The 56,223-nt window shown below is 73.0% G+C and carries 54 protein-coding genes, 1 tRNA gene and 1 riboswitch (2 of these 56 cut by a window edge); of the genes, 13 read left to right on the plus strand and 42 right to left on the minus strand.

All coding sequences use genetic code 11. The annotated features are described in order from the left end of the window. Positions 1-74 carry the beginning of a DNA polymerase IV gene (gene dinB, locus BLU82_RS27795; RefSeq protein WP_092624157.1) on the minus strand. 1,123 nt of this gene lie to the left of the window's left edge, so only the first 74 of its 1,197 coding nucleotides appear in the window; its start codon is at positions 72-74; the stop codon falls past the left edge of the window. An 88-nt stretch (positions 75-162) separates the two neighbouring features. On the opposite strand from dinB, the gene BLU82_RS27800 reads away from it, so the two are divergent. The 3 genes from BLU82_RS27800 to BLU82_RS27810 are packed head-to-tail and all read left to right on the plus strand — an operon-like array spanning position 163 to position 2,316. Next, positions 163-762, plus strand: coding sequence for a helix-turn-helix domain-containing protein (locus BLU82_RS27800; protein WP_172885714.1), 600 nt, complete (start codon positions 163-165; stop codon positions 760-762). 1 nt (position 763) lies between these two features. Further along, positions 764-1,492, plus strand: coding sequence for an SRPBCC domain-containing protein (locus tag BLU82_RS27805; protein ID WP_092624158.1), 729 nt, complete (start codon positions 764-766; stop codon positions 1,490-1,492). A 26-nt stretch (positions 1,493-1,518) separates the two neighbouring features. Further along, complete coding sequence (locus BLU82_RS27810; RefSeq protein WP_092624159.1) at positions 1,519-2,316, plus strand: alpha/beta fold hydrolase; 798 nt, start codon at positions 1,519-1,521, stop codon at positions 2,314-2,316. On the opposite strand, the gene BLU82_RS27815 is transcribed toward BLU82_RS27810, so the two are convergent. Beyond that, positions 2,306-3,721, minus strand: coding sequence for a DHA2 family efflux MFS transporter permease subunit (locus tag BLU82_RS27815; RefSeq protein ID WP_092624160.1), 1,416 nt, complete (start codon positions 3,719-3,721; stop codon positions 2,306-2,308). The genes BLU82_RS27810 and BLU82_RS27815 overlap by 11 nt on opposite strands. Positions 3,722-3,836: 115 nt before the next feature. Here BLU82_RS27815 and BLU82_RS27820 point away from each other — a divergent pair, with 115 nt between their 5' ends. Continuing rightward, positions 3,837-4,829 (plus strand): sigma-70 family RNA polymerase sigma factor, encoded by a 993-nt coding sequence (locus BLU82_RS27820; protein WP_092624161.1) that lies wholly within the window; start codon positions 3,837-3,839, stop codon positions 4,827-4,829. Here BLU82_RS27820 and BLU82_RS27825 read toward each other — a convergent pair. Together BLU82_RS27825 and BLU82_RS27830 are read right to left on the minus strand one after the other, a co-directional pair. Further along, positions 4,780-5,379, minus strand: a complete 600-nt coding sequence (locus BLU82_RS27825; RefSeq protein ID WP_092624162.1) for a DUF1992 domain-containing protein — start codon at positions 5,377-5,379, stop codon at positions 4,780-4,782. The genes BLU82_RS27820 and BLU82_RS27825 overlap by 50 nt on opposite strands. 4 nt (positions 5,380-5,383) lie before the next feature. Next, positions 5,384-6,271 carry a bifunctional helix-turn-helix transcriptional regulator/GNAT family N-acetyltransferase gene (locus tag BLU82_RS27830; RefSeq protein ID WP_092624163.1) on the minus strand — a complete coding sequence of 296 codons (888 nt, stop codon included), beginning with the start codon at positions 6,269-6,271 and terminating at the stop codon, positions 5,384-5,386. A gap of 45 nt (positions 6,272-6,316) precedes the next feature. On the opposite strand from BLU82_RS27830, the gene BLU82_RS27835 reads away from it, so the two are divergent. Then, positions 6,317-7,072, plus strand: a complete 756-nt coding sequence (locus BLU82_RS27835; RefSeq protein WP_092624164.1) for a 3-hydroxybutyrate dehydrogenase — start codon at positions 6,317-6,319, stop codon at positions 7,070-7,072. Here BLU82_RS27835 and BLU82_RS27840 read toward each other — a convergent pair. The 5 genes from BLU82_RS27840 to BLU82_RS27860 form a co-directional block, all read right to left on the minus strand. After that, on the minus strand, positions 7,069-7,944 hold the full coding sequence (locus BLU82_RS27840; protein ID WP_092624165.1) for an alpha/beta hydrolase: 876 nt from the start codon (positions 7,942-7,944) through the stop codon (positions 7,069-7,071). The two genes, BLU82_RS27835 and BLU82_RS27840, sit on opposite strands and share 4 nt — an antisense overlap. After that, a complete protein-coding gene (locus tag BLU82_RS27845; RefSeq protein ID WP_092624166.1) occupies positions 7,941-8,999 on the minus strand; it encodes an alpha/beta fold hydrolase in 1,059 nt (352 codons plus the stop codon). Before BLU82_RS27845 ends, BLU82_RS27840 begins: the two co-directional genes overlap by 4 nt. Positions 9,000-9,053: 54 nt before the next feature. Continuing rightward, complete coding sequence (locus BLU82_RS27850) at positions 9,054-10,031, minus strand: Gfo/Idh/MocA family protein (protein WP_092624167.1); 978 nt, start codon at positions 10,029-10,031, stop codon at positions 9,054-9,056. Positions 10,032-10,040: 9 nt separating this feature from the next. Then, positions 10,041-10,955 carry an SDR family oxidoreductase gene (locus tag BLU82_RS27855; RefSeq protein ID WP_092624168.1) on the minus strand — a complete coding sequence of 305 codons (915 nt, stop codon included), beginning with the start codon at positions 10,953-10,955 and terminating at the stop codon, positions 10,041-10,043. Between the two features lie 100 nt (positions 10,956-11,055). Beyond that, on the minus strand, positions 11,056-11,754 hold the full coding sequence (locus BLU82_RS27860) for a response regulator (protein WP_092624169.1): 699 nt from the start codon (positions 11,752-11,754) through the stop codon (positions 11,056-11,058). A gap of 34 nt (positions 11,755-11,788) precedes the next feature. Here BLU82_RS27860 and BLU82_RS27865 point away from each other — a divergent pair, with 34 nt between their 5' ends. Next, complete coding sequence (locus BLU82_RS27865; RefSeq protein ID WP_092624170.1) at positions 11,789-14,326, plus strand: DUF4118 domain-containing protein; 2,538 nt, start codon at positions 11,789-11,791, stop codon at positions 14,324-14,326. Here the strand turns inward: BLU82_RS27865 and BLU82_RS27870 are convergent. Together BLU82_RS27870 and BLU82_RS27875 are read right to left on the minus strand one after the other, a co-directional pair. Further along, on the minus strand, positions 14,323-14,571 hold the full coding sequence (locus tag BLU82_RS27870) for a helix-turn-helix domain-containing protein (protein WP_157741300.1): 249 nt from the start codon (positions 14,569-14,571) through the stop codon (positions 14,323-14,325). The genes BLU82_RS27865 and BLU82_RS27870 overlap by 4 nt on opposite strands. A 67-nt stretch (positions 14,572-14,638) precedes the next feature. After that, entirely contained in the window at positions 14,639-15,484 is an 846-nt protein-coding gene (locus BLU82_RS27875) for an SDR family NAD(P)-dependent oxidoreductase (RefSeq protein ID WP_092624172.1), read from the minus strand. A 78-nt stretch (positions 15,485-15,562) separates the two neighbouring features. Between BLU82_RS27875 and BLU82_RS27880 the strand changes: the two genes are divergently transcribed. Continuing rightward, positions 15,563-15,985: a helix-turn-helix domain-containing protein gene (locus tag BLU82_RS27880; RefSeq protein WP_092624173.1), complete on the plus strand. Its 423-nt coding sequence runs from the start codon at positions 15,563-15,565 to the stop codon at positions 15,983-15,985. 6 nt (positions 15,986-15,991) lie between these two features. Here the strand turns inward: BLU82_RS27880 and BLU82_RS27885 are convergent. From BLU82_RS27885 to tmk, 7 genes are all read right to left on the minus strand, one after another. Further along, positions 15,992-16,067, minus strand: a tRNA-Thr gene (locus BLU82_RS27885). A 67-nt stretch (positions 16,068-16,134) separates the two neighbouring features. Then, complete coding sequence (locus tag BLU82_RS27890) at positions 16,135-17,364, minus strand: Ig-like domain-containing protein (RefSeq protein WP_092624174.1); 1,230 nt, start codon at positions 17,362-17,364, stop codon at positions 16,135-16,137. A 30-nt stretch (positions 17,365-17,394) separates the two neighbouring features. Then, positions 17,395-18,993 (minus strand): alpha/beta hydrolase, encoded by a 1,599-nt coding sequence (locus BLU82_RS27895; RefSeq protein WP_092624175.1) that lies wholly within the window; start codon positions 18,991-18,993, stop codon positions 17,395-17,397. Further along, on the minus strand, positions 18,990-19,883 hold the full coding sequence (locus BLU82_RS27900) for a regulatory iron-sulfur-containing complex subunit RicT (RefSeq protein WP_083288200.1): 894 nt from the start codon (positions 19,881-19,883) through the stop codon (positions 18,990-18,992). The genes BLU82_RS27895 and BLU82_RS27900 overlap by 4 nt, the downstream gene beginning before the upstream one ends. Positions 19,884-19,898: 15 nt before the next feature. Then, positions 19,899-20,690 carry a hypothetical protein gene (locus tag BLU82_RS27905; RefSeq protein ID WP_092624176.1) on the minus strand — a complete coding sequence of 264 codons (792 nt, stop codon included), beginning with the start codon at positions 20,688-20,690 and terminating at the stop codon, positions 19,899-19,901. 4 nt (positions 20,691-20,694) lie between these two features. After that, the gene (locus tag BLU82_RS27910) at positions 20,695-21,852 is read right to left on the minus strand and encodes a DNA polymerase III subunit delta' (protein WP_092624177.1); all 1,158 of its coding nucleotides are present in this window, start codon (positions 21,850-21,852) and stop codon (positions 20,695-20,697) included. Next, positions 21,849-22,475 (minus strand): dTMP kinase, encoded by a 627-nt coding sequence (gene tmk / locus BLU82_RS27915; RefSeq protein ID WP_092624178.1) that lies wholly within the window; start codon positions 22,473-22,475, stop codon positions 21,849-21,851. The genes BLU82_RS27910 and tmk overlap by 4 nt, the downstream gene beginning before the upstream one ends. A 152-nt stretch (positions 22,476-22,627) precedes the next feature. Between tmk and BLU82_RS27920 the strand changes: the two genes are divergently transcribed. Further along, positions 22,628-23,293 (plus strand): DedA family protein, encoded by a 666-nt coding sequence (locus BLU82_RS27920; RefSeq protein ID WP_092624179.1) that lies wholly within the window; start codon positions 22,628-22,630, stop codon positions 23,291-23,293. 2 nt (positions 23,294-23,295) lie between these two features. On the opposite strand, the gene BLU82_RS27925 is transcribed toward BLU82_RS27920, so the two are convergent. The 19 genes from BLU82_RS27925 to BLU82_RS28015 form a co-directional block, all read right to left on the minus strand. Next, positions 23,296-24,516 (minus strand): serpin family protein, encoded by a 1,221-nt coding sequence (locus BLU82_RS27925; protein WP_092624180.1) that lies wholly within the window; start codon positions 24,514-24,516, stop codon positions 23,296-23,298. A 10-nt stretch (positions 24,517-24,526) separates the two neighbouring features. Then, positions 24,527-26,272 (minus strand): thiamine pyrophosphate-binding protein, encoded by a 1,746-nt coding sequence (locus BLU82_RS27930; RefSeq protein ID WP_092624181.1) that lies wholly within the window; start codon positions 26,270-26,272, stop codon positions 24,527-24,529. Between the two features lie 17 nt (positions 26,273-26,289). Further along, positions 26,290-27,759: an aldehyde dehydrogenase family protein gene (locus BLU82_RS27935; RefSeq protein WP_231947598.1), complete on the minus strand. Its 1,470-nt coding sequence runs from the start codon at positions 27,757-27,759 to the stop codon at positions 26,290-26,292. Between the two features lie 67 nt (positions 27,760-27,826). Further along, a complete protein-coding gene (locus BLU82_RS27940) occupies positions 27,827-28,696 on the minus strand; it encodes a DMT family transporter (protein ID WP_092624182.1) in 870 nt (289 codons plus the stop codon). Beyond that, positions 28,689-29,873, minus strand: coding sequence for an MFS transporter (locus BLU82_RS27945; protein ID WP_157741301.1), 1,185 nt, complete (start codon positions 29,871-29,873; stop codon positions 28,689-28,691). The genes BLU82_RS27940 and BLU82_RS27945 overlap by 8 nt, the downstream gene beginning before the upstream one ends. Positions 29,874-29,902: 29 nt before the next feature. Then, entirely contained in the window at positions 29,903-30,964 is a 1,062-nt protein-coding gene (locus BLU82_RS27950) for an ABC transporter substrate-binding protein (RefSeq protein ID WP_157741302.1), read from the minus strand. A gap of 78 nt (positions 30,965-31,042) precedes the next feature. Beyond that, a complete protein-coding gene (locus BLU82_RS27955; protein WP_092624185.1) occupies positions 31,043-31,834 on the minus strand; it encodes an ABC transporter permease in 792 nt (263 codons plus the stop codon). Continuing rightward, positions 31,834-32,685 carry an ABC transporter permease gene (locus BLU82_RS27960; protein WP_092624186.1) on the minus strand — a complete coding sequence of 284 codons (852 nt, stop codon included), beginning with the start codon at positions 32,683-32,685 and terminating at the stop codon, positions 31,834-31,836. Before BLU82_RS27960 ends, BLU82_RS27955 begins: the two co-directional genes overlap by 1 nt. Further along, the gene (locus tag BLU82_RS27965; RefSeq protein WP_092624187.1) at positions 32,675-33,460 is read right to left on the minus strand and encodes an ABC transporter ATP-binding protein; all 786 of its coding nucleotides are present in this window, start codon (positions 33,458-33,460) and stop codon (positions 32,675-32,677) included. The genes BLU82_RS27960 and BLU82_RS27965 overlap by 11 nt, the downstream gene beginning before the upstream one ends. A gap of 140 nt (positions 33,461-33,600) precedes the next feature. Beyond that, positions 33,601-34,314, minus strand: coding sequence for a GntR family transcriptional regulator (locus BLU82_RS27970; RefSeq protein WP_092624188.1), 714 nt, complete (start codon positions 34,312-34,314; stop codon positions 33,601-33,603). 39 nt (positions 34,315-34,353) lie between these two features. Beyond that, complete coding sequence (locus BLU82_RS27975) at positions 34,354-36,645, minus strand: xanthine dehydrogenase family protein molybdopterin-binding subunit (protein ID WP_092624189.1); 2,292 nt, start codon at positions 36,643-36,645, stop codon at positions 34,354-34,356. Continuing rightward, the gene (locus tag BLU82_RS27980) at positions 36,638-37,141 is read right to left on the minus strand and encodes a (2Fe-2S)-binding protein (RefSeq protein ID WP_092624190.1); all 504 of its coding nucleotides are present in this window, start codon (positions 37,139-37,141) and stop codon (positions 36,638-36,640) included. The genes BLU82_RS27975 and BLU82_RS27980 overlap by 8 nt, the downstream gene beginning before the upstream one ends. Then, on the minus strand, positions 37,138-37,941 hold the full coding sequence (locus BLU82_RS27985; protein ID WP_092624191.1) for a xanthine dehydrogenase family protein subunit M: 804 nt from the start codon (positions 37,939-37,941) through the stop codon (positions 37,138-37,140). The genes BLU82_RS27980 and BLU82_RS27985 overlap by 4 nt, the downstream gene beginning before the upstream one ends. Further along, a complete protein-coding gene (locus BLU82_RS27990) occupies positions 37,938-38,399 on the minus strand; it encodes a CoxG family protein (RefSeq protein ID WP_074946654.1) in 462 nt (153 codons plus the stop codon). Before BLU82_RS27990 ends, BLU82_RS27985 begins: the two co-directional genes overlap by 4 nt. Before the next feature lie 16 nt (positions 38,400-38,415). Beyond that, a complete protein-coding gene (locus BLU82_RS27995) occupies positions 38,416-39,396 on the minus strand; it encodes an LLM class flavin-dependent oxidoreductase (protein ID WP_092624192.1) in 981 nt (326 codons plus the stop codon). 12 nt (positions 39,397-39,408) lie between these two features. Next, a complete protein-coding gene (locus BLU82_RS28000; RefSeq protein WP_069109144.1) occupies positions 39,409-40,797 on the minus strand; it encodes a dihydroorotase family protein in 1,389 nt (462 codons plus the stop codon). A 1-nt stretch (position 40,798) separates the two neighbouring features. Continuing rightward, a complete protein-coding gene (locus BLU82_RS28005; protein WP_092624193.1) occupies positions 40,799-41,740 on the minus strand; it encodes an alpha/beta hydrolase in 942 nt (313 codons plus the stop codon). 829 nt (positions 41,741-42,569) lie between these two features. Continuing rightward, positions 42,570-45,191, minus strand: coding sequence for a type I DNA topoisomerase (gene topA / locus BLU82_RS28010; RefSeq protein WP_092624194.1), 2,622 nt, complete (start codon positions 45,189-45,191; stop codon positions 42,570-42,572). Between the two features lie 160 nt (positions 45,192-45,351). Continuing rightward, positions 45,352-46,056 carry a YggS family pyridoxal phosphate-dependent enzyme gene (locus BLU82_RS28015; RefSeq protein ID WP_092624195.1) on the minus strand — a complete coding sequence of 235 codons (705 nt, stop codon included), beginning with the start codon at positions 46,054-46,056 and terminating at the stop codon, positions 45,352-45,354. Between the two features lie 35 nt (positions 46,057-46,091). Here BLU82_RS28015 and BLU82_RS28020 point away from each other — a divergent pair, with 35 nt between their 5' ends. Beyond that, on the plus strand, positions 46,092-46,949 hold the full coding sequence (locus tag BLU82_RS28020; protein WP_092624196.1) for a YndJ family protein: 858 nt from the start codon (positions 46,092-46,094) through the stop codon (positions 46,947-46,949). 211 nt (positions 46,950-47,160) lie between these two features. On the opposite strand, the gene BLU82_RS28025 is transcribed toward BLU82_RS28020, so the two are convergent. From BLU82_RS28025 to BLU82_RS28045, 4 genes are all read right to left on the minus strand, one after another. After that, entirely contained in the window at positions 47,161-48,153 is a 993-nt protein-coding gene (locus BLU82_RS28025; protein ID WP_092624197.1) for an aldo/keto reductase, read from the minus strand. Positions 48,154-48,191: 38 nt separating this feature from the next. After that, positions 48,192-48,569: a MerR family transcriptional regulator gene (locus BLU82_RS28030; RefSeq protein ID WP_069109150.1), complete on the minus strand. Its 378-nt coding sequence runs from the start codon at positions 48,567-48,569 to the stop codon at positions 48,192-48,194. Between the two features lie 39 nt (positions 48,570-48,608). After that, positions 48,609-49,337 (minus strand): CAP domain-containing protein, encoded by a 729-nt coding sequence (locus BLU82_RS35330; RefSeq protein ID WP_197682525.1) that lies wholly within the window; start codon positions 49,335-49,337, stop codon positions 48,609-48,611. Positions 49,338-49,418: 81 nt separating this feature from the next. Next, positions 49,419-50,711 carry an aminotransferase class V-fold PLP-dependent enzyme gene (locus BLU82_RS28045; RefSeq protein ID WP_231947599.1) on the minus strand — a complete coding sequence of 431 codons (1,293 nt, stop codon included), beginning with the start codon at positions 50,709-50,711 and terminating at the stop codon, positions 49,419-49,421. Positions 50,712-50,743: 32 nt separating this feature from the next. After that, positions 50,744-50,856: riboswitch (SAM riboswitch) on the minus strand. A gap of 149 nt (positions 50,857-51,005) precedes the next feature. Here BLU82_RS28045 and BLU82_RS28050 point away from each other — a divergent pair. Continuing rightward, positions 51,006-53,354, plus strand: coding sequence for a Tex family protein (locus BLU82_RS28050; RefSeq protein ID WP_304440687.1), 2,349 nt, complete (start codon positions 51,006-51,008; stop codon positions 53,352-53,354). A 296-nt stretch (positions 53,355-53,650) separates the two neighbouring features. After that, positions 53,651-54,112, plus strand: a complete 462-nt coding sequence (locus BLU82_RS28055; RefSeq protein WP_092624200.1) for a hypothetical protein — start codon at positions 53,651-53,653, stop codon at positions 54,110-54,112. A 63-nt stretch (positions 54,113-54,175) separates the two neighbouring features. Here the strand turns inward: BLU82_RS28055 and BLU82_RS28060 are convergent, their stop codons facing one another. Beyond that, entirely contained in the window at positions 54,176-54,754 is a 579-nt protein-coding gene (locus BLU82_RS28060; protein ID WP_092624201.1) for a hypothetical protein, read from the minus strand. A gap of 97 nt (positions 54,755-54,851) precedes the next feature. Between BLU82_RS28060 and BLU82_RS28065 the strand changes: the two genes are divergently transcribed. After that, on the plus strand, positions 54,852-55,910 hold the full coding sequence (locus tag BLU82_RS28065; protein ID WP_092624202.1) for a zinc-dependent alcohol dehydrogenase family protein: 1,059 nt from the start codon (positions 54,852-54,854) through the stop codon (positions 55,908-55,910). 21 nt (positions 55,911-55,931) lie between these two features. Further along, positions 55,932-56,223 carry the beginning of a glycoside hydrolase domain-containing protein gene (locus BLU82_RS28070; protein ID WP_197682526.1) on the plus strand. The gene runs 533 nt beyond the window's last position, so the window shows 292 of its 825 coding nt (coding positions 1-292); the start codon lies at positions 55,932-55,934; the stop codon falls past the right edge of the window.

The raw sequence follows: 56,223 nt of genomic DNA on the forward strand, positions 1-56,223 counted from the left end.
TCGCGCTGCTCGACCGACGCGTAGAAGGCGTCGAGGTCGGCATGCAGGATGTTCGCCCGCTTGACCACGAACACATGTTCGCATCATCTCCACATGATGCCAAGACCTCCGACAGTCCGTATCTTCTTGACAAATGTATTTGTCGGTGACAGCATGGTCGGCATGCAGGACGTGACGGTGATCGAGGACCCCGCAGCGGCCGAGGCGTCGCTGGACCCCATGCGCACCCGGCTGCTGGCCGAGCTCGCCGAGCCGCTGTCGGCCACCATGCTGGCCGGGCGCGTCGGGCTGGCCCGGCAGAAGGTGAACTACCACCTGCGCACGCTCGAACGGCACGGGCTGGTCGAGCTGGTCGAGGAACGCCGGAAGGGCAATGTCACCGAGCGGGTGCTCCAGGCGACGGCGGCGTCGTACGTCATCTCGCCGACGGCGCTCGCGGCGGTGCAGCCCGACCCGTCCCGCTCCCCCGACAAGCTGTCCGCGCGCTGGCTGCTGGCGCTCGCGTCGAAGCTGGTCCGCGACGTCGGGCTGCTGCTCACGGCATCGACGAAGGCACGTAAGCGGGTGGCCACGTTCGCCATCGACGGCGAGGTGCGCTTCGCGTCGGCCGCCGACCGCGCCGCGTTCGCCGAAGAGCTGGGCGGCGCCGTCAGCGCGCTGGTCGCCAAGTACCACGACGAGTCCGCCGCCGGCGGGCGCACGCACCGCGTCGTCGTCGCCGTCCACCCGAGCGTCGACACCGCGAAGAACGAGGAGTCCTGACATGAGCCGCCGCTTCGAATCCACCCACCAGGCCGACCTCGACGCCACGCCCGAGGACATCTGGCAGGCCATCGCCACCGGTCCCGGCATCGACTCGTGGTTCATGGGCAAGGCCGACGTCGAGCCCGGGCCCGACGGCAGCGTCCGCATCGACTTCGGCGGCTACGCGCCGTCGTACGACGTCACCGCGTGGGAGCCCGGCAAGCGGCTGGCCTACGGCGAGACCCCTGAGCCCGACGGCCGGTTCGTCGCCTACGAGTTCCTGCTCGAGGGCCGCGATCACGGCAGCACCACGCTGCGGGTGGTGGCCAGCGGGTTCCTGCCGGGCGACGACTGGGCCGACGAGTTCGAGGCGATGTCGCGCGGCCACGAGATGTTCTTCCGCACGCTGTTCGAGTACCTCGCCCACTTCGCCGGCCGCACCGCCACGCCCGTCACGGCGTTCGGCCCGCCGGTCGCCGACTGGGACCACGCCTGGTCGACGCTGCACGACGAGCTCGGCCTCACCGCCCCGGTCCGGCCCGGCGACGCCGCCACCGTGCTGGGCGCCGACGGCGTCGTGTACTACGTCAACGCCGACACCCTCGGCGTCCGCACCGGCGACGCGCTGCTCCGCTTCATCAAGGGGTTCCGCGGCCCGATGATCGCCTCCCACCACGTCTTCGCCGACGACGCGCAGCGGCACACCGACGCCGCCTGGCAGTCGTGGCTCGCCCGCGTCTTCGGCTGATCCCACCCGACAAGGAGAGTCCGCCCATGTCCACCGTCACCTCGGCCGACGGCACCGTCATCGCGTACAGCAAGGCCGGCTCCGGCCCGCCGCTCGTCCTCGTCGACGGCGCCCTGTGCTACCGCGATTTCGGCCCCATGTCCGGCCTCGCCGACGCCCTGGCCTCGTCGTTCACCGTCTACACCTACGACCGGCGCGGCCGCGGCGAGAGCGGCGACACCGCGCCGTACGCCGTCGAGCGCGAAGCCGAGGACCTCGAGGCGCTGATCGCCGCGGCCGGCGGCGAGGCGTTCGTGTACGGCGTCTCGTCCGGCGCGGCGCTGGCGCTGGAGACGGCGAAGCGGCCCGGATCCGGCATCACGAAGCTGGCGCTGTACGAGCTGCCCGCCATCATCGACGACACCGCGAAGCCGTGGCCGTCCGACCTGCTGGCCCGCACCGACGCGCTGGTCGCGGCCGGCCGCCGCGGCGATGTCGTCAAGCTGTTCATGAAGACCGTCGGCGCACCGGCGGTCGCCATCGCGATGATGCGGCTCACCCCGGTGTGGAAGAAGCTCAAGGCCGTGGCGCACACCATCCCGAACGACTTCCGCGTGCTCGGCGACACCGGCTACGGCAAGCCGTTCCCCGCCGACCGGTGGTCCGCGGTCGCCCAGCCGGCCCTCGTCATGGACGGCGGCAAGAGCCCCGAGTACATGCGGGGCAGCCAGCGGCGGCTGGCCGAGGTGCTGCCGAACGCGCAGCACCGGACCCTGCCCGGCCAGACGCACATGGTGAAGGCGGCCGTGCACGCTCCGGTGCTCGCGGAGTACTTCAGCTCCTGACGACCTCCGCCGCCCGCTCGCCTGGCGTCGGAGCCGGCGCCGTCCGCCGTGCGGGCAGCAGCAGCCCCACGGCGGCGCCGGCCAGGGCCAGCAGGAACGCGCCGGCCAGAGCGGCCGTGAACCCGTCGGCGAACTCCTCCGGCGACTCGTAGCCGCCCCGGGCGGCGAAGACGGCGACCAGCACGGCGATGCCGAACACGCCGCCCAGCTGGCGCAGCATCGTGTTCGCGCCGGCGGCCTTGCCGATCAGGTGCTCGGGGACGGATCCGACGGCGGAGTTCTGCGTCGCCGGCATCGCCATCGCGATGCCGATGCCGGCGATCACCAGCGGCGGCACCATCGCGGCGTAGGCCAGCCCCGGCGACGCGATCAGCGCCAGCCAGCCGAACCCGGCCGCCTGCAGCACCAGCCCGCCGGCCAGGAACGGCCGCTCGCCGAACCGGTCGACCAGCGCGCCCGCGATCGGCGCCACCACCATGAGGCACCCCGTCCACGGCACCAGCCGCAGCCCCGCCTGCAGCGGCGAGTGCCCCTGCGCGACCTGCAGGAACTGAGCGATCAGGAAGAGCGTCCCGAACAGCGACGCGATCAGCAGGAACCCGGCCGCGTTGCCGGCCGAGAACGACCGTGACCGGAACAGGCTCATCGGCAGCATCGCGTGCGCCGCCCGCCGCTCCCACCCGACGAACGCCACCAGCAGCACCGCGCCGAGCGCCAGCGTCGTCACGACCTCCGCGCTGGCCCAGCCGGCGCCGTTGCCGCGGACCAGCCCCCACACCAGCCCGAGCGCCGCGCCCGTCGCCAGCACCAGCCCGGTCAGGTCGAGCGACGTGCGGGCGCCGCGGCTCTCCTCGATCCGGGTCAGCGCGAACGGCAGCACCACCAGCCCGAGCGGCACGTTCAGCCAGAAGATCCACTCCCAGGACAGCCCCTCGGTGATCGCGCCGCCCAGCAGCGGGCCGCCGACCACCGAGAGCCCGGTCACGCCCATGAAGATGCCCAGCGCCCGGCCGCGGCGCTCGGCCGGGAAGGCGGCACTGAGCAGCGCGAGCGACAACGGCATCAGCAGTGCGGCGCCGGCGCCCTGGGCGATGCGGGCCGCGATGAGCCAGCCGACGCCCGGCGCCAGCGCGCAGGCCGTCGACGACGCGGTGAACGCCACCAGGCCGACGGCGAACATGCGACGCCGTCCGTAGCGGTCGCCCAGCGCCGACCCGGTCAGCAGCAGCACCGCCAGGCTCACGTTGTAGGCGTTGACCGTCCATTCCAGTTCTTCCAGCGTGGCGCCGAGATCGTCCCTGATGGTGCTCAGGGCCACGGTGACGATCAACGTGTCCAGGGCCACCATCAGCGAGGCGACCGAAGTGAGGGCCAGCACCCAGGCCCGGTGCGAGCGAGAGCTCATCACGACTCCTTTCGTCACCGGGGCAGATCCGCGCACCGTCCGGAACTCGCCGCGATGACTTCTGGCGGCGGCGCGGATCTGTACTGGAGTGAGGGCACTCCAAGGAGGAAGATCCATGACCGTGACGTCCGAGGCGCGGGCCGACGAGTTCGCCCGGCAGGCCGACCCGTACCGCCGGGAGCTGCTGGCGCACTGCTACCGCATGCTCGGCTCGCTGCACGACGCCGAGGACACCGTCCAGGAGACCTACCTGCGGGCGTGGCGCGGCTACGACGGGTTCGAGGGCCGGTCGTCGCTGCGGACCTGGCTCTACACCATCGCGACCCGGGCCTGCCTGCGTGCGCTGGAGACCCGCGGCCGCCGCGCGCTGCCGTCGGGACTCGCCGGACCTGGCGGCGACCCGGACGCTGCGCTGGAGCCGCCGCTGACCGACGTCCCGTGGCTCGAGCCGTTCCCTGACACCCTCGCCGACCCGCTGGCCGGCGACCCCGCCGCGATCGCCGTCGGGCGCGAGAGCACCCGGCTGGCGCTGATCGCGGCGCTGCAGTACCTGCCGGCGCGGCAGCGGGCGGTGCTGATCCTGCGCGACGTGCTGCGCTGGCGGGCCGCCGAGGTGGCCCGGCTGCTGGACACGACGACGACGGCGGTCAACAGCGCGCTACGGCGGGCCCGGGCGCAGCTGGCCGAGCTGAACGTCGACGGCGTCGATGCGGCGCCGTCCGACGCGCGGCAGCGGGACCTGCTGGACCGGTACGTCGCCGCGTTCGAGCACGCCGACATCGACGGCCTGGTGCGGCTGCTGGCCCGCGACGCCGTGCTGGAGATGCCGCCGCACGCCACCTGGTTCCGCGGCGCCGAGACGATCGGCCGGTTCCTGGCGCCGCGGCTGCGAGCGCCCGGCGGCATGTTGGCGCTGCCCACCCGGGCCAACGGCCAGCCGGCGCACGCGATGTACAAGCGCGGCCCGGACGGCGTGCACCGGGCGCACGGGCTGGTGGTGCTGACGATGGCCGGTGCGCGGATCGACCGGCTGACGGTGTTCCTGGACCCCGAGGTGGTCAGGGCGTTCGGTCTGCCCGCCGTCCGAGCTGGCGGCGCCACCAGGTGAGCCAGGTGTAGGGGCTGAGCGGGTTGCCGCGGTTGCGGCGGGCCTCCTCGGCGGCGGCCCGCTCCTCGGCGGCGGCCCGCTCCTCGGCCGCCGCCCGCGCGGCCTCGGCGGCGCGCTCGGCCCGCACCTGCTGCTCGGCGGCCATGCGCTGGGCCCGCGCGGCGCGCCACTCGGCCACGACGGTGTCGGGGTCGGCCAGGGCGACCGCGATGTCCGGGCCCGACGGCGCGCGCAGCCACTGCTTGATGCGCTCGTTCAGGTCGGCGACGACGTCGCGGACGACCTGCTCGGACCGGACGTCGCGGAGCGTCTCGGGCAGCTTGTGCAGCTCTTTGCGCAGCAGCAGCGGTGTCGGCAGCAGGACGTCGGTGGACTCGCCCTCGCGGGCCAGCTTCTCGCGGATCCAGCTGTACTCGTCGCCCGGCCGTGAGGGCGGCAGCGGTTTGCCGGAGAGCGGGAGATCGTCGAACTCGCCGCGCTCCTGCGCCTCGCGGACCTGTTTGTCGATCCACGACTCGAAACCCATGCCGGGCGGTTTGCGTTCCGCCATGACCCTATTGTCGCAGGAGCGGCTTCTCGAACCAGAAGTGGGCGTACGGCTCGGCGTTGAACGCGGGCACCTCGGTGTATCCCGCGGACCGGTAGAGCGCGATGGCCTCCGTCAGGGCCGCGTTGGTCTCCAGCCTGACGGCGGGCGCGCCGGCCTCGGCGGCGTGCCGCTCCAGTTCGGCCAGCAGCCGGCGGCCCAGACCGAGCCCGCGGGCGGACGCGTCGACCCACATGCGCTTCAGGTGCGCGGGCCCGGCGTCGTGGAACAGCAGCACACCGCACCCCACCGGCGTCGTGTGCAGCAGGGCGACCAGGAGCAGCCCGTTCGGCGGGCGCAGGTCGGCGGCGGCGGCGCGGATGCCGCGGTCGAGGGAGAATCCGCCGTCGAACCGGACGTCCAGCTCGGCCGCGTAGGCGCGCAGGCAGTGCTGGGCGACCGGGTCGTCCGGGTCGGTCACCGCGAACCGCACGGTGGCCGCCGTCAGCAGCCGCTCGACGTCGGCCATCGCCGCGACCAGCCGGTCGCGCTGCCGGCCGTCGAGCGCGTCGAGCAACTGTGTGGCGAGCTCGTCGCTGCGCTCGTCCAGCAGCCGCTTCTCGGCCCGGCCCGCCGCCGTGAGCCGGGCGAGCGTCACCCGCCGATCCCCCGTGCTGCGCTCCGTCGTCACCAGACCGGCCGCCTCCAGCGAGCGCAGCAACCGGCTGACGTAGCCGGAGTCGAGATCGAGCGCCGCCCGCAGCGACCGCACGTCGCGACCGTCGCCGATCTCCCACAACAGCCGCGACTCGCCCAGCGGGCGGTCGCGCGCCAGGAACCGGTCGGACAGCGCGCCGACCTGCTGCGTGACCACCCGGTTGAACCGACGCACCTGCGCGACCATCGCCTCGTCCATTCTCTGACTCTAGTCAGAGAATGCGCGTGGGCCTAGAGTCCTGCCATGGCCGAACTCGATCTGGGCGGACGGCGTGCGCTGGTCACCGGCGGCGGCAGCGGCATCGGCGCGGCGGTGGCCCGGCGGCTGGGCGCAGCGGGCGCTCACGTCATCGTCGCCGACATCGACGGCGGGCGTGCGGCGTCCGTGGCCGGCGAATGCGGCAGCGGCGAGGCGTGGCAGGTCGACCTCGCCGACACCGCCGCCCTCGCGACCACCGAGCTGGACGTCGACGTCCTCGTCAACAACGCCGGCATCCAGCACGTCGCCCGGCTGGAGGAGTTCCCGCCGGACCGGTTCGCGTTCATGCTGCGGCTCATGCTCGAGGCGCCGTTCCTGCTCATCCGGGCCGCGCTGCCGGGCATGTACGCGCGCGGCTGGGGCCGCGTCGTCAACGTGTCCAGTGCGCACGGCCTGCGCGCCAGCGCGTTCAAGGCGGCCTATGTCACCGCGAAGCACGGCCTCGAAGGGCTGTCCAAGGTGACGGCGCTCGAGGGCGCCGCGCACGGCGTCACGTCGAACTGCGTCAACCCCGGCTACGTCCGCACACCGCTGGTCGAGGCACAGATCGCCGACCAGGCCCGGGTGCACGGCCTGCCCGAGGACCGCGTCGTCAGCGAGATCCTGCTCGCCAACGAGGCGATCAAGCGCCTCATCGAGCCCGGCGAGGTCGCCGAGGCCGTCGCCTACCTCGCCAGCCCGGCGGCGCAGTCGATCACCGGCACCGACCTCGTCCTCGACGGCGGCTGGTCGGCCCGCTAGACGGAGGTCCCGACGGCGTAGGCGATCAGCCGCACCGCTTGGGGCTCGAACAGCACGGTGTAGTGGTTGACGCCGCCGGCCGGGATGACGCGGACGGTCGGGGGCAGGCCGGCCGCGGCGATGCGGTCCGCGTCGAGCAGGCCCTGCGGCTCGTCCATCAGCCCTCGAGCGGCGTACAGCAGCGTCGCCGGGACGGTGCCGTCGCGCAGCGACCGCAGCACGACCGGGTCGGCCAGCACGTCGGCGCCGTCGGCCCGCACGGCGTCGAGCACGCAGGACGAGCGGCGCTCGCCGCCGGCGCCCACGAGGTCGTGGCGCAGGTACGCCGTCAGCAGGTCGCCGTACGGCGCGGCCAGGGCCGGGCCGATGGCCGGGTGCTCGCGCCAGAAGTCCAGGTATGCGTCGTCGTCGGGGAAGCTCATCGTGAGCCGCCGCATCGCCGGGCCGATCACCTGCTCCAGCGCGTCGTCGATGTCACCCTCGGGCGCCGGGAACCCGACCCCGCCGTCGATCAGGACCAGCGACGACACCCGCGACGGGTACAGGTACGCCGTCAGCGCCGCCACGTAGGCGCCCATCGAGTGACCCAGCAGCACGGCCGACTCCACCCGCGCGGCGTCCAGCACGGCGACGACGTCGGCGGCGTGCGCGGCCAGCCCCCACGGCCCGCGGACGGACCGGCTGTCGGCGCGGCCGCGCAGGTCGGGCGCCAGCAGCCGGACCTCGCCGTCCAGCGCCTGTGCGACAGCGCCGAAGGCGAGCGCGTTGGCGGTGATGCCGTGCAACGCCATGACGGCGGGAGCGCCGGCCGGACCGCGTCCCAGCTCGTGGACCGCGAGCGTCCCCCCGTCGACCGCGACCCCGAGTGTCATGAGCCGTCCAACCCGCTGACCAGCGCCGCGACGAAGTCGTCCGGTTTCTCGACGTGTGGGCTGTGCGCGGTGCCGTCGAGGACGGTCTCGGTGCTGACGCCGCCGGCCGCGCGGTAGGCGTCGAGGACGGCGCGGGTCTGCGCGACCATCGGCTGCGGCGGCGCGACGTCGTCGCCCGGCCAGCCCGGCACCGCGCCGATGGCGCCGAGGTAGGCGAGGTCGAACAGCGAGGTGTCGGAGACGATGACGTCGTCGGAGCCGCGGATCCAGCGGATCGGCGGCTTCGGGTCGATCGCGTCGAGCCCGTCCAGCCGCAGGTGCGTCGGCGCCATGGTGTTGAGCACGCCGTGGGTGCCCGGGCCGACGCCCGGCCAGGCCTCGGTGGCGACGGCGTCGCCGGGATAGTGGTCGTCGCCGACCGCCGTCGTGAGCATCGACTCGACGTAGGCGTCGGCGTGCTCGGGCACGAACGGCGGCTTCACGTACGACGACAGCATGACCTGCCGGGGCGACAGCGCGCCGTCGTCGCCGCGGTCGCCGTCGCGCAGCCGGGCCACGAACTCGGGGTTGGCCGCGCCGCCGCCGGAACCCGCCGCCGACGGGTCGGCCAGCGCGCCGTCCACGCCGCGGGTGCCGCCGAACCCGTACGGCGACACCGGGTTCACCAGCGTGACCGACCGGTACCGCGCCGGGGCGTCGAGCAGCAGCTGCAGCACGACGGCGCCGCCCATGCTCCAGCCGACCAGGTGCACGCCGTCGAGCCCGAGCAGGTCGAGCAGCCCGGCGACGTCGTCGGCGTAGTCGCGGACGCCGCGGGTCGCGTCGACCGGCAGCGTCTCGGTGCCGCCGAAGCCGCGCAGGTCGGCCGCGATCGGGCGGAACCGGTCGGGCAGCCGGAGCATCGCCGGCTGCCAGAACACGCTGGACGACACGTTGCCGTGGACGAACACGACCGGTTCACCGGTGTCGCGGCCGGCCACCGTGAGTGTGTTGACGGTGAGCCGCGGCGTCGGGTGGCGGTTCTCCGTCACGCCCGGCATGAGCATCGATGTCATGGCCCCCTCCTCAGAGGATGATGCCCTACCCGGGGCCGGAGCGCGCGGGGGCCGCTACTCGGTGGGAAAGCGCAACCCGATCTGCCGGCGGATCTCGTCCAGCGTCGCCATGATCGCCACCGTCTCGTCCAGCGGCATGACGTCGCTCTCCGTCGCCCCGTCGCGCAGCAGCCGGGCGACCTCGACTGCCTGGTGTCGCAGGCCGCCGCCGGTCGCGGGCTCGAACCGCTCCGGCTCCGCACCGGGGCGCAGCAGCGAGAACGACGTCGGCGCGTACCAGACGTCGTCGATCTCGATGCGCGCCTCGGTGCCGGTGATGACGGCGCGGTTGGCCGTCCGCGCCCGCAGCGTCGTCGTGACGACGGCGTGCGCGCCGCTCGCGTATGTGAACACGGCGGACGTCTGCGCGTCGACACCGCTCTCCGACAGCGTGCCCGCCGCGCTGACGCCGTCGGGGCGGCCGAGGACGTACGACGCGAGCGACACCGGGTAGATGCCGAGGTCGAGCAGCGCGCCGCCGGCGAGGTCGGCCCGCTGCAGGCGGTGACCGGGATCGGCCGGGATGGCCTGCCCGTGGTCGGCGACGACCGTCGTGATCTCACCGAGCGCGCCGGCCCGCAGCAGCTCGTCGATGCGGCGGAAGTGCGGGAGGAACCGCGTCCACATCGCCTCCATCAGGAACAGCCCGCGCTCGCGCGCCAGCTCGACGAGGTCGCGGGCCTCGGCGGCGTTGACGGTGAACGGCTTCTCGCACAGCACCGGCTTGCCGGCCTCGAGCGCGAGCCTGACGTTCGCCGCGTGCGCCGTCTGCGGTGTGGCGACATACACGACGTCGACGTCGGGGTCGTCGACCAGCTTCTCGAACGACCCGTACGACCGCGGGACGTCGAGCCGGCCGGCGAAGTCGCTCGCGCTCTCGTCGCTGCGCGACCCGACCGCCACCACCTCGGCGTCGTCGACCGGCCGGAGGTCGCGGGCGAACGCGGCCGCGATGCCGCCGGTGCCGATGATGCCCCAGCGGGTGCGCGACATGCCTTCTCCCTACCGATAGCCCGTGACGTCGGCGGGCTTGCCGGCGTCCTGCACCTCCACCAGGTACCGCCAGGCGTCGGGGCGGCTGCCGTCGAGGTCAGAGAAACCATAGACCTGGGCCAGCTGTCCGCTGGACAGCGACTGCCCGTTCCACCGCGCGACCTCCGGGTCGGCGGCCAGCGCCGCGACCGCCCGCCCGACGTAGCGAGGCGTCTCGGAGATCGCGAAGTGCGGCTGCGCCTCCAGCGCGTCGCGCCAGGTGTCCTCCGTCACGCCGAAGTGGCTCAGCATGAGCTCCGAACGCAGCCAGCCCGGCGTCAGCGCCACCGCCGTCGCCTGATGCGGCGCGAGCTCCTTCGCCTGCCCGAACGCCATGCGCAGCACCGACGACTTCGCGAGGTCGTAGAAGAACGACACCCGGTAGTTCGTCGCGTTGTAGTCGGCCGTCCCGTCCGTCATCTCGACCACCAGGCCGCCCTTGGTGCGGATCAGCAGCGGCAGCGCGAAGTGGCTGGTGATGATGTGGGTGTCGATGGCGAGCCGGAGGATCTTCAGGCCCTTCTCCAGCGAGTGCTCCCACAGCGGCTCGTCCCAGGCGAACAGCAGCTCGCCGCCCCAGATGTCGTTGACCAGCACGTCCAGCCGCCCCTGCTCGGCGTCGATGCGGCCGACCAGCGCCTCGACCTGCTCCGGCACCAGGTGGTCGACCTGCACGGGGATGCCGGTGCCGCCGGCCGCCGTGACCAGCTCCGCGGTCTCCTCGATGGTCTCGGGCAGGTTCTGCTCGGACCGCTGTGCCCGGGTCGTCCGCGCCGTGCAGTACACGGTCGCGCCGGCCGCCCCCAGCTCGACCGCGATCCCCCTGCCCGCGCCGCGCGACGCCCCGGTGACGAGCGCGACCTTGCCTTGCAGCGTTGTCTCCATGGTTCGATGGTGCGCGGTGGTCACTGACACGGCGTGTCAGGGATTTCGGCGGGGCTTGGTTTCGGACTCGACCACGTGCGCGGCGACCGCAGCCCAACGGTTACAGGACGTCCTCGGGCAGCTGGAAGCGGTACCCCAGCCCTGGCTCGGTGATGAAGTAGCGGGGCTTCGACGGCTCGGGCTCCAGCCGCTGCCGGATCTGCGTCATGAACACCCGCAGATAGTTCGTCTCGGTGCCGTACGCCGGACCCCAGACCTCCCGCAGCAGCTGCTCGTACGTCACCAGCCGCCCGCTGTGGCGCACCAGCACCTCGACGATGTGCCACTGCCGCGGCGTCAGCCGGACGGCGGCGCCGTCACGGACGACCCGCTTCGCGGCGAAGTCGATGACGAAATCGGGGGTCGAGACGACCGCGTCGCCGTCGGGCAGGACGGCGCGGCGGGTGGCGGCGCGCAGGCGGGCGAACAGCTCGTCCATGCCGAACGGCTTGGTGACGTAGTCGTCGGCGCCGAGGTCGAGCGCCTCGACCTTGGCCGCCTCGGTACCCCGCCCGGACAGCACGACGATGGGCACCGACGACCAGCCGCGGATGCCGCGCACGACGTCGAGGCCGTCCATGCTGGGCAGCCCGAGGTCGAGGATGACGGCGTCGGGGTGGTGGCGCGCGGCCAGTTGCAGGGCGTGCTCACCGGTGCCGGCGAGGTCGGCGGTGTAACCCCGGGCCTTGAGGTTGAGGGCGAGGGTCTTGCGGATGCCGGCGTCGTCATCGACGACGAGCACCCGGCCGGCCGACTCCATGCAGCCGATCGTAGCCGCAGGCACACTTGGGGGTATGGGACGCGGTCAGCTGCGGATCTACCTGGGCGCCGCACCCGGCGTGGGCAAGACGTACGCCATGCTCGAGGAGGCGCACCGGCGGCTGGCCCGCGGCACCGACGTCGTCGTCGGGGTGGTCGAGGCGCACGGCCGGGCCCGGACGGCGGACCTGCTGGCCGGTCTGGACGAGGTCCCGCGGCGCACGATGACCTACCGCGGCGCCGAGTTCGAGGAGATGGACCTCGACGCCGTGCTGCGACGCCGGCCGGAGGTCGCGCTCGTCGACGAGCTCGCGCACAGCAACGTGCCCGGGTCGCGCAACGCCAAGCGCTGGCAGGACATCGAGGAACTGCTCGACGCCGGCATCACGGTGCTGTCGACGGTGAACATCCAGCACCTCGAGTCGTTGAACGACGTCGTCGAGCGCATCACCGGGGTGCCGCAGCGCGAGACCGTCCCGGACGAGGTCGTGCGGCGGGCCGACCAGGTCGAGCTGGTCGACATGACGCCGGAGGCGCTGCGCCGCCGTATGGTGCACGGCAACGTGTACACGCGGGAGAAGATCGACGCGGCGCTGGGCAACTACTTCCGGGTCGGCAACCTGACGGCGCTGCGCGAGCTGGCGCTGCTCTGGCTGGCCGACAAGGTCGACGACCAGCTGGACCGCTACCGCGCCGACCACCACATCGACGACACGTGGGAGGCGCGCGAACGCGTCGTCGTCGCGCTGACCGGCGGTGCGGAGGGCGAGACGCTGATCCGCCGGGCCGCCCGCATCGCCGCGCGCGGCCGGGGCGCCGACCTCATGGCCGTGCACGTCATGCCGAGCGACGGGCTGGTCGGCGCCGACCCGACGCTGCTGGCCCGGCAGCGGCTGCTGGTCGAGAGCCTCGGCGGCACCTATCACCAGGTGCTCGGCGAGGACATCCCGGCGGCGCTGATCGAGTTCGCCCGCGGCGTCAACGCCACCCAGTTGGTGCTCGGCGCGAGCCGACGCGGCCGGCTGGCGCAACTGTTCTCCCGCGGCGTCGCGCTGACGACGATGTCGCAGGCCGGCTCGATGGACGTGCACCTCGTGCCGCACCGGCAGGCCGGCCGCGGGCGGACCGCCGCGCTCGGCAGCCCGCTGTCGCGGCACCGGCGGATCGCCGGGTTCGTGCTGGCGCTGGCCGTGCCGCCGCTGTTGGTGCTCGCGGTCCGGCTGCTGCGCGACGACGTGTCGCTGGCGACCGGCGAGGTGTTGCTGCTGGCGACGGTCATCGCGGCCGCGTTGGCCGGTGGCATGTGGCCGGCGCTGCTGGCGGCCGTGGCCGGCTTCCTGCTGCTGAACTGGTTCTTCACCGAGCCGATCCACTCGTTCGCGGTCAACCGGCCGGAGAACATCATCGCGCTGGCGGTGTTCCTGCTGGTCGCGGCGTCGGTGAGCGTCGTCGTCGACACCGCCGCCCGGCGCACCCGCGAGGCGGCCCGGGCCAGCGCCGACGCGCAGAACCTGGCGACCGTCGCGAGCAGCATGGTCGGCAACCCGCGGCCGCTGATCGGGCTGCTGGAGCGGCTGCTGGAGACCTACGGGCTGACGTCGGTGACGTTGCTGGAGCGCTCCACCGGCGCGCCGCGACTGCCGGGCACGCAGGAGAACCCGTCCGCGTGGTCGGTCGTCGCGTGTGTCGGCGAGCGGCCGTCGCTGACGCCGGCCGAGGCAGACGTCGAGGTGCCGATCGACGACGTGCTCGCGCTGGCGCTGCGTGGCCCCGCGCTGCCGGCCGAGGACCGTCGCGTGATCGAGGCGTTCGCCGCCCAGGCCGCCCTGGCGCTGCGGCAGGAACGCCTGGCCCGCGAGGCCGCGTCGGCCGGCACGATCGCCGAGGCCGACCGCATGCGCACGGCGCTGCTGGCCACCGTCGGTCACGACCTGCGCACCCCGCTCGCCGCCGCCAAGGCCGCCGTCACCAGCCTGCGCAGCGACGAGGTCCGCTTCGACGCCGACGACGAGGCCGAGCTGCTGGCGACCGCGGACGAGTCGCTGGACCGGCTGACCGAGCTGATCACCAACCTGCTCGACCTCAGCCGCCTGCAGGCCGGCGTGCTGGGCGTCGCGTCGCGCCCGACGGAGGCGGCCGACAGCATCGCCCGCGCCCTCGCCGAACTGGGCGAACCGGGCCGCCTGGTGACCGTCGACCTCCCCGCCGACCTCCCGCGCGTCGACGCCGACCCGGCGCTGCTGGAACGGGTGCTGGTGAACGTCGTCGGCAACGCGCTGCGGTTCAGCCCGCCGGACCGCCCGCCGACCATCACCGCGCGCGAGGACGACGCCGTCGTCGAGCTGCGCGTCATCGACCACGGCCCGGGCATCCCCGAGGACCAGCGCGACCGCGTGTTCGTCCCGTTCCAGCGGCTCGGCGACAGCGGCACCGGCGTCGGGCTCGGGCTGGCGCTCTCGCGCGGCCTCACCGAGGCGATGGGCGGCACCCTGATCCCCGAGACCACACCCGACGGCGGGCTCACCATGCTGCTGGCGATCCCGATCGAGGACGAGAAATCCGCGTCGGACTAGTCCGGCCGCGTGTGGTCGATTCCCGCGCGGTCGAGCACGTCGGTGAGGTCCAGGCCGAGGCCACGGGCGTAGCGGATCAGCTCGATCACGTCGATGCGCCGGTCGCCCGACTCGAACAGCGACACCTTGCGCTGGGTGAGCCCGATGCGCTCACCGAGCTGGGTCTGGGTGAGGTGGCGCTCCACCCTCAGCTGCTTGAGCGTGGCATAGAGCCGCTGGTACTCGGGAGCCCGGCTGTCCACCACCCGCACATCCGACCGTCCTGGGATCAACTAGCCAAAGTTTATCTGCCGGTCCGGAATGCCGGACTCGTCAGCGTCCGCGCACGCGGTCGAGGCGATCGAGGAGCGCCGCGGTCCGCTCGGCCAGCCGGCCGGCCCGGTCCGCGTCGAGCGTCGGCAGGGTGAGGGGAAGGCGCCGGTCACGATCGACGGCGGTCAGCGACGCCGGCGGCGGCGCGTCGATGAACCAGTCGATCGGCGCCACCGCGGCCTCGACCGGCCGGGCGAACAGCCGGGCCGCCACCCGGATCGAGCCGCGGGTGAGCCGGGGCAGCGTGGAGAGGTCGCCGCTGCGGGTGAAGCCCGGGTGGTAGAGGACGTAGGGCACGCGGTCGCCGTGCCGTGCGGCGTACCCGACACCGAGCAGGTCGTTGGCGCGGCCGGCCTGCAACTGCGCGGCCACCGCACGGTAGCGCCGGGTCAGCTGCAGGTCGTCCCAGTGGATCGTCCCGTTGCGGGTGCCGACTCCGGCGACGTTGACGATGACGGGGGACGCGCTCAGCTTCAGCGCCGGCGTGAGCCCGTGACTGAGCAGATAGCGGCTCAGGTAGTAGAGCGCGAAGGTGCTCTCGAATCCCTCGGTGGTCTCGACCCGGCGCGGCCGCACCCGGTTCGCGCACAGCACCAGGGCGTCGACGACGTCGGTGGACGCCTCGATCGCGCGGATGACGGACCGGGCGCCCGCGACGGTGGTGAGATCGGCGCGGACGACCTCGGCCCGTCCGCCGACGGTGGCCGCGTCGGCGACCAGCCGGGCGCCCTTCTCCGCGTTGCTGCCGACGGCGATCACGTGGTCGCCCTGGGCCAGCCGGCGCAGTGCGAGCGCCCGGCCCATGCCGTCGGTGCCGCCGCTGATCACGATGGTGCGCGAATCCATGAACGCTCCGTGGTGGTATCAAACAGTAAGTACCAGCATCATCGGTAACCACAGCCGCCCACGGAAGAAGGCACTTCGATGTCCGATACGCACACCGATGTGCCCTCGGTGGTCGCCGCGCCGCTCCCCACCCCGGTGCCGGCGGACGAGTACGAGCAGTGCCCCGTCACCGACGTGCTGCGCCGTGTCGGCGACAAGTGGACCGTGCTGGTCGTCGTCCTGCTCGGCCGCCGCCCCTACCGGTTCAACGAATTGCACCGCGGCATCCAGGGCATCAGCCAGCGCATGCTGACCCGGACCCTGCGCGCCCTGGAGGACGACGGCCTGGTGCATCGTGAGGTGTTCCCGACCGTCCCGCCCGCGGTGGAGTACAGCCTCACCCCTCTGGGTGAGTCGCTGCTCGTCCAGCTCTCCGCGGTCGCCGACTGGGCCGTGCGGCACCGCGACGAGATCGCACGCGCCCGGCTGGCCGCGGACGCGGGGCCTGACCGGGCGGAATGAGGGGGGTGGAGCCGCCTGTCGGAATCGAACCGACGACCTATTCATTACGAGTGAATCGCTCTACCGACTGAGCTAAGGCGGCGCGTGCCCGGCGAACCGGGCACGGTGCACGAGTATAGGGCGTCGACCGCCCTGGCACCCAATCGGGCTCAGAGCGCGTCGGTGGTGATGGGCGCGCCGCCGGCCGATCCGGCCACGTACTGGTCCCAGCCGAGGTTCCAGTCGGCCATGCCGGGGTCGCCGCGCTCGAGGAGGTCTTCCGGGCCGCGGGTGGAGTTGGCGACGGTGACGATGTCGCCGTACTGCGCGAGCTGGAAGAACGTGGCGCCGTTGGCCGCGCTGAGGTTGATGCAGCCGTGCGACACGTTCTCGGAGCCCTGCGAGCCCTCGGACCACGACGCCGAGTGGACGAACGTGCCGCTCCAGGTGAGGCGGACGGAGTTGGGCACCTCGAGGTCGTAGTAGTTCGGGTCGGCGGGATCGCAGGTGATGTTCGCGTTGCACGACGTCATCTGCCGCGTCTCGAACTTCTCCAGCACGATGTAGGTGCCGTTGCGGGTGGCGAACTCGGGTGCGCCGAGGCTGGTGTCCCAGGTGGCGACGGCGGCGCCGTCGACGCTGTAGGTGACGGAGTGGGTGGCGGCGTCGACGGCGGCGACCTGGGACTTGCCGACGGTGAAGTCGAGGTCGTAGGCACGCCCGCCCCAGAGCTCGTCGCCGGCCTGGACGCCGTTGAGGTCGAGGTCGACGCGCACCTGGGTGCCGGACGGCCAGTACTCCTTGGGCCGGAAGTGCACCTCCTGCGAGCTCACCCAGTGCCACGACCCCTCGACCTGCGGGTTCGACGCGATATGCAGGGCCTGCTCGACGTTCTCGCGCTCGGTGACCTCTTGGTCGAACCGGATGGTGACGGGCGCGCCCACGCCGACGACGGAGCCGTCGGCGGGCTGCATGCTCAGCGTGAGGCGGTCGCCGTCGGGCACGGCGCCGACGGCGAAGGCGTCGGTGAGCGTGTGCTCCATGCCGAGGCGGTCGGACGCCACCACCGTGACGGCGTACGAGGCGCCGGGCTCGAGCGGCGCCGCGCTGGCCCAGCTGCTGCCGTCGTCGCCGACCTGGCCGTCGACAGGTTCGCCGCCCTCGGGCGCCACCTCGACGGAGTCGATGCGGCCGTTGGGGACGCTGAGCTGCAGCGGCGTGCCGAACGCCACCTCGTCGGTGATGCCGTCGAGGTGCAACGGGACCCGCTGCGCCTTCGGACCCTCCGGCTGGGCGGTGGGGCCGCCGGAACCGGAGTCGTCGGAGCCGCTGCACGCGGTCAGCAGCACCGCCGCGCTCAGGACGAGCGCGACCCGGTGGAGCGTCGGACGCAGGCGCATCGTTCCATTATCCGCATACTCCGCCCGGATTCACGAAGCGCAGCTGGTGCCGTCGTCGGGCACCGTGCCGTCCAGCAGGTAGGTGTCGACGGCGGCGTCGATGCAGTCGCTGCCGGCGAGGTAGGCGGTGTGCACGGTGGAGTCGTAGGTGAGCAGGGTGCCCGACGACAGCTGTTCGGCCAGCGCCTGCGCCCACTCGTACGGCGTGGCGGGGTCGCCGGTGGTGCCGACGACGAGGATCGGGTCGGCGCCCGGCGCGGTGACCGGCGGGTGCGGCGCCGGGTCGCCCGTGGGCGAGGCGGTGGGATCGACGTCGGCGTCGTCGAGGCCTTCGGCGAGCGCGGAGCAGCCCAGCCCACCCCAGGCGAGGAACGGGCCGAACACCTCGGACGCGGCGGTGAACTCGGCCAGCCCCGCCTTCGCCTCGTCGGCGGTGGCCGACTCGGGGTGGTCCTTGCAGTTCACCAGGCTGATGACCTCGTTGGCGTTGCCGTTGTACGTGCCGTCGGTGTTGCGCTCGAGGTAGAGGTCGGCGAACGTCATGAGCAGCGTGCCGTCGTCCTCGGTCAGCGCGAGGTCGAGCGCCTCGTTCAGCGGCTCGTAGCCTTCGTCGGCGGTGAGGTACAGCGGCAGGATGATCCCGTAGAACGCCATCGACTCGGTCAACGGCCGGTTGTCGTCGTCGGTGGCCAGCGGCTCTTCGTCGGCCTGACGCAGCAGCCCCGCCAGCGTGGCGCGGGCTTCGTCCTCGGACGAGCCGACCGCGCAGTTGTCCTGCGCGAAGCACCAGGTGAGGAACGTTGACAGCGCCCGCTCGAAGCCGCGCGCCTGGCCGAGGCCGAGGTCGTCGCCGGTGAGCGTGGGGTCGATGGCGCCGTCGAGGACCAGCCGGCCGACGCGGTCGGGGAACTGATCGGCGTAGAGGGCGCCGATGAACGTCCCGTACGACTTGCCCAGGTAGTTCAGCTTCTCGTCGCCCAGCGCCGCGCGCAGGACGTCGAGGTCGCGGGCGACGTCGGCGGTGCCGATGTGCGGGACCAGGTCGCCGGAGCGGGCCTGGCAGCCCGCGGCGAGGTCGCGGACCGACTCTTCCATGTCGGCGATCTCGGCGTCGTCGTCAGGGGTCGGGTCGGCGGCGAGGTAGTCGTCGAGCTCGGCGTCGTCGACGCAGTCGACGGGGCTGGAGCCGGCGACGCCGCGCGGGTCGAAGCCGACGATGTCGTAGCGCTCGCGCACCTGCTCGGTGACGACGGACCCGGCCAGCTGCGCGTACTCGACGCCGGACGCGCCCGGCCCGCCCGGGTTGACCAGCAGCGAGCCGAGGCGGTCGTCGCCCGTGGCCGGCGCCCGCAGCAGCGCCAGCTCGATGGTGTCGCCGCCGGGGTCGGCGTAGTCGATCGGGACGGTCGCGGTGGAGCACTGGTGGCCCTCGCCGCAGTCGCGCCACTCGAGCTCCTGCGTGTAGAACGGCGCCAGCGCGGGGTCGACCCCCTCGGTGGCGTCGGCCGCCGGCGTCGACCGGTCCGGCACGTCCGCCGGGCGGCCGTCGCGCTCCTCCGGTTCGGCCGAGCAGCCCGCGGCGGCCACGACGGCGACGAACGCCAGTGCGGCCAGGGCACGCAGTGTCACAGGTTCTCTCCGTCGTCCTCGTACGCGTCGTCCTCGATGTCGGGGGTGCGGCGGGCGCCCTGGGCGACCGCGCCCTCGTAGGCCTGCCGCGACCCGCACACGCTGGCCTTCGGGCAGGCGACCCGCCGGCCGGTCTCGCGGTCGCGGACGTAGACCGTCTCGGACGGCACGTTGTACGCGACGACGGTGCCCTCGACGCCGTCGTCGGTGGTGACGTCGCAGCCGACCGTCGGCACGCTGCGTTTGAAGTCCTGGTAGAGCGGGTGCTCGTACTTCAGGCAGCACATCAGCCGGCCGCACGCCCCGGAGATCTTCAACGGGTTCAGCGGGAGGTCCTGGTCCTTGGCCATGCGGACGCTGACCGGCTCGAAGTCGGTGAGGAACGTCGAGCAGCAGGTGTCGCGGCCGCACGGCCCGATGCCGCCCTGCACGCGGGCTTCGTCGCGGGCGCCGAGCTGACGCAGGTCGATGCGGGCCCGCAGGGTGCGGGCGAGGTCGCGGACCAGTTCGCGGAAGTCGACCCGGTGCGGCGCGCTGAAGTAGATGGTGACCAGCTGGTCGACGTCGGGGCGGGTGTCGACGTAGTCGACGCCGACGATCTTCATCGGCAGCTCATGGTGCTTGATCAGCCGGCGGGCGGCGACGCGGATCTCGGCCCGGCGGCGCCGGTTGCGCTCTTCGCGCTGCAGGTGCTTCTCGGTGGCCGGGCCCTCGCACACGGGCAGGCCGCCGATGTCGTCGCTGACCCACTGCGGCGCCCACACGCACTCGGCGACCTCGGGTCCGTCGTCGGTGGGGACGAGGACCTTGTCGCCGACGCGCGGGGTGTGCTCACCCGGATCGAGGTAGTAGAGCCTCCCGTACCGGGTGAAGGCCACTGCCATCACCATGCCCACGCGTCCACCCTACGGTGTCGCGGCCCCGAGGCGGCGCAGCGCCTCGGCCCGCACGCCGTCGACGGCGTGCGGCGCGGCCAGCGGCTCGAGCACGCGGCCCAGCGCCCGGGCCGCCGCGAGGACGGCGGCGGGTTCGGCGGCAGACGGCAGCGTGGCGGCCAGCCCGGCCGGATCGGGGAGATCGGCGTTCTGGACGCTCACCGCGCCGAACCCCGGGTAGTCGACGCCCAGCTCGGCGGCGTGCAGCCGCCAGACGTACGTGCGCACCTCGTGCAGCGACTCGATGGCCCGCCAGACCCGGCCGCGGCCGGCGTGCTTGGCGACGTCGGCCAGCCCCCACCAGCCGAGGAACGCCCACTCGCGGCGCTGTTCGTCGCCGGCGTGCAGGGCGGGCGGGGTGAACGGCGCGGCCAGCCGGCCGGACCGGTCGAACACCGCCTGCGACCCCGCCGCCAGCCCGGGGCGGCTGTCGGCGGCCATGACGACGAGGCTGAGCTGCCGGCCGTCGGCGTACTGGAGGACGAGGTGGTCGGCCGGCCGCTCCGGACTGCCGAGGTGCTGGATGAGCTCGTCGGCGACGACGGCGTACCCGCGGGCCGCGGCCAGCGCGGCGTCGCGGCGGTCGTCGTACGTGGCGCCGTCGAGGAGCACGCCGAGCCCGGCGTCGACGTCGGACAGCGGGTCGCCCGCGCCGCGGCCGAGCGACCCGGCCAGCTCGACCCAGTCGCACCACGGCGTGCGCCGCGCCCACGACGTGAGCGCGTCGACGATCTCCCAGGGGCCCGCGGCGTCGGTCGTCATCGGCTCAGCCTTCCCGCAGGGCCAGTGCCATTGCCTCGAGCTGCAGCAGCGGCAGCGCATTGGCCTGCAGCGCCTCGCGTGCCGCGACGACCGCCTCCATGCGGCGCAGCGTGGCCGACGCGCCGCCGGAGCGGGCCAGGCGGTCGATGGACGGGCGCATCTCCTCGTTGACCAGTTCGGTGCGCACACCCAGCTGCAGCATCATGACGTCGCGGTAGAGCGCGAGGACGTCGACCAGGGCGCGGTCGATGGAGTCGCGCTGGACCCGGGTGCGGCGCAGCTTCTGCTCGCGCTCGAGGTCTTTCACCGCGGCCTCGATGTTGCGCGGCTTGCGGCCGGTGGTGCCGGCGCCGAGCGCCTTGCGCAGCTCTTCGACCTCGCGTTCGTCGAGGGCGTCGCAGTGCTTCTCGGCGTCGGCCTTCGCTGCCGCGACGAGGTTGGCGGCGGCGTCGAGGCACTGGCGGATGTCGGCGAGGTCGAACGGCAGCCGCAGCACCTCGGCGCGGCGGGCACGGACCTCGGCGTCGGTGGCCAGCGCGCGGGCCCGGCCGACGTGGCCCTGCGAGGCGCGGGCGGCGAACTCGGCCAGCTCCTGCTCGACGCCCGCGGTGGCGACGAGGTGCTGGGCGACGTCGGCGTACGGCGGGGTGCGCAGCAGCACGACCCGGCAGCGCGACCGGATGGTCGGCACGATGTCTTCGGCCGTGGGCGCGCACAGCATCCACACGGTGCGCTCGGGCGGCTCCTCGACCGACAGCAGCAGCGCGTCGGCGGCGTCCTCGCCGAGGCGGTCGGCGTCTTCGACGACGACGACCTGCCAGCGGCCGCGGGCCGGGCGCAGCGCCGCGCGCGGCACGAGGTCGCGGACCTGGGCGATGCGGATGTTCAGGCCCTGGGTGACCAGCGACGCGACGTCGGGATGGGTGCCGGCGCGCACGTCGGCGCACTCGGAGCACTGGCCGCAGCCGCCGTTGGGGCACTGCAGCGCGGCCGCGAACGCCCGCGCGACGACCGAGCGGCCGGACCCGGGCGGGCCGGTGAACAGCCAGGCGTGCGTCATGGCGCCGCGCCGCCCGCCCTCGAGGTAGCCGGCGGCGTCGGCGACGGTGCGCTGCAGGGCGGGCACCACGGTCTGCCCGACGACGGAGTCCCAGACGGTCACGCGCGCATCACCTTCTCGACCGCGATGGCGACATCGACGGCGACCTCGTCGGGCGCCCGGCCGGCGTCGACGACGACGTAGCGGTGCGGCTCGGCGGCGGCCAGCTCGAGGAACGCCCGGCGGACCCGCTCGTGCACGTGGTCGGGCTCGCGCTCGATGCGGTCGACGTAGCCCTGCCGGCGCACCCGCTCGGCCCGCGCGGCTTCGTCGAGGTCGAGGACGACGGTGAGGTGGGGCAGCAGGCCCTGCGTGGCGAACCGGGAGATGGCGGCGATCTGCTCGCGGCCCAGCCCGCGGCCCTCGCCCTGGTACGTGATGGAGGAGTCGACGTAGCGGTCGACCAGCACGACGGCGCCGCGCTCGAGCGCCGGCCGCACGACGTGCGCGACGTGGTCGGCGCGGTCGGCCGCGAACAGCAGCGCCTCGGCCCGTGGGTCGAGCTCACCGCCGTCGAGCACGATGGCGCGCACCTGCGGACCGATGCGGGAGTCGCCGGGCTCGCGGGTGACGACGACGTCGCGGCCCTGCGCGCGCAGATGGTCTGCCAGCAGCGCCTGCTGGGTGGTCTTGCCGACGCCGTCGCCGCCCTCGAAGGCGACGAACAGCCCTCGCGGTCCGGTCACGCCGTCAGCCTAGTGAATGGCACCGACAACGCGGGCGGACGCCCCGAGACTGGGGATACCCCCACCACCGTCCCTGACCCGGACCCTGAGAACTCCCTGAGTTCGGTTCTCAACCGTTGCCCCGGCACCGGTAGGAACCCAGTGTGGAGTCCATGGACCTGCTGTCGTTCGTGGCCGTACCCGCGCTCGCCTACCTCGTCATGGCGGCGCTCGTGGCGGTCGACGCGGTCGTGCCGGCCGTGCCGGGTGAGGTCGCGGTCATCTCCGCCGGCGCGCTCGCCGCGGCCGGTCACCTGAACGTCGGCTGGGCCATCGCCGCCGCCACGCTCGGCGCGCTGACGGGCGACCTCGCGGTGCACGGCATGAGCCGGCGCGCGCTGCCCGGTGTGCTGGAACGGTTCGGCGCCGGCCGGCGGCTCAAGGCGAAGATCGCCCAGGCCCATGAGCGCATGGGATCGACCAGCGCGGCGGCCATCATCGCGGCCCGGTTCATCCCGCTCGGCCGCACGACGATGTCGGCGGCGGCGGGCGTGGCCGGCATGGGACCGCGGCGGTTCGGCGTCATCGCGTTCGCCGCGGGACTGCTGTGGTCCAGCTGGGCGGTCGGGCTCGGCTACGTCACCGGCTCCGTCACCGACGCGCCGCTGTGGCTGCAGGTGGCCATCGGCGCAGCGGTCGGTGTGCTGGTGGGCGTGTGGGCCGGCGCCGCGCACACCATCGTCCGCACCCGCCGCCGCATGAGCGAGCGGGCCCGCGCCGCCGAGGCCACCGAGTGCGACGAGCCGTCGCCGTCACGGACCCCCGAGCTGGTGGCGTGAGCTCACCGCGCTGACGGCGGCGGCAGGCGGTCGCGCATGGCGCGGGGCCGCTCGGCCTTCGGCGCGTCCGACCAGTCCTCCGGCGCGTCGACCCAGCCGGCGAAGAGCACCAGCCCGCTCTCGCGGTGCACGGCGAGGAAGCCGAACGGACGGTCGTAGCTGACGGCCAGCGCCTGGGCCCGGTGCACCGGCATGGACACCGCGCGCAGCCCGATGGCGGTGACGGCGGCCGCCTCGAAGCCGGTGGCGCTGAAGATCGCGACGGCGGCCTGGCGGGCTTGGTCGACGCGCAGCGGCACCGGCCCGATGGCCGGGAAGTGGTCGCGGTCGCCGGAGCTGACCGCGCGCAGCCCGAACACGTCGGCCTGTTCGAGCAGGTCGTGCAGTGAGCGGACGGTGAACCGGGCGGTCTTGAGCACGAGGCCGGGACGCTGCGCGGACACCGTCGACACCCCGGGCCAGCGCTCGACGTCGCCCGACTCGAGCAGCGCCGCGCCGCCGGTCACCGCGGCATCGCCGGCCAGCAGCGCGACCGCGGCCGCGAGCACGTCGCCGGAGGCCCGGCCGTCCTCGCCGAGCACCAGGTGGACGTCGAGGCCGTTGTCGCCGGCCACCCGGGTGAGCGTCAGCGGGCCGGCCGCGGAGTCGGCGACGCGCACGTCGTCGGCGTCGGGCGTGGTGCGCGCGAGCCCGGCCAGCCGGCGGCCGGCCCAGGCGCCCTCGGACACCTGCCACGACTCGTCGGAGAACTTGCGCTGCCAGGTGGTGCGCAGCGCGAGCGCCGTGGCGAGGGTCAGCATGAGCTCCGGCCCGGCCTGGACGGGGAACCGCTCGATGAGCCCGTGGGTGCGCTCGCTCGCCCACGCGTCGAGGACCGGTTGGTCGACGCCGGCCTCGCCGGTCAGCTCGCCGAACGTGCCGGACGGCAGGGTGTCGCGCCACTCCGGGCGGACCCGTGCCGCCTGCTGCGCCCACAGTCCGAGGGCGGCGTCGACGCCGTCGAGGTCGGCCAGCGCCTTCAGCACGTCGCGCGCGGCGTCCATGGACTCGTCGGCGGACAGCCCCACCGCGTCAGCCAGCTCCGCCCGCCCGGGCTCGTCGGCCGACGCCGCGAGGACGGCGAGCAGCGGCCACAGCCCGGCGCCGGACAGGACGCCGGCGCCCTGGGTGCGCCGCAACCAGGCGGCGGTGAGGTGGTTGACCTCGGTGGCGTGCAGGCTCATGCCACCGAGCCTAGCCGGGCTCCGGCACCTTGGTGAGGACGTCGACGAGCACCGGGACCCGCTGCTCCACGACGGTCGCGACCGCGGCGTCGAGCACCTCCGGCAGCTCCGCCGCCGTCCGGACCGGGCCGAACGCCGTCACCCCCATCGACCGCGCCATGTCGGCGAAGTCGATGGCCGGCTCGTCGATGGCCGTGCCGACGCCGGCCTTGGACGGGTCGCGGTTCCGGTCGCGGGCGATGCGGTCGGCGTGCATCACCGAGTTGTTGAACGCCCGGTTGTTGTCCATGACGACGAGCATCGGGACCCGGTGGTGCGCGGCGGTCCACAGCGCGCCCGGCGTCATCATGAAGTCGCCGTCGGACTGGACGTCGACGACCAGCCGGCCGGTGTCGCGGTGCGCCAGGCCGGCGCCGATGGCCGCGCCGATGCCGTAGCCCAGCCCGGCGCCGCCGGAGCTGCCGAGGTAGTCGTCGACGGTGTTCAGGTCCCAGAGCCGGTGCAGGTAGCCGTACGCGCTCCCGTTCGCGATGACGGGGTCCGTGCCGGCCGTGGCGCGCAGCAGCTCGCGCGCCAGCCACGCCGGGTGCACCGGGCCCGGGCCGTCCTGGGCGGCGGCGAACGCGGCCCACCGCTCCCGCGCCGCCCCGGTCAGCTCGGCCAGCCGCTTGGCGCGGTCGCGTGCCGCGGCCGCCAGCTCGGGCTCCCGCTCGACCAGCGCGCGCACCGCGGAGCGAAGCGCCAGCGCCGTGGCCGACGACGACGCGGGCAGCGCCAGCCGGCAGTGCTGAAGTCGTTGCAGGTCCGCCGCCCACGCCTTGGCGCCGAACTGCGCGGTGCCGGCGAGCGCGACGGTGGCGTCGGGACGCGCCCGGAACCCGTGCAGGGCGGCGAGGTCGCGCACCTCCAGGGCCACGACGACGTCGGCCTCGGGCAGCTGCGCGGCCAGCCCGGTGGCGTTGTGCGGGTGCGCCGACGGGAAGCCGAGCGCGGGCCGGCCGTAGTCGCGCGACGGCTCCAGCACGGCCGCGCCGGTCAGCTCGGCCACCTCGACCAGCGCGTCGAGCGCCGGCTGCGACCGGTCCACCGTCTCGACCGCGATGACCGGCGCCTCGGCCTCCAGCAGCCAGCGCGCCAGTTGCTCGACGGCGGCGGGGTCGGGCGCGACGAGGCCCGGCGCGGCGTAGTCGGCGACCGGCCGGTACGCGAACCCGTCCGGCAGCCGCTGCTCCTGCACGTCGGAGTCGAAGCAGACGTACACCGGCCCGGGCGGCGCCCCGGTGGCCAGCTGGTAGGCGCGCACCAGCGACTCGGGCACCGCCTCGATCGAGGCTGGCTGGTCGTCCCAGCGGGTGTAGTCGCGCACCTGGGTGGCCTGGACGTTCGCCGTGTGGATCCAGTCGATCCACGGCCGCCGCCGTGCGGCGTCGACCGGTCCCGTGCCGCCGAGCACCAGCACGGGCGCGCGGTCGCACCACGCGTTGTAGATGGCCATGGTGGCGTGCTGCAGGCCGACGACGTCGTGGACGGCGGCGGCCATCGGCCGACCGGCCGCCTTCGCGTAGCCGTGCGCGATGGCGACCGAGATCTCCTCGTGCGTGCACTCGATGATCTCCGGGACGCCGGCCCGGTAGTTGACCAGCGAGTCGTGGATGCCACGGAAGGTGGCGCCCGGATTGCAGGCCACGAACTCGATGCCCAGCTCGTCGAGCAGGTCGACGATGACGTCAGAGCCGTACTCCGGCCGAGACTGCATGATCCCTCCCGGACCGGTCAGCGAAGCACGAGGTTGTAGGTCTTGACCTGGGTGTAGCCGAGCAGTTCCTCCATCGACTCCTCGCGCCCGACGCCGGACTCCTTGACCCCGCCGAACGGCATGCCGATGAAGTGGGTGGAGGTGTCGTTGACCCACACGTAGCCGGCCCGCATCGCACGGGCCATCCGGTGGGCGCGGTCGAAGTCGCGCGTGTACACGCTGGCGGTCAGGCCGAAGTCGACGCCGTTGGCGACGTCGACGGCCTCCTGCTCGGTGCGGAACGTCAGGACGGAGATCACCGGCCCGAAGATCTCGGTGCCGGCCACCCGCATGCCCGGCTCGACGCCGTCGAGCAGCGTCGCGGGGTAATAGTGGCCGCCGCCGGCAGGGGCGTCGCCGCCGCACACCAGCCGGGCGCCCTCGTCGAGCGCCGTCCGCACGTGCGCGGCGACGCGGTCGCGGTGGGCGGCCGAGATGAGCGGGCCCATGGTGACGCCGTCGTCGAACGGGGCGCCCACGACGACCTTCTCCAGCCGCTGGCGCAGCCTGTCGACGAGGTCCGCGGCGAGGTCGGCGTGCACCAGGACGCGCGACGTGGAACCGCAGGACTGGCCGGCGAAGGCGAAGTTCATGCCCTTGACGGCGCCCTCGACGACGGCGTCGAGGTCGGCGTCGGGGAAGACGACGAGGGCGTTCTTGCCGCCGAGCTCCAGCGAGACGTCCTTGACGCCCGACTCGGCCGCGGCCCGCTGGATGGCCCGGCCGGTCTGCGGACTCCCGGTGAAGGCGATGCGCCGCACGGCCGGATGGCGCACCAGCGCGTCGCCGGTCTCGACGCCGCTGCCGCTGACGACGGAGAACACGCCGGCGGGGACGTGCTCGGCCCACAGCTCGCCCAGCCGCAGCGCGGACAGCGGCGTGAGGTCGGACGGCTTGAGCACGACGGTGTTGCCGGCCACCAGCGGCGCGGCGATCTTGGAGGCGCCGAACATGCCGGGGTGGTTGTAGGCGATGATCCGCGCGACCACGCCGAACGGCACCCGCTCGGTGAAGTGGACGTTGCCGGTGCTGGACGGGATCGTCTCACCGCGCAGGTGCAGCGCCCAGTCGGCGAACATCCGCATGCGGTCGCCGGCGGTGCCGATGTCCTTGCGCATCATCCACAGCGGGAAGCCGCCGTCGAGGGAGTCGAGCCGGGCGATCTCCTCGACGTGCTGGTCGAGGACGTCGGCCAGCCGCCGGACGACGGCGGCCCGCTCGCGCACGTCGGTGCCGGCCCAGCCGGCCGCGGCGTCGTCGGCGGCCTGGACCGTGGCCGCGACGTCGGCCGCACCGGCGTCGGGCACCCGGGCGAGCGGCCCGCCCGTCGCGGGGTTCTCGACGTCGTACCGCGCGTCGCCGGCCGCCGGCGTCAACCGGCCGCCGCTCAGCAGCCGCCAGTCGTGCGCGGAGGGGTCGTCGAGCACCTGTCCGTCTGCCTGACTCACTCGCAGCCTCCCTGATCGCTCGAATTAGATTCAAAATACAGTGTCTACTTCGCCTGTGGAAGGGGTGTCACACCAGCAGCAGCCCGGCCACGCCTCCGGCGATGAGGACGGCGCCGACGGCCGTGCGGGGACGGACCCGCTCCCGGTTGGCGAACAGCAGCACGCTGACCGGGATCACCACCATCGGCGTGGCGGCGGAGATCGCGACCGCCACCGACACCGGGAGGTACGCCGTCGACGCGATCACCGAGGCCTGCCCGCCGATCGTGAGCGCGCCGCTGAGCAGCCACAGCGCCAGGCCGCGGCGCGGCCGTCGCGGCCCGGCCACGGCCGACCAGGCCGGGCGATGCAGCGCCGCGTAGACCACGGTCGCGGCGACGGCGCCGGCCAGCGCGCCGAGCAGCGGCTCGGACCAGCGGTCCAGTGCGTCGCCGCGGATGATGTTCCCCACCGCGTACGCCGCCGCCGAGAACAGCCCCACGCCGATCTCCCGCCACGGCACGACGCCGCCGGCCAGCCGGCCGCTGGCGAGGTAGAGGCCGAGCATGACGCCGCCCATGCAGGCCAGCTCGACCGGCCCGAGCCGCTCGCCGAGCAGCAGCCAGCCGAGCACCAGCGCGAACGCCGGGCTGCTGTTCTGGATGGTGCTGGCCCGCGACGGCCCGATCGTCTCGACGGTGCGGAAGTACCCGCGGCGGCCGAGATAGCTGGCGAAGATCCCGGAGACGGCGAACATCCCTAGCGCGAACGGGTCGACCCGCAGCGGTTCGGCGCGCACCGCCAGGTGCCCGACCACCAGGACCGCGCCGACCACGACGTTCGCCACCAGCGCCACGAGGAAGCCGGTCCGCTGTCCCATGTGCGCGGCGGCGGCCCGCACGACGAAGGCGTTGCCGGCGAACAACAGCAGCGCCAGCACCGCCAGCAGGTCACCCATGGGAGCGCCGCAACGACGTCTCCAGCCGGGACACCGGCACGAGGACGAACGCCAGCGCGGCGCCCGCCGCGGCCATCACGAGGAACACCGACGGCAGCGGCAGCAGGACCGCGAGCGCGCCGCAGGCGACCGGCGCCGCCAGCTTGCCGAGGTTGCGCACCGCACCGGTCAGCGACACGAAGGCGGCCCGCGCACCCGGCGGCGCCGCCTCGGTGACCAGCACGTTCTGCGCGACGGCGTAACAGCCGTCGGCCGCGCCGAAGGCCAGCAGGCTCGCCACCACCGCGACCGGCTGGGGTACGAGGCCGAGCACCACGAAGGCCGCCACCGTGACCACGATCGACGTCGCCACGACCGTCGCGGCCCGGAACCGGCGCAGCAACCGGCCCGACGCCGCGGCCGTCACCGCGCCGAGCACGCTCGCGGCGCCGAGCACGATGCCCGTGGCGGCCACCGACAGCCCGGCCTCCCGGACCGCCAGCAGCGGGAAGTACGTCAGCAGCGCGAACTTGAAGAAGAACCGGAGGAACGCCAGCACCTGCAGGCCGACGATGCCGCCGTCGCGGAGGCTGTGCCCGACCTGGCGCAGGGTCGACGGCGGGCGGGCGGCCCGCTCCCCCGCGTCCGGCCGGTCCACGACGGACCGCGACGGAGGCGGCAGGACGAACCAGCCCCACAGCGCCACCGGCACCGCCAGCACCGACAGCGCGAACGGCGCGTACCACGCCACCGCCACGAGGAGTCCGGCCACGGCCGGCAGCACCGCCTCGCCGACGGTCATGGCCACGATCCGCCGGCCCTGCGCGGCGGCCTGCGCCGGCCCGGTGAGTACGTCGCCGATGAGGGTGATCGTCAGCGCGAGGATCGCGCCGAACGCCGCGCCCTGCACCGCGCGCGACACCAGGATCGGGACGAACGACGGCGCCAGCAGCGGCGCCAGGCCGGCCACCGCGAAGACCGCCAGGGAGAGACAGAGCACGGCCCGCCGCCCGAACCGCTCGGCGAGCAGGCCGGCGGGAACACCGAGGACGACGCCCGGCAGCAGGTAGGCGGTGGTGAACAGCGCCACCTCGGCGTCGTCGAGCGACAGCGCCTCCTGCATCGCCGGCAGCATCGGCGCCAGCCCCTGGACGCCGGTGGTGGCGACCGCGGCGGCTACGCACGCGACCGCCACCACCGGCCGGGACCGGCCCGGCCCCGGGTGGGTCAGGACTGCTCCTCGACCAACTCGAGGGCACGCTCCAGGACGTCGACCGCGACGACGTCCTCGTACTCCGGCACCTCCTCCAGAAGGCCGGACTTCACGCCCACCTCGGCCATGAACGTGACGCTCTCCTCGCTGAGCCCCCCGTCCTCACCGGGCCAGAACCCGTAGTCGACCGCGCTGGTGTGCAGCGCGCGCAGCGTCTCGTCGTCGGGCATCTCCTCGACGTCGGCGAACTCCTCGACCGCGCCGACGAACGCGTCGTAGTCGGCCGACAGCTCCCGCATGCCCATGAGGACCGCCGCGCAGTAGTTGGCGGCCAGCTCGGCGTTCTCCTCCAGCCACGCCGCCGGCGCCGCGTGCGCCTCCTTGACGAAGTCCGGCACCTCCTCGAACAGGCTGGCGATGATCACCGGGTCGGTGGCCTGCTCGGCCGCGTCGTAGTACTGGTAGTCGTGGATCACCGTCGCGTCGACGTCGCCCGAGGCGAACGCGGTGGTGCGCAGGCCCGACGACTCCAGGATCTGGATGCCGGGGATGTCGGCGGCGGTCTGCTCCTGGCCGAGCGCCTGCAGCATGGCGTTGAGGATGACGTCGCCGGCGCCGCCGGGGCTGTCCAGCGCGACCCGGGTGTTCGGGTCGAACAGGTCCTCCACGGTGGAGATCCCGTTCGCGCCGGCGATGACGAAGTCGTCCTGCGCGATGTACGGGCAGAACAGCTTGAAGTCCTGGCCCTGCTCGTTGAGCAGCAGGTTGGAGACCAGGGACCCGGCCACCACGTCGGCGCGGCCGGACAGCACGGTCTGCGTCGCCACCGCGTGGGAGTCGAACGTCGTGAAGTTGTCGATGGTCATGTCGAGGCCGAAGTCCTCGCCATAGGTGATGACGCCGAACTTGGCCGGGACGAAGCCGGGCTGGGTCGGCGACGTGTTCGCCACTCTGATGGTGCCGGCGCCGTCACCGCCGCTGGTGGACGCATCGTCGTCACCGCCACCGCACGCGGCGGCGACAAGTACCAGCGCGACGGCTGGCACGGCGGCTCGGATCGCTGTCTGACGTGCCATGAGAACCTCCGGATGAACAGACCGGCAACAGGGCCGGGACGTCGGAGAACCGCGAGATCGTGACAGCGCGACGTGGGGTCACGCGGTCCGGTAGGCCAGGCTCTTGCCCTCCACGAACGACGCGAGACGCATGAGCACGAGGCCGAGCAGCATCGTCAGGACGATGCCGGCGAGAAGTGTCGGGATGTCGAACGTGGACTGGGCACCGAGCAGGACGCGGCCCAGGTTCGCCGCGGACAGCAGCAGTTCGGCCGTCACCGCGCCGCGGATCGCGCGGCCGACGCCGATCTTGAGGCCGAGGAAGATGTACGGCCTCGCCGCGGGCAGCACGACCTTGCGGTAGAGGTCGAGCTTGGAGGCGTTGAACGACTTGCCGACGTCGATCAGCGCCGGCGGAACCTCCTTGATCCCGGTCGAGGTGTTGACCAGGATCTCGAAGACGCACCACAGCACCACGAGGATGATCCGGCCGCGCAGTTCCAGGCCGGTGTAGATGCCGAGGATCGGGATGAGCAGCGACACCGGCGTCGCGTAGCCGGCGTGCACCAGCGGCTCGATGGTGTTCTGGGCGTAGCGGGACACGCCGATCCACAGGCCCACGCCGACGCCGATGACGGCGGCGATGACGTAGCCGACCACCATGGTGAGCATCGTGCCGGCGAGCGCCCGGCCGAAGTCGCCGCTGGCGAAGCCGTCCCACATGGCGGTGGCGACCTCGGTGACCGGCGCGATGGTGAAGGACTCGGGCTTGCGGCCGTACCACTCCCAGGCGGCGAGCAGCGCGATCACCGAGGTGATCCGCAGCGTCCACATCAGGATCGGCCCGGTCGGGTCGATGCGGGCGGCCGCCGGTTTCGTCGTCGACGCCATCAGTTCGCCCCCCTGACGCTGGACGCCACGTCGCCGGACCACGGGGTGAACCGCCGCTGGGCGAGCATGAGCGATTGAGTGAGTGCGGTGCCGACCAGGACGATCACCGCGGCGAGGGCGAAGAACTCGCCCAGGTTGCGGTCGAGGCCGAGCGTGGTGAGCTTCCGGCCCGTGCCGATGGTCACCCACAGCTCGGCGATGATCATGCCCTGGACGGCCTGGCCGAGGCCGAGTCGCAGGCCGGCGATGATGAACGGCAGCGTCCCCGGCAGCGTGATCGAGACGAACCGCTTGACCGGCCCGATGTTGAACGACCGCGCCATCTCCAGCACGGCCGGGTCGATGGACCGGACGCCGTTCGCGGGGTTGATGGTGACGTAGAAGATCGCGAACAGCGCCACGACGGCGACCCGGAACTCGAAGCCGGTGCCGAACACCAGGATGATGAACGGCAGCATCGCCGCCAGCGACGTCACGAACAGGGCGTTCACGTACGGCCCGAGCAGGAACTCGACCGGGCGGAACGTGCCCATCAGCAGGCCGACCGGCACCCCGATGAGCACGGCGATGCCGAAGCCGACCAGCATCTGGGTGAAGCTCTCGGCGACCAGGCCGAGCGAGCCGTCGCCGACGATGGTCCGGAAGCCGTCAGCGACGTCGCTGAGGCTGGGGAAGAAGAACGGCCCGACCCGCCGCGCGAACAGCTCCCACGCGACGAGCAGCAGGCCCCAGGTGACGGTCCGCTGGAACCACACCCGCTGGTACAGCGGCAGGCGGTCGCGCGCGGCCGGCGCGGCGGGGACGGGGGTGGCGGGGGCCTCGGCGACCGGCGCCGCCGGCTCAGGCCGCACGGCCAGCCGTCCCCGACTTGAGGGCGTCCCAGAGCTGGAACTTCATCTTCGCGAACTCGGGGTCGCTGCGCAGGTCGTCGCGGCGCGGCCGGGCGAACGGCACGTCGACGATCTGGGCCACCCGCCCGGGCCGGTTGCTCATCACGATGATGCGGTCGGCGAGGAACAGCGCCTCCTCGATGTCGTGCGTGATGAGCAGCGCGGTGCTGCGGCGAACCTCCCAGATCCGCTCCAGCTCGCCCTGCATGACGATCTTGGTCTGCGCGTCGAGGGCGCCGAACGGCTCATCCAGCAGCAGCATCTCCGGCTCGACGGCGAACGCGCGGGCCAGGCCGACCCGCTGCTGCATGCCGCCGGAGAGCTGGGCCGGGTAGTGGTCCTCGAACCCGGACAGGCCGACCATGTCGATGTAGGTGGCGGCCCGCTCGCGGCGCTCCCGCTGGCCGACGCCCAGACACTCCAGCCCGAACTCCACGTTCTTGCGGACGGTCCGCCAGGGCAGCAGGTGTGCGTGCTGGAAGACGACGCCGCGGTCGGGTCCGGGGCCGGTGATCGGGCGGCCCTTCAGCAGGATCTGGCCCGACGACGGCGCGGTCAGGCCGTCGATCATGCGCAGCAGGGTGGACTTGCCACACCCGCTGGCGCCGATGATGACGCAGAACTCGCCTTCGTCGACGGACAGGCTGACGTCCGCAAGGGCGTGTGTCTCCTGGACGACACGGCCGCGCTTGGTCGTGAAGGTCTTGGACACGTTCTCGATGGTGAGGACGCTCATCAGATCCGTCCGTTCATGATGGGACATTCGTCTACATGATTTTGGATACACTAGGTGCGGTGCGCGAACGCGTCAACAGCGGGGAACGAGATTTCGGCGGCTGAGATCCGATCGAAACACGGGCGCCCGCGGGCGCCCGGTCAGACGGTCTCGGATTCCTCTTGTTCGACCAGTGCCTGCAGCTCGACGGAGACCCGGCCGAGGTGCGTGGCCAGCCATGCCTTGGCCTTCTCGGTGTCGCCGGCTTCCAGGTGGGCGATGAGGCCGGGGTGCCCGCCGCGCTCGGGGACGCGGCGCAGCAGGAGGTACCGGCCCACGGAGTCGCGCAGGTTCTTCGCCGAGGCGAGCGTGCGAGGCCGGTCGGCCAGCGCGTAGAGCCGCTCGTAGAACTCCTTGCGCAGTTCCAGCCCGGTGGCGAGGTCGGTGGTGTCGTCGAGCTGGACCGCGAGCCGCTTGAGGTCGTCGAGCACCTCAGGCGTGAGGTTGGGGATCGACAGCTCGATCAGGTGCCCCTCGAGCAGGATGCGCAGCTCGTAGATCTCGGCGATCTCGGACGGGCTGAGCACCGACACGGTGACGCCGCGGTGGGTGTGGATGCGCACCAGGCCCTCACCCTCGAGCTGCCGGAGGCTGGCCCGCACGGGCATGCGGCTCACGCCGAGATGCGATGCGATGGCGTCGAGGTTGAGGCGGTGGCCGGGTGGGAAGGCGCCCTGCAGGATGGCCTCGCGGATGAACGCCTGGGTCATCTCCTCGACGGTCATGAACGTGCCGCGCACGGACTTGGCGATGACGTCGAGCGTCTCGTCGTCGGCCGGGGCCGTCCCGCCATTGCGCGCGCTCGTCCTACCCATGCACGTTCCTCTGCTCTGAAGGGGTTATCAAGAATACAGTCATGACTGGCTACGTCCATTGATCAGGCGCCAGACGCGCTCGGGAGTGAGCGGGAGCCGGTCGGGCCAGCGACCCGTCGCCCGGGCCACGGCCGCCGCCACCGCCCCGCCGATCGGGTTGAGCGTGCCCTCCCCCGCGCCTTTGGCGCCATACGGTCCCACACCATCGCGGCGCTCGGCAATCATCAGATCGATCTTGCGTGGAAGATCCTGCACCCGGGGCACGCGATAGTCGACGACGTTGGCGTTGGCGAGCTGCGCGCCGTCGTAGACGAGCTCCTCGTGCAGCGCGATGCCCAGGCCCTGGGTGGCGGCGCCGAGGTCCTGCCCCTCGACGGCGCGCGGGTTGATGGCGAAGCCGACGTCGGCGACGGTGACCAGCTGGTCGACGGCCACGACGCCGGTCTCGGGGTCGATCTCCACCGCGACGCCGACCATGCCGACCTCCCAGAACGGCGGCATCTGCTGGGTCGCGCCGTCGCGGCGCAGCAACCCGACGCCGGTGACCTCGCCGGCCGACCCGCCGAACCACTGCCGCACGACGGCGCCGAAGTCGAGCTCGCGCCCGTCCGGGCCGGCCACCGCGCCGGGGAGGTCGCTGACGTCCTCGGGTGCGCATGAGAACAGCTCGGCGGCCATGTCGCGCAGCCGTGAGCGCGCGTCGGCGCAGGCGCGTTGCAGCGCGAGGCCGACCAGCGTGGTGGTGCGGCTGGCGCCGGTGGTCCGCTCGTACGGCGTCACGGAGGTGTCGGACTGGACCACGGTGACGACGGCGAGGTCGACGCCCAGCTCCTCGGCGGCGACCTGCGCGAGCAGCGAGCGGCTGCCCTGTCCCATCTCCGTCGACCCGCTGAGCACCAGCACGGAGCCGTCGGTCTGGATGCGGACCTGGGCGGTCGAGATCGGGTAGGCGCCGGCGTCGGACACGGAGCAGCCGAAGCCGATGCCGTAGTGCGCGACGTCCTTGCGGTCGCGCTCCAGCGACTCGACCACCATCTCGAGGTCGGCCGGGATGTCGGCGTCGATGCCGCGCTTGCCGGGCAGGATCGTCTCGCCCTTGCGCGCGAGGTTGCGCCGGCGGATGTCCGCGCCGGAGATGCCCAGCCGCTCGGCCGCCTGGTCGAGGTTGGTCTCGCCGGCGAGGTTGCCCTGCGGCGCCCCGAACCCGCGGTACGACGACGCCGGCGACGTGTTCGTGTAGACGGAGCGGCCGCGGACGCGCAGGTTCGGTATGCGGTACGGGCCGAAGCAGCGGTTCACCGACTTCGCCATGACCAGCGGGCCGTTGTCGGCGTACGCGCCGGAGTCCATGACGATGTCGAACTCGCGCGCCAGGATGGTGCCGTCGGCGGCGAACCCGCTCTTCACCCGGACACGCGCGGAGTCGACGCGGGTGGTGTAGATGGCCTCCTCGACGCTCAGCGTCAGCTTCACCGGCCGGCCGGTGGCCCACGACGCCACCGACGCCAGCGGCTCGACCTTGGTGTACGACTTCGACCCGTAGCCGCCGCCGAGGTACGGCGACGTGACCCGCACACGCGACAGCGGCAGGTCGAAGACGCGCGCCAGGTCGTCGCGGACCATGTATGGGTGCTGCGCCGTGGAGACGACGGTCAGCGCGCCCTCGTGGTACGACGCCACCGCGTTGTACGGCTCCATGGCGTACGCGTAGAGCATCGGGAAGTGCACGGTGTTCTCGACGACGACGGCGGCCTCGGCGAACGCGGCGTCGACGTCGCCCCAGCCGATGCTCACCTCGTGGGCGAGGTTCGACAGTGCTGGTTCGGAGTCGTCGGCCTCTTCATCGACGTGCGAGAGGTTCTTGAACGACTCGTCGCCGGTGGCGTCGTAGGACCGCTCGTGCACCAGCGGCGCGCCCTCGGCCAGCGCGGCGTCGACGTCCATGACGGACGGCAGGTCCTCGTAGGACACCCGGACCAGTTCGACGGCGTCGGCGGCGGCCGCGACGGTCTCGGCGACGACGACGGCGACCGGCTCGCCGTAGTAGCGCACCTTCCCGGTGGCCAGGATCCAGTGGTCGGAGATGATGTGGCCGAACCGCGCGAACAGCGCCGAGAGGTCGTCGGCCGTCACCACGGCGACGACGCCGGGGCTCTTTAGCGCCGCCGCGACGTCGATGCCGGTGATGCGGGCGTGCGCGCGGTCGGAGCGGACGACCTTCGCGTGCGCCATGCCGGGCATCGTCACGTCGACGCAGTACTCCGCCGCGCCGGTGACCTTCTCGAGGAGGTCGGGCCGGCGCACCGACCGCCCGACGACGGTCTCACCCATGCGCGCCTCCCCGCAGCTGCTCGGCGACCTGCTCGACCGCCTCGACGATCGGCTCGTAGCCGGTGCACCGGCAGATGTTGCCCTCGAGGTGCTCGACGATGGCCGCGCGGTCGGGCACGTCGTCGCCGTCGAGCAGCGCCTTCGACATCATCAGGAACCCGGGCGTGCAGAACCCGCACTGCAGCGCGAAGTTGTCGACGAACGACTCCTGCAGCGGGTGCAGCGTCTGCCCGTCGGACAGCCCTTCGACCGTGGTGACGGCGGCGCCGTCGGCGTCGGCGGTGAGGAACGTGCACGAGCTGACCGGCCGGCCGTCGACCAGCACGGTGCACACACCGCACACCTGCAGCTCGCAGCTCACCTTCGTCCCGGTCAGGCCGAGATCCTCGCGCAGGAAGTCGGCCAGCAGCGACCGCGGTTCAATCTGCCGGCTGACGCTGACGCCGTTGACGTCGACGGTCACCGGGACGCTGGGCGGCCCAGAAGGCTCGGTCATGCGCTCACCTGCTCCAGCTTGGCCAGGGCACGCCGCACGTAGACCGCGGTGACGTGCCGCTTGTACTCCTCGGACCCGGAGAGGTCCGGCGTGGGGTCGATCCAGCCCGCAACGGCGTCGGGGTCGATCTCGCCGAGCGACCCGAACGACCATGCCATCGGCACCTCGCCGACCGCGCCGACGCCCAGCCGGTACCACCCGGCGGCGTCGTCGGCCAGCACCGCGACCCCGACCGTCGGCCGCTCCATGGTCTGGAACTTCACGTACGCGCCGCGCAGGCCGTCGCGCAGCGGGATGCGCACGTCGACCAGCAGCTCGTCGGGCTCCTTCTCCGCGTAGTACGGACCGGCCACGAACTCCTCGACCGTGACGGTGCGCCGGCCGGCGGGCGCGGCCAGCGTGACCGTGGCGCTCAGCGCCATGAGCACCGTCGCGACGTCGGACTTCGGCTCGGCGAAGCAGAGGTTGCCGCCGATGGAGCCCTGGCTGCGCACCCGGGCGTTGCCGATGTGCTTCTCCATGCGGGCGAAGACCGGCAGCCGCTGCTGGATGACGGGGTGCGCGGCGAGGTCGGCGTGCCGCTCGGTCGCGCCGACGACCAGCACGTCGTCGTCGACGCGGACACCGGACAGCTCGGGCACCCGCTTGAGGTCGACCAGCGCGTCGGGCCGGTGCAGGCCGGCCCGCATGGCGAGCAGGAGCTCGGTGCCGCCGCAGTACGGCACCGAGTCCTCGGACAGCTCGCGCAGCGCCTCGTCGAGCGTCGCGGGACGCCGCAACGCGAACGGCGGCAGCGTCATACGGCGCCCAGCACCTTCTCGGCGTTGGCGAAGAACTCGCCGATGATCTTCTCGGCCTTCTTGTTGATGGTCCCGCCGCCCATGGCCGCGACCTTGCCGCTGACCTCGTAGACGCCGGCCACGCGCACCGTGGTGCCGCCGTCGCCGGACGGTGCGAGGTCGAGCGTCGCGTCGACGACGAGCCGGGAGCCGACCTGGCGGTCCTCGCCCTCGGCGTGCACCGTGACGTGCTCCTCGGTGCGGACGTCGCTGAGCGTGATGGCGAGGTCGGCGCGCAGCTTGAACGGGCCGAGGCGGTCCAGCAGCACCGCCGAGTACCTGGCCAGGTGCTCGTGCTCCTCGGCCTGCTCGAGCACGCTGATCCACGACACCAGCACGGGCACGTCGATCAGCGTCGCCCACGCCTGCGCCGGCGCCGCGGACACCGTCAGCTCCCGGCCGAACTCACTTCGAGGCATGCGGGCCCCCTTCTCGTCAGCCCTTGAGCTTGGGCAGGACCTCGTTGCCGAGCAGCTCGATCTGGTCGAACCACTTGTCGAACTTGAAGCGGAAGTCGAAGACCAGGTGCTCGACGCCGGCTGCCTCGAACTTACGGCATTCCTCGACGGCGCCGTCGACGTCGCCCGCGATCAGCTGGCCCTCGAGATCGTCGACCGTCTCGAACGTGCCCGACGGCGGCTTGACCGCCCACTTGGACTTGTTCGCCCAGGCCAGCAGGCCGGGGATGTTGACGTGCTGGAGCGCCTCCTCGCGGGTGCGCTCGATCGAGGTCGGCGGGATGACGGCGATCGTGGGGCGCGGCTTGCCGGCCGCGGCCGACAGCTCCTCGATCGTCTCGACCCGCTTCTTCAGCGTGGCCATCGCGATGCGGCCGGGCATCCAGCCGTCGCAGAACTCCACCGCGAGGCGGGCCGAGCGCGGCGTGGCGCCGCAGTACCAGAACGGGATGCGCCCGCCCAGCGGCTTCGGCTCGATGGTGATGTCCTCGAACGAGAAGTTGTCGTCCTTGTAGGTGACCTCGTTCTCGGTGAAGACCCGCTTGAGGATCTCCGCGTTGGAGCGGACCAGCTCGACGCGGTCGCGGTCGCCCCAGCCGATCGCCTCGAACTCGTGGTCGAACGTGCCGGCCCCGAACCCGAGGATCAGCCGGTCGGCGCCCAGCAGGTGCGACATGGTGCCGGCCATGAGCGCCGTGACCAGCGGGTGCCGGAACGGGATCAGCGAGCCGGTGCCCAGCTGGATCCGCTCGGTGACCGCGCCGATGGCGGTGAGCGTGGTCAGCGCGTCGTAGAACGTCCGGTTCGGCTTCTCCATCTCGCCGTGCGGCTCGAAGACCAGGTGGTCGCGCACCCACACGGAGTCGAAGCCGAGCTCCTCGGCCCGCTGCGAGCCGCGCAGCAGCTTGTCGCGGTCGGCCTGCTCACCGAAGTGGGGCAGCAGAAGTCCATACTTCATCGTCAACGTCCTTCAGGCGGAGGGGTGGGCGGTGGCGAGCCGGCCGTGGCCGGGCTTCCCGACGACGGCGCCGTCGGCGAACACGTCCGTGCCGCGGACGAGCGTGCGCTCGAACCGGACGCCGAGGCTGCGGCCGTCGTACGGCGTCCAGCCGATGCGGGAGAGGACGTCGTCGTTGGTGATGGTCCACGGGCTGTCGAGGTTCGCGACCACCAGGTCGGCGTCGTAGCCGACGGCGATGCGGCCCTTGCGGCCCGTGAGGCCGAACGCGTCGGCCGGTCGGCGGGCGGCGGCCTCGACGGCGCGCTCGAGCGGGAGCTTGCCCAGGCGGACCGCGTCGAGCAGCAGCGGGTAGTAGTACTGGATGCCGGGGGTGCCGGTGTGGGCGCTCCACATCTTCGTCCAGCCGACCTCCTTCTCCTCGCGCGTGTGCGGCGCGTGGTCGGAGGAGATCATGTCGATGGTGCCGTCGAGCAGCCCCTCCCACACGGCCGCCCGGTGGTCGTCGGGCACCCAGTACGACAGCACGTACGGGCCCTGCGTCTCGACGTCGCTCCACGTGGACAGGAACAGCGCCCAGTGGTTCACCTCGCCGGTGACGTCGACGCCGCGGGCCTTGGCCCGGCGCACCGCGTCGATGGACCGGCGGGTCTGCATGTGCGCGATGTGGATGGGGCAGCCCGACGCCTCGGACAGCCGCAGCACGACGTCGATGGCGGTGTCCCAGATGACGCCGTCGCGGGCGGCGTAGGCGCTGGCGTAGCCCTGCGGGGTGTTGTCGCCGCGGGCCAGCACCTCGCCCTCGATGTAGTCCATCAGCGCCTGGTCGTGCGGGTGGATGATGAATCGCTTCCCGGTGGGCTTGATGCGGTCCATCATCTGCAGCAGGTGGCCGTGGTCGTGCATGCCGGTGCCGGCCGGGTGCGGGTAGGTGCGGCCGGTGTCGACGACCATGTAGATCTTGTACGCGTTGATGCCGGCCTCGGCCATCGACGCGATGTCGTCGAAGTTCGTCGGCGCCGGGTTGTGGTTGTAGTCGACGATCGACTTCTCCGCGTACAGCGCCATGACCTCGTCGAGCGTCTTGCGGTCGGTCGTCGGCGGGTCGAGGTTCGGCATGCCGAAGATCGTCGTGACGCCGCCCACCGCCGCCTGCTCGGTGGTGGTGATGATGTCTTCCTTGTGCGTGTACCCGGGCTCGCGGGTGTGCACGTGGACGTCGACCATGCCGGGCAGCACCAGCCGGCCGGTGGCGTCGACGACGGTCGCGTCGTCGCCGATGGCGGTGCCGGGCGAGACCAGCCCCGCGATGGTGCCGTCGTCGCCGATCAGGATGTCGGCGCGGACCGTGCCGTCCGGAGTGACGACGTCGCCTCCGCTGATCCGGGTGGTCACTGCCATGTCACTGCCCCTCCAGATACGTCACCGATTCGGCCCGGCCGTCCTGCGTGGTGATGACGACGTCGCCGTTGGTCAGGTAGGTGTCGAACCAGCCCACGATCGCCGGGGTGACCTTCTCCCAGTACTTGTCGTAGGCGGCGTAGTGCGTGGTGTGGCGCTGCATGACCAGGCTGCGCGGGCCCTTGGCGGCCTCGTAGATCGCGACGGCGTGGTCGGTCGGCGTGGTGGCGTCGCCCTCGATGCCGATGACCAGCAGCGGCGTCGTCAGCGTCCGAGCGGCGCTCAGCGGGTCGTACTCGAGGATCTCGTCGGCCGCGGCCAGCGAGACCGCCGTCGGGATGCGGCTGTCGACGTCGGCCTTCACCGTCGTGGCGCGCCGCTCCGGCGTCGGGACCATGATCTCCTCGCGCGGGTGGACCAGCCGGCCCTTGCCCGTGGTGACCCGCTCGCGGCGGTCGTCGTCGAGGCCCTTGAGGAAGTCGAGCCACTCGTACTCCGAGCGCATGCGGTGCAGCCAGTCGCGTCCGTTCGCGACGGGGAGCTGGCTGACGGCGGCCCGCACGCGGTCGTCGACGGCGGCCAGCAGGACGGCGTTGCCGCCGCCGGTGCCGCCGGAGCCGAACACGCCGATCCGGTCGGCGTCGACGTCGTCGCGCGTGGTCAGGTAGGTGACGGCGTTGCGCAGGTCCTGCAGCTGGACGGCCGGCGAGAGCTTCTTCTCGCCCTCGGAGTCGCCGAAGCCCCGGTAGTCGAGGATCAGCACGCCGAAACCCGCGGCGGTGAGCGCCTCGTGGTACCGGACGTACAGCTTCGCGTCCTTCAGGCCCAGCCAGCCCGGCCCCTGCACGATGGCCCGCAGCGGCCCGTCGGACCGATCCGGCGTGCGCCAGGACGCCGAGATCCGGCTGCCCTCGCTATAGAAGACGACGTCTTCGCTCCGCATCGAACCTCCATTTTGGATAATTGATACAGAGTCTAAAGTCCAGGGCCTTGGCGGGCAAGATGCCGGAGCACGTTGGCGGCTATCTTATGTTGTATCCAACGGTCGCCGGGCTGCCGCGACGGGGTCGGAGTGGTGGTCGGCCGGGCGGGCGGGGTGAGGGGACGGCGGTCGCGGCGGCCGGCCCGGGCGGGTGACCGGCGGCGGCCCCGGCGGCGGCCCAGGCGGATGCCGTGGCGGCGGCAGCCGAGGCAGCGGCGGCCGGCCCAGGCGGGTGACCGGTGGCGGCCCAGGCGGATGCCGTGGCGGTGGCCGGGCCGGCGGATGCCGAGGCAGCGATCGGGCCGGCAGGTAACCGTGGCGGCGGCACTAGTGGCGGCCCGGGTGACGACAACGCCAACAGTTGGCGCTCAGGTCAACCCGCGCGGACGCACCACCGTCGCCTGGGCCGGCGGATGCCGAGGCAGCGACCGGCCCGTCGCCTGCCGTGGCGGCGGCCGGACCGGCAAAGCCGTGGCGGCGGTCGCCGCAGCGGCGGCACTAGTGGCGGCCCGGGTGACGACAACGCCAACAGTTGGCGCTCAAGTCAACCCGCGCGGAACACCACCGTCGCCTTGGCCGGCGGATGCCGAGGCAGCGACCGGCCCGTCGCGTGCCGTGGCGGCGGTCGCCGCAGCGGCGGTACTAGTGGCGGCCCGGGTGACGACAACGCCAACAGTTGGCGCTCAGGTCAACCCGCGCGGAACAACACCGCCGTCCGGACCGGCGGATGCCGAGCGCCCGGCGAACACAGCCCGCCACACGACCCATCAGGCAGGCGGCCCCGCCGAAGTCAGCTGCGCGACTTCGCCCGCGCGGCCCGCTTCTTCGGCGCCGGACCCTTGGCCCGCTTCTCGGCGATGAGCTCGACCGCCCGCTCATGCGTCAGCTGCTCGATGTCGGTACCCCGCGGCACCGTGACGTTGACCTCGCCGTCGGTGATGTACGGGCCGAACCGGCCGTCCTTCACCACCAGCGGCTTGTTGGACACCGGGTCGGTGCCCAGCTCGCGCAGCGGCGGCGTGGCCGCTCGTGCGCCGCGGCGGCCCTTCGGCTGCGCGAACAGCTTCTCGGCCTCTTCGACGGTGACGGTGAACAGCGACGGCTCGTCGGGCAGTGAACGAGAGTCGGAGCCCTTCTTGACGTACGGGCCGTAGCGGCCGTTGGTCGCGACGATCTCGGCGCCCTCGGCGTCCTTGCCGACCACCCGCGGCAGGGTGAGCAGCTGCAGTGCCTCGTCGAGCGAGACGGTGTCGACGGACATGCTGCTGAACAGCGACGCCGTGGGCGGGCGCTCGTTCTTCGGCGCGTCGTCGGGCAGCAGCTCGGTGACATACGGGCCGTACCGGCCGGACTTCGCGACGACGGTGCGCCCGGTGGCCGGGTTCTGGCCCAGCTCGCGGTCGCCGTTGCCGCGAGCGACCAGCTCGCCGGCCAGCTCGACGGTGAGTTCGTCGGGCGGGAGGTCCTCGGGAATGCTGCCGCGGTTGCCCTCGATGTCCTCGAGGTACGGCCCGTAGCGGCCGACCCGCACCGTGAAGCCCTCGCCGATGGGGAACGAGGAGATCTCGCGCGCGTCGATCTCGCCGAGGTTGTCGGCGAGCTTCTTCAGCCCGGCGACGCTGTCGTCGCCGTGCCAGAACTGCGCCAGCTCGGCGGCGCGGTCGGCCCGGCCGCCGGCGATCTCGTCGAGCACGTCCTCCATCTTGGCGGTGAACTCGTAGTCGACCAGCCGGGTGAAGTGCTCTTCCAGCAGCCGGACGACGGCGAAGGCCAGCCAGGCCGGCACCAGCGCGGTGCCGCGCTTGAACACGTAGCCGCGGTCGAGGATGGTGCGGATGATCGACGCGTACGTGGACGGGCGGCCGATCTCGCGGTCTTCCAGCTCCTTGACCAGCGTGGCCTCGGTGTAGCGGGCCGGCGGCTTGGTGCTGTGGCCCTCGGGCTCGATGCCGGCCGCCGTGAGCCCCTGGCCCTCGCTGAGCTGCGGGAGCCGCCGCTCGCGGTCGTCGAGCTCGGCCTCGGGGTCGTCGGCGCCCTCGACGTAGGCCTTGAGGAAGCCGTGGAAGGTGATGGTGCGGCCGGACGCCGTGAGCTCGACGTCCTCGCCGGACGCGGCGGTGGCGCCGACCCGGACCGTCAGCGTCTCGCCCTTGGCGTCGCGCATCTGCGAGGCGACGGTGCGCATCCAGATGAGTTCGTACAGCCGGTACTCGTCGTCGCGCAGGCCGGTCTCGGCCGGGGTGCGGAAGGAGTCGCCGGCCGGGCGGATGGCCTCGTGCGCCTCCTGCGCGTTCTTCACCTTGCTGGTGTACTTGCGCGGCGCGTCGGGCAGGTACTCGGTGCCGTACAGCTCCGCGACCTGCGCCCGGGCCGCGTTCAGCGCGGAGTCGGACAGCGTGATGGAGTCGGTACGCATATAGGTGATGAAGCCGTTCTCGTACAGCCGCTGCGCCACCTGCATGGTGCGGGCCGCGCCGTAGCCCAGCTTGCGCGAGGCCTCCTGCTGCATGGTGGTGGTGCGGAACGGCGCGTACGGCTTGCGGGTGTAGGGCTTGGCCTCGACCGATCGGACGGTGTAGTCGGCGTCGCCGAGCGCGGCGGCCAGGGCGCGGGCGCGCTGCTCGTCGAGCACGACGACGTCGCGGCTCTTCACCTCGCCACGGGCGTCGAAGTCGCGGCCGGTGGCGACCTTGGTGCCGTTGACGGTGGCCAGCCGGGCCTCGAACGCGTGCGGGTCGTCGGACGTGCCGGTGTCGAGCGTGGCGGTGAGGTCCCAGTACTCGGCCGAGCGGAACGCCATGCGCTCGCGCTCGCGGTCGACGACGAGGCGCGTGGCCACGCTCTGGACCCGTCCCGCCGACAGGCCCTGCATGACCTTGCGCCACAGCACCGGGGAGACCTGGTAGCCGTAGAGGCGGTCGACGATGCGCCGCGTCTCCTGGGCGTCGACGAGGTCTTCGTCGATGTCGCGGGGGTTCTGCACGGCGGCCCGGATGGCGTCGCGGGTGATCTCGTGGAAGACCATGCGGCGGACCGGGACCTTCGGCTTCAACTCCTCGCGCAGATGCCACGCGATGGCCTCGCCCTCGCGGTCCTCATCGGTGGCGAGCAGGAGCTCGTCGGCCTCTTTGAGCATGGTCTTGAGCTTCTTGACCTGGTCCTTGGCCCGGCCCGCCGGCACGATGTACAGCGGCTCGAACCCGCCGTCGACGTCGACGCCGACCGGGTTGCCGTAGCGCTCGCGCTCGGCCTCGGGGACCTCGGTCTTCTTCGACGGCAGATCGCGGATGTGGCCGAACGACGACTCCACCATGTAGCCGTCGCCAAGGTAGCCGGCGATGGTCTTGGCCTTCGCCGGCGACTCCACGACGACGAGACGGCGGCGGGCCGTGCCGTTCGTGGATCGGGCCATGAATGCTCCTCACTCCCCGGGCACGGTGAACCGACCCCTTCGGCTCACGAACACTCCCCTGCGACAACGCACGGTATCCGACGTTGTTCCCGAGACGCGAAGAGGATAACCAGACGGCGATCCCCGCCGCCAATGATCAACACCGCCGTCTGCTGCGGCATCAGGCCGTCCGGGGCCGTGCGCCGAACACCGCGGAGCCCACCCGGACCAGCGTCGCACCCTCCGCGACGGCCGCCTCCAGATCGCCGCTCATCCCCATCGACAGCACCGGCAACGCGGCTCCGACGGCGTCGGCGGCGCGGTCGCGCAGCACCCGCAGGTCGCGGTAGGACGCCCGCACCAACGCGTCGTCCGGCGACTGCAGCCCGACCGTCATCAGGCCGCGGACCCGCAGGCGGTCGCGGGCGGCGACCTCCTTGACGACGGCGATCGCGTCGTCCGGCGCGACCCCGGACTTGCTCGCCTCGCCGGACGTGTTGACCTGCACCAGCACGGCGAGCGTGCGGTCCTGCGCCTCGAGCCGGCGCTGGAGCCGGTCGGCCAGCTCGACGCCGTCGACGGACTGCACGCAGCTGACGTAGCGCAGCACCTGGTTGACCTTGTTCGACTGCAGGTGGCCGATGAAGTGCCGCTCGCACGGCAACCCGGAGAGCTCGGCGTCCTTCGCCGCCAGCTCCTGGACCCGGTTCTCGCCGATCAGCCGGGCGCCGGCCGCGATGGCCACGGCGATACGATCGGCCGGCTGCGTCTTCGTGGCCAGCAGCACCTCGACCTCGCCGGGCGCCCGACCGGCCGCCGCGCAGGCGGCGTCGACCCGTTCCCGCACCGCCGCCAGATTGGCCCGGATGTCCGCGTCGGCCGCCATCGATCCCCTTCCAGGTCGCCTCTAGAGTCTCAGTCGTGACGGTACTGGTCGGCTGGATCCTCGCACTCGCGATGGTCGTCGTGGTGCCGCTCGGGCTGCGGTTGATCGACGACGACCGGCGGCGGCTCGGACCGGTCGGCCAGGTGTGGCCGTTCGCCGGGCTGCTCGGCGGGCTGTCCCTCCTGCTCGACCGCGGCGACGCCTTCACCGTCGCACTGGCCTGCTGTTACGCGTCCGTCACGGCATGGCTCGCGGTGCTGGCGCTGCTGCGGCTGCTGCGCCGGCGGTCGCCGGCGCCGGTCGAGGTCGCGGTTCTGACGGCCATGGTCGCACCGGCCGTCGCCGCGAGCTCGCTGATCGCGGAGCGCGGCGGCTGGGAGCTGCTCGGCTTCGGCATGACGACGCAGCTGCTGACGGTGGCGCACTTCCACTACGCCGGGTTCGCGGCGGCGCTCTTGGCCGGGCTGACCGCGAGCCGGGCGCCGTCACCGTCGTCATCGATGGCCGCGGTGACGGTGCCGGTCGGGATCGCCCTGGTGTTCCTCGGCTACTTCACCGGCGACGGCGTCGAGCTGGCCGGCGCCGTCGTGCTGACGGCCGGCATGTGGCTGCTCGGCTGGACCGTGTGGCGCGACGTGGCGCCGTCGGCCCGCGGCCGCGTGACCCGGGCACTGTTCGGCGTGAGCGCCGCCGTGCTCGCGGTGACGATGCTGCTGGCGCTGAGCTGGGCCGCGGGCCACGTCTGGGACACCGTCCCGCACCTGTCACTGACCTGGATGGCCGCGACCCACGGCCTGGCCAACGCGCTCGGCTTCGCGCTGTGCGGCCTGCTCGCCTGGCGCCGGGTTCAGCGCGCGCCGTCGCCCATCCGCCCGGAAGGAGCCCCACCATGACCACCGACGACCGGCCCGTCGCGGCCGACCCCGCCGACCTCGAACGCCTCTTCGTCCGGCGGGTCAACGACCGCGACGCACCGGCGACGTCGCGCTGACGTCCACCCGCCTGGCAGACGGCGGCGTGACCGCCGAGGTGGCCCGGCGCCAGCCGGACGGCAGCTGGCGCTGGGCCCTCGACCAATGGAACGTGTTGATCTGAGCCGGCTGATCAGCGCGCGGGCGACACCCCCGCGACGAACGTCATGTCGGCGTAGCGGTCGCCGGCCGGCACGCTCGAGTCGAGCAGTTCCAGCTCGGCGGCGGTCAGCGTGACATCCAGCGCGGCGACGTTCTCCTCCAGGTAGCGGCGCCGCTTCGTGCCGGGGATCGGCACGACGTCGTCGCCGCGGGCCAGGGCCCAGGCCAGCGCGATCTGGCTGGCCGTCGCGCCCCTGGCGGCGGCCAGCTCGCGCACCGTCTCGACCAGCTCGAGGTTGCGCTGGAACGCCTCACCCTGGAACCGCGGGCTGTGCCGCCGGTAGTCGTCGTCGGTGAAGTCGTCCGGCGAGGTGATCGCGCCGGTGAGGAAGCCACGGCCGAGCGGGCTGTACGGCACCAGGCCGATGCCCAGCTCGCGGCAGGTGCCGACGATGTCGCCCTCGAGGTCGCGGCTCCACAGCGACCACTCCGTCTGCAGCGCGGCGATCGGGTGGACGGCGTGCGCCCGGCGGATCGAGTCGGCGGCGGCCTCGGACAGCCCCAGGTAGCGCACCTTGCCGGCCTGCACCAGCTCGGCCATCGTGCCGATGGTGTCCTCGATCGGGGTCTTCGGGTCGACCCGGTGCAGGTAGTAGAGGTCGACGTGGTCGACGCCGAGCCGGCGCAGCGACCCGTCGATGGACGCGCGGACGTAGGCCGGACTCGCGTCGAAACCGCGGGCGAGCGGGTCGGCGGGGTCGAGGACGATGCCGAACTTGGTCGCCAGCACGACCTCGTCGCGGCGGCCGGCGATGGCCCGGCCGACCAGCTCCTCGTTGACGTACGGGCCGTACATGTCGGCGGTGTCGAGGAAGGTGACGCCGAGGTCGAGCGCGCGGTGGATGGTGGCGACCGACTCGGTGTCGTCGCCGGGGCCGTAGGACTGGCTCATGCCCATGCAGCCGAGGCCGAGGGCGGACACCGTCAGGCCGGACCGGCCGAGGGCGCGTTGGGGTAGGGACATGGTGCTCCTTGCGGTGCTGTGTGCCGGGTGCTGTGCGCCTACGGGGCCGCGCTGCCGCCGTACTTGGCGATCTTGAAGTCGACGACGTCGAGAGCGATGCGCAGCGCCTCCATGCGGACCCGCACCGCCTCGCGGTGCTCGACCAGCAGCGCCAGCCGTTCCGGCTCGGTGCCCGGGCCGAGCGCCGCCAGCTCGAAGTAGCGCTGGATGTCGCGGATCGGCATGTCGAGCTGACGCAGCCGGGTGATGAACACGACCCGGTCGACGTCGTCGGGGGTGTAGTGACGCCGCCCGGCGCTGTCGCGGGGCACGTCGAGCAGGCCGATGCGCTCGTAGTAGCGCAACGTGTGGGCCGTCACGCCGGTGCGCTCGGCCACCTCGGAGATGGTCTCGGACGGTGCGGTGAGCGTCGTCACGTCATCGACGGTAGGGCTTCGAGTGCACTCGAAGTCAAGTCACTCGTAGCCGAACATCTGGGTCCAGTACGGCCCGCGGGAGCTGTCCGCCGCGCCGACGCCGATGGCCTCGAAGTCGCAGTTCAGGATGTTGGCCCGGTGACCCTCGCTGTCCATCCAGCCGTCGACGACCGCTTCGGCGGACTGATAGCCACAGGCGATGTTCTCGCCGCCCCAGCCGTCGTACCCTGCCCGCTCCGCCCGCTCGCCCGGCCCGACGCCCTCCGGCGTCACGTGGTCGAAGTAGTCGCGGTCGGCCATGTCGGCGCTGTGCGCGAGGGCGGCCTCGTGCAGCCGGTCGTCGGCGCGCAGCGGGCCGCAGCCCTCCTCGGCGCGGACCTCGTTGGTGCGGTCGATGACCTCCTGCTCGCGCTCCGACATGCCCTCGGGGTCCGGCTCGACCGGCGGCTCCGGCGTGCCGGCGTTGGTCGGCTCCGGCTCGGCCGGCTCCTCCGGTTCCGGCTCCTCGGTCTCCGACGGCTCGGGTTCCGGTTCCTCGGTCGCCTCGGGCTCCGGGGTCGGCGTCGGGGTGGGCGTGGGTGTCGGGGTCGGCGTCTCGGTCGGCGTCGGCGTGGGCGTCTCGGCGGGCGGCGGCGAGGACGACTCCAGCGGGACCAGCTCGGCGCTGTCCGCCCGCGGGATCGCCATCGGCTCCTCGCCGCAGCCGGACGTCACCAGAACGGCGATGGCGGCGGCGCAGGCCGCGGTGCTCGCCCGCCTCGGCCGCATGCCCGCCTCCGTCCACTCGACGGAGGGCATTCTTGCCCCGGCCCGGAGTGTCCGAAACCTCCCTGTTCTCCGGCTCGGCGCTCAGTCGCAGGGGCGGTCGGCGCTGACGGCGTACGTGCGGGCGGTGCCCTCGGTGAGCAGCAGCTCGACGGCGGCGAGGAGGCGGTCGACGTCGGCGGCGGTGGAGCCGAGGCCGAAGCTGGCCCGCAGCGCGCCGTCGCCCGCGCCGAGCCGGTCGAGCAGCGGGTGCGCGCAGAACCGGCCGTCGCGCACCCCGACGGCGTGCTCGGCGGACAGGTACTCGGACACCTGCCGTGCGGTGTAGCCGTCGACGGTGAACGCGACGACGCCGACGGCGGAGCCGCTGTCCGGCCACAGCCGCAGCGTCCGCACGCCGTCGAGGCGGTCGAGCCCGGCCAGCAGCCGGCGGCGCAGCGCCGACTCGTGCACCTCGACGCAGCCCTCCGGCAGCGCCGCGACCGCCTCGCAGGCGCGGGCCAGCGCGGCCGCCCCGATGACGTTCGGCGAGCCGCCCTCGTGCCGGGCCGGGGCCGGCGCCCACTGCGTCGCCGCCGTGGTGACCTCGCGGACGGCGCCGCCGCCGGCGAGGTACGGCGGGGCGGCGTCGAGCCAGTCGCGGCGGCCGACCAGCACACCGGCGCCGAACGGCGCGTACAGCTTGTGCCCGGAGAACGCGACGTAGTCCAGTTCGCCGGCCACGATGTCGATGCGCCGGTGCGGAGCGAGCTGTGCGGCGTCGACGGCGATGCGCGCGCCGTTGCGGTGCGCCAGCCCGGCCAGCGCGCCGAGCGGCAGCTGCTCGCCCGTCACGTTCGAGGCGCCGGTGACGGCGAGCAGCGCGGCCGGGCGCCGGGACAGCTCGACCTGCAGCCGGCTCAACGTCTGCGCCAGCGTCGGCGCGGCCTCGACGACGCGGTGCGGGCCGCGCTGCCAGGGCAACAGGTTGGCGTGGTGCTCGAGGTCGAGGACCACGACCTCGCCGCCCTCGGGCACGCAGCCGGCCAGCAGGTTGAGCGCGTCGGTGGTGTTGCGGACGAACACCACGACGTCGTCGTGGCGGGCGCCGACGAACCCGGCGACGGTCGCCCGGGCGTCCTCGTACCGTCGGGTCGACAGCTGCGACGGGTACCCGGCGCCGCGGTGCACACTCGCGTACGTCGGCAGGATCTCGGCGACGTGGTCGGCGACGGCGCTCAGCGCGGGCGCGCTGGCCGCGTAGTCGAGGTTGACGTAGCGGGCGTCGCCACCGCCGGCCAGCGGCGCCCGCAGGTCGGCGCCGGCCACCGGGAGCAGCGGCTCGGTGGGCGCGGCCGGCAGCGGGGCGTGGACGCGGGGCAGGTCGGTCACGGTCACGGGTCCTCCAGGTGGCCGGGACCCGGGGCACGGGTCCGCGCTTGCCGACTCGGGGCCGAGCCGGCCAGGTCGTCACCCGGGGCACCCCACCGCGGTGGAGGGTTGCCGGCCAGCGAGCCGGGGCTTGGCGCTGGCGCTCATGACCTTTCGACCGCGAGCCTAACCGGCCGTGACACTCATCGTCCACCCATTGAGCGAATTCGTCTCGCTGAGTGAGAATCTGGTCCGGCTCGCGGCGATCCCGGCTTAAGCGGCAGAATGCCGGGGACGTCCTGCCGAAGAGAGTGGAACCACGTGTCCAAGCCCGCCCTGCCGTCCGTCCAGCAGCGCATCGCCGACGAGCTCGGCGTCCACGAGCACCAGGTCGGCGCCACCGTCGCCCTGCTCGACGAGGGCGCCACCGTCCCGTTCATCGCGCGGTACCGCAAAGAGCGCACCGGCGGGCTCGACGACACCCAGTTGCGCACGCTCGAGGAGCGGCTGCGTTACCTGCGCGAGCTGGAGGAGCGCCGGGCCGCCGTGCTCGAGTCGGTCCGCGAGCAGGGCAAGCTCGACGACGCGCTGGAGGCGCAGATCCTGCTGGCCGACACCAAGGCCCGGCTCGAGGACATCTACCTGCCGTACAAGCCGAAGCGGCGCACCAAGGCGCAGATCGCCCGCGAGGCCGGGCTGGAGCCGCTGGCCGACGGTCTGCTCACCGACCCCACGCAGGACCCGCAGACCGTCGCCGCCGGCTATCTGAACCCGGAGGCCGGGGTCGACGACGCCGCCGCCGCGCTGGCCGGCGCCCGGGCCATCCTCGTCGAGCGCTTCACCGAGGACGCCGACCTCATCGGCACGCTGCGCGAGCAGGTGTGGACGGCCGGGCGCATGACGGCGAAGGTGCGCGAGGGCAAGGAGCAGGCCGGCGCGAAGTTCGCCGACTACTTCGAGTTCGCCGAGCCGCTGACGAAGCTGCCGTCGCACCGCGTGCTGGCCATGCTGCGCGGCGAGAAGGAGGAGGTGCTCGACCTCACCGTCGACCCCACCGGCGACGACGGCTCCACCGCGGCGTACGAGGGCGAGATCGCGCGCCGGTTCGGCATCCGCGACGAAGGCCGCCCGGCCGACCAGTGGCTCACCGACACCGTCCGGTGGGCCTGGCGCACCCGCATCCTGCTGCGCCTCGACCTCGACCTGCGCACCCGGCTGCGCGAGGCGGCCGAGGAGGAGGCGATCCGGGTGTTCGCCACCAACCTGCGCGACCTCCTGCTGGCCGCGCCCGCCGGCACCCGCGCCACGCTGGGCCTGGACCCCGGCTTCCGCACCGGCGTGAAGGTCGCCGTGGTCGACGGCACCGGCAAGGTCGTCGCCACCGACACCATCTATCCGCACCAGCCGGCGAACCGGTGGAACGAGGCGCTGACGACGCTGGAGCGGCTGGCCCGCGAGCACGACGTCGACCTCGTCGCCATCGGCAACGGCACCGCGTCGCGCGAGACCGACAAGCTGGCCGCCGAGCTCGTCAAGCTCCGGCCCGGGCTGACCAAGGTGATGGTCTCCGAGGCCGGCGCCTCGGTGTACTCCGCGTCGGCGTTCGCCGCTCAGGAGTTGCCCGGCATGGACGTCTCGCTGCGCGGCGCCGTCTCCATCGCGCGGCGGCTGCAGGACCCGCTGGCCGAGCTGGTGAAGATCGACCCGAAGTCCATCGGCGTCGGCCAGTACCAGCACGACCTCCCCGACTTCGCGCTGTCCCGCTCGCTCGACGCCGTCGTCGAGGACTGCGTCAACGCCGTCGGCGTCGACCTCAACACCGCGTCGACGCCGCTGCTCAGCCGGGTCTCCGGCATCACGCCCGGGCTGGCCGAGAACATCGTCGCTCACCGCGAGAACAACGGCCCGTTCCGCACCCGCACCGCGCTCAAGGAGGTCGCGCGGCTCGGGCCGAAGGCGTTCGAGCAGTGCGCCGGCTTCCTGCGCATCCCCGGCGGCGACGACCCGCTCGACGCGTCCGGCGTGCACCCCGAGGCGTACCCGCTGGTGCGGCGCATCGTCGGCACCTCGGGCCGCGAGCTCAAGGGGCTGCTCGGCGACACCCGCACGCTGCGCGAGTTCCGGCCCGCCGACTTCGCCGACGACGTGTTCGGCGTCCCGACCGTCACCGACGTGCTGCGCGAGCTGGAGAAGCCCGGCCGCGACCCCCGGCCGTCGTTCCAGACCGCCACGTTCAGCGACGGCGTCGAGAAGCTCACCGACCTCACCCCCGGCATGACGCTGGAGGGCGTCGTCACCAACGTCGCCGCGTTCGGCGCGTTCGTCGACGTCGGCGTGCACCAGGACGGCCTGGTGCACGTATCGGCGATGTCGAAGCGGTTCGTGTCGGACCCGCGCGAGGTGGTCAAGCCCGGCGACGTCGTCAAGGTCAAGGTCCTCGAGGTCGACGTCGACCGCAAGCGCATCTCGCTCACCCTGCGGCTGGACGACGAACTGCCGGCGCCGGGCGCGGGTGGCCGCGGCGGCAAGCCCGGCGGGGGCCAGCCGCGCGGCGGACAGCGCGGTGGCGGGCAGCCCCGCGGCGGCGGCCGGCCGCAGCGCGAGCGCGACGCGGCACCGGCCGCCGGTGCCATCGCCGACGCGTTCCGCCGGGCCGGCTACGGGCGCTGAGATCACCCGATGGTTGCCGCTGCCCACTTCATCACCGCAGGTCAAGCGGGCTGATTGGACCGAACCACGCCCTTGCCCGGGTACCGGGCCGGGTCTAGCGTCGCGTGCGGAGGGACCGGCGCAGGGGGCACGACATGGCCGGTGTCCCCGCCCGGCCAGGGGGGCATGAGACTTCTCGCGCGCTCGCGTGCGCCACCGATGCGATCCACGATCGATCCGCAGTGCCAACTCCGCAGTCAGACCGTGGAACCCATGACATCCAACGGGGATGACATAAACGCATCATCATCATCCTGGTGGCCGTACTCGGACTGCTCGGATTCATCAGCACGCCGGCCGTCGCCCAGAGCGGCCACTTCATCGAGGGCGGCCGCAACGCCCCCGAGTGCGTCGACATCGGCACCCAGGTGCTCTGTGAAGGCAAGGTCGCCGGTCTCGGCGGCACCACCTTCGAGATCACCGTCGAGGCGACGGGCATCGCCGAAGTCGTCTGCATCAACCCGGCCGGCAACCGCGCCCCCGGGCAGGACACCGAAGTGACGGTGTCCGGCACGACGACCCCGCTGCCCACGTCGCGCAACGGCCAGTTCGTCTTCAGCATCACCAGCGACGACCCAGAGCCGCTGCCGCCGACGCCCACCTGCCCGAACGCGCAGTGGACACCGGACATCGTCGATGTGGCCTTCACGGAGGCCACGCTGACGCTGCTCGAGGACGGCGTGGTCTCCGACGTGGTGACCGTGCCGGTCGAGTCGTGACGTAGCAGTTCGTTCGACCAACCAGGGGTCGGGCCCGCAGGCCCGGCCCCCCTTCTCACGACGTCACGGAGCGGTGCCGAGCTTCGGGTCGAACGCCGTCACCCAGAACACCCGGTGCTCGACGTCGTAGTCGTGGATCATCGCGGTGCTGCCGGGACGCAGCTCCTCGATGCCGTCGTGGCGCACCTCGATGACGACGGGGGTGCCGTCGGGCCCGGTGACCTCGGCCTGGCCGGCGTCGGGGCCGACCTCGCCGGTGCGCACGACGCAGATGCTGCCGACCAGCCTGGCCGGGTCGGCCGGACGTCCGGGGCGCAGCAGGCGGCGCAGCGGCCGGGCCAGCACCGCCGTCCCCAGCCCGGCGGCCACCAGCGCGGCCACCGCGATGACGACCGACGCCGGCAGCCCCGGCGGACGCGCCGCGACGTCGCCGCCGCGGACGAGGGTGCCGGTCAGTGTGCCCAGCCAGGCGAGCACGAGGAACACCGACCCGGTGACGTTCAGCGGCACGCCGTCGCCGGCCACGGGCGGGTTGCCGCCGACCATGACCAGCAACCAGTAGACGACCACGGCGACGGTGAGGAACGTGAACGGCGCCACCGGGAACGTCATGGCGGCGTCGAAGAGATCGTTGATCGCCACCGTCCAGCCTTCCGAACGCGCACGTGGGTCGACGCGAGCATAGCGCCGCGACCGCCCGCCGCACCGGGGATTTCCGGTCGCGGACTAGGGTCGGCTGGTGCGCGCGATGGTGTATGAGAAGTTTCGCGAGCGGCCGGTCGTCCGCGACGTCGCCGAGCCGGTCTGCCCGCCCGGCGGCGCCGTCATCCGGGTCGAGGCGACCGGGCTGTGCCGCAGCGACTGGCACGGCTGGATGGGCCACGATGACGACATCGAACTGCCGCACGTGCCCGGCCACGAGCTGGCCGGCGTGCTCGCGGAGGTCGGGCCGGACGTCGACGGCTGGCGGCCGGGCGAGCGCGTCACCGTCCCGTTCGTCTGTGCGTGCGGCACCTGCGAGCCGTGCCGGGCCGGCGACCACCAGGTGTGCGAACGGCAGACGCAGCCGGGGTTCACCCACTGGGGCTCGTTCGCCGAGTACGTGGCGATCGAGCACGCCGCGGTCAACCTCGTCCGGCTGCCCGGCGCGGTCGGCTTCGCCACCGCGGCCGGGCTGGGCTGCCGGTTCGCGACGGCGTACCGCGCGGTCGTGCAGCAGGGGCGGGTCGCGGCCGGCGAGTGGGTCGCGGTGCACGGCTGCGGCGGGCTGGGGCTGTCCGCCGTCATGATCGCGGCGGCCCACGGCGCCCGGGTGGTCGCCGTCGACGTGGCCGAGCCGGCGCTGGAGCTGGCCCGGAGCGTGGGCGCCGCGGTCACCGTCGACGCGAGCGACGGGACCGACGTGGTGGCCGCGGTGCGCGACGCCACCGGCGGCGGGGCGCACCTGTCCCTCGACGCGCTGGGCAGCACGGCGACGTTCCAGAACTCCGTGCGCGGGCTGCGCCGCCGCGGCCGGCACGTCCAGGCCGGCCTGCTGGTGGCCGAGCACGCGAGCCAGGCGGTGGCGATGGGGCCGGTCGTCGGGACCGAGCTGGAGCTGCTGGGCAGCCACGGCATGGCGGCACACCACTACCCGGCGATGCTGGCCGAGATCGCCGCCGGGACGCTGCGGCCGGAACTGCTGCTCGGCCGCGAACTGAGCCTCGAGGACGGCGTCGACGCGCTGCTTGCGATGTCGGACGGATCGCCGACCGGGGTGAGCGTCATCCGGCCGAACGGACCTGTCGCCGGCACCTGACGCGATGGTATGACTGTATCCATGACCCGGAGACGACACGCGGTCATCGCCGCCACCGTCCTGTTCGCCGCCACCTCCGTCACCGCCGCCGCGCCGGTGGGCGCCGCCGACGCGCGCGTGCCCGAGGCCACCATCGCCACCGGCCTCGGCTTCGACACCTGCACCGCGCCGTCGGTCGCCGCGCTCGACGCGTGGTGGGGCACGTCGCCGTACACCACCGTCAACATCTACTTCGGCGGCATCAACCGCGGCTGCCGCCAGCCGAACCTGACCCCGTCGTGGGTGCAGACGGTCAGCGGCATGGGCTGGGGCC

The organism is Jiangella sp. DSM 45060 (assembly GCF_900105175.1).
Taxonomy (GTDB): Bacteria; Actinomycetota; Actinomycetes; order Jiangellales; family Jiangellaceae; genus Jiangella.

Bases quoted from the DNA above. Each gene is read 5' to 3' on its own strand.
- BLU82_RS27940 (WP_092624182.1), bottom strand. From the start codon at position 28,696: ATGGGTGACCTGCTGGCGGTGCTGGCGCTGCTGTTGTTCGCCGGCAAC.
- BLU82_RS27975 (WP_092624189.1), bottom strand. From the start codon at position 36,645: ATGGGTGAGACCGTCGTCGGGCGGTCGGTGCGCCGGCCCGACCTCCTC.
- BLU82_RS27930 (WP_092624181.1), bottom strand. From the start codon at position 26,272: ATGCAGTCTCGGCCGGAGTACGGCTCTGACGTCATCGTCGACCTGCTC.
- BLU82_RS27865 (WP_092624170.1), top strand. From the start codon at position 11,789: ATGGGACGCGGTCAGCTGCGGATCTACCTGGGCGCCGCACCCGGCGTG.
- BLU82_RS27800 (WP_172885714.1), top strand. From the start codon at position 163: ATGCAGGACGTGACGGTGATCGAGGACCCCGCAGCGGCCGAGGCGTCG.
- BLU82_RS28025 (WP_092624197.1), bottom strand. From the start codon at position 48,153: ATGTCCCTACCCCAACGCGCCCTCGGCCGGTCCGGCCTGACGGTGTCC.
- BLU82_RS27890 (WP_092624174.1), bottom strand. From the start codon at position 17,364: ATGCGCCTGCGTCCGACGCTCCACCGGGTCGCGCTCGTCCTGAGCGCG.
- BLU82_RS27840 (WP_092624165.1), bottom strand. From the start codon at position 7,944: ATGACACTCGGGGTCGCGGTCGACGGGGGGACGCTCGCGGTCCACGAG.
- BLU82_RS27995 (WP_092624192.1), bottom strand. From the start codon at position 39,396: ATGAAGTATGGACTTCTGCTGCCCCACTTCGGTGAGCAGGCCGACCGC.
- BLU82_RS27905 (WP_092624176.1), bottom strand. From the start codon at position 20,690: ATGACGACCGACGCCGCGGGCCCCTGGGAGATCGTCGACGCGCTCACG.
- BLU82_RS27965 (WP_092624187.1), bottom strand. From the start codon at position 33,460: ATGAGCGTCCTCACCATCGAGAACGTGTCCAAGACCTTCACGACCAAG.
- BLU82_RS27805 (WP_092624158.1), top strand. From the start codon at position 764: ATGAGCCGCCGCTTCGAATCCACCCACCAGGCCGACCTCGACGCCACG.
- BLU82_RS27900 (WP_083288200.1), bottom strand. From the start codon at position 19,883: ATGGTGATGGCAGTGGCCTTCACCCGGTACGGGAGGCTCTACTACCTC.
- BLU82_RS27860 (WP_092624169.1), bottom strand. From the start codon at position 11,754: ATGGAGTCGGCCGGCCGGGTGCTCGTCGTCGATGACGACGCCGGCATC.
- BLU82_RS28015 (WP_092624195.1), bottom strand. From the start codon at position 46,056: ATGGCGGCCGACGCGGACATCCGGGCCAATCTGGCGGCGGTGCGGGAA.
- BLU82_RS27845 (WP_092624166.1), bottom strand. From the start codon at position 8,999: ATGACATCGATGCTCATGCCGGGCGTGACGGAGAACCGCCACCCGACG.
- BLU82_RS35330 (WP_197682525.1), bottom strand. From the start codon at position 49,337: ATGCGGCCGAGGCGGGCGAGCACCGCGGCCTGCGCCGCCGCCATCGCC.
- BLU82_RS27955 (WP_092624185.1), bottom strand. From the start codon at position 31,834: ATGGCGTCGACGACGAAACCGGCGGCCGCCCGCATCGACCCGACCGGG.
- BLU82_RS27850 (WP_092624167.1), bottom strand. From the start codon at position 10,031: ATGTCGCGCACCCGCTGGGGCATCATCGGCACCGGCGGCATCGCGGCC.
- BLU82_RS27835 (WP_092624164.1), top strand. From the start codon at position 6,317: ATGGCCGAACTCGATCTGGGCGGACGGCGTGCGCTGGTCACCGGCGGC.
- BLU82_RS28000 (WP_069109144.1), bottom strand. From the start codon at position 40,797: ATGGCAGTGACCACCCGGATCAGCGGAGGCGACGTCGTCACTCCGGAC.
- BLU82_RS27990 (WP_074946654.1), bottom strand. From the start codon at position 38,399: ATGCCTCGAAGTGAGTTCGGCCGGGAGCTGACGGTGTCCGCGGCGCCG.
- BLU82_RS27970 (WP_092624188.1), bottom strand. From the start codon at position 34,314: ATGGGTAGGACGAGCGCGCGCAATGGCGGGACGGCCCCGGCCGACGAC.
- BLU82_RS27855 (WP_092624168.1), bottom strand. From the start codon at position 10,955: ATGGAGACAACGCTGCAAGGCAAGGTCGCGCTCGTCACCGGGGCGTCG.
- BLU82_RS27815 (WP_092624160.1), bottom strand. From the start codon at position 3,721: ATGAGCTCTCGCTCGCACCGGGCCTGGGTGCTGGCCCTCACTTCGGTC.
- BLU82_RS27810 (WP_092624159.1), top strand. From the start codon at position 1,519: ATGTCCACCGTCACCTCGGCCGACGGCACCGTCATCGCGTACAGCAAG.
- BLU82_RS27950 (WP_157741302.1), bottom strand. From the start codon at position 30,964: ATGGCACGTCAGACAGCGATCCGAGCCGCCGTGCCAGCCGTCGCGCTG.
- BLU82_RS28005 (WP_092624193.1), bottom strand. From the start codon at position 41,740: ATGCGGAGCGAAGACGTCGTCTTCTATAGCGAGGGCAGCCGGATCTCG.
- BLU82_RS27825 (WP_092624162.1), bottom strand. From the start codon at position 5,379: ATGGCGGAACGCAAACCGCCCGGCATGGGTTTCGAGTCGTGGATCGAC.
- BLU82_RS27985 (WP_092624191.1), bottom strand. From the start codon at position 37,941: ATGACGCTGCCGCCGTTCGCGTTGCGGCGTCCCGCGACGCTCGACGAG.
- topA (WP_092624194.1), bottom strand. From the start codon at position 45,191: ATGGCCCGATCCACGAACGGCACGGCCCGCCGCCGTCTCGTCGTCGTG.
- BLU82_RS27880 (WP_092624173.1), top strand. From the start codon at position 15,563: ATGTCCGATACGCACACCGATGTGCCCTCGGTGGTCGCCGCGCCGCTC.
- BLU82_RS27980 (WP_092624190.1), bottom strand. From the start codon at position 37,141: ATGACCGAGCCTTCTGGGCCGCCCAGCGTCCCGGTGACCGTCGACGTC.
- BLU82_RS27820 (WP_092624161.1), top strand. From the start codon at position 3,837: ATGACCGTGACGTCCGAGGCGCGGGCCGACGAGTTCGCCCGGCAGGCC.
- BLU82_RS27925 (WP_092624180.1), bottom strand. From the start codon at position 24,516: ATGAGCCTGCACGCCACCGAGGTCAACCACCTCACCGCCGCCTGGTTG.
- BLU82_RS27830 (WP_092624163.1), bottom strand. From the start codon at position 6,271: ATGGACGAGGCGATGGTCGCGCAGGTGCGTCGGTTCAACCGGGTGGTC.
- BLU82_RS27920 (WP_092624179.1), top strand. From the start codon at position 22,628: ATGGACCTGCTGTCGTTCGTGGCCGTACCCGCGCTCGCCTACCTCGTC.
- BLU82_RS27875 (WP_092624172.1), bottom strand. From the start codon at position 15,484: ATGGATTCGCGCACCATCGTGATCAGCGGCGGCACCGACGGCATGGGC.